The 46,116-nt window shown below is 68.5% G+C and carries 37 protein-coding genes; 22 read left to right on the top strand and 15 right to left on the bottom strand.

Annotation, left to right across the window (positions count from 1 at the left end):
- From KJ554_07360 to KJ554_07405, 10 genes are all read left to right on the top strand, one after another.
- The coding region (locus KJ554_07360) for a uroporphyrinogen-III synthase (GenBank protein MBU0742145.1) at positions 1 to 365 on the top strand (365 nt) is incomplete at its 5' end.
- A 5-nt stretch (positions 366 to 370) separates the two neighbouring features.
- The gene (hemB, locus tag KJ554_07365; GenBank protein MBU0742146.1) at positions 371 to 1,351 is read left to right on the top strand and encodes a porphobilinogen synthase; all 981 of its coding nucleotides are present in this window, start codon (positions 371 to 373) and stop codon (positions 1,349 to 1,351) included.
- Positions 1,348 to 2,619, top strand: a complete 1,272-nt coding sequence (hemL, locus tag KJ554_07370) for a glutamate-1-semialdehyde 2,1-aminomutase (GenBank protein ID MBU0742147.1) — start codon at positions 1,348 to 1,350, stop codon at positions 2,617 to 2,619. Before hemB ends, hemL begins: the two co-directional genes overlap by 4 nt.
- Positions 2,620 to 2,739: 120 nt before the next feature.
- Positions 2,740 to 3,771, top strand: coding sequence for a uroporphyrinogen decarboxylase (gene hemE, locus KJ554_07375; protein MBU0742148.1), 1,032 nt, complete (start codon positions 2,740 to 2,742; stop codon positions 3,769 to 3,771).
- Between the two features lies 1 nt (position 3,772).
- Complete coding sequence (hemN, locus tag KJ554_07380) at positions 3,773 to 5,149, top strand: oxygen-independent coproporphyrinogen III oxidase (GenBank protein ID MBU0742149.1); 1,377 nt, start codon at positions 3,773 to 3,775, stop codon at positions 5,147 to 5,149.
- A gap of 17 nt (positions 5,150 to 5,166) precedes the next feature.
- On the top strand, positions 5,167 to 6,243 hold the full coding sequence (gene hemH / locus KJ554_07385; protein ID MBU0742150.1) for a ferrochelatase: 1,077 nt from the start codon (positions 5,167 to 5,169) through the stop codon (positions 6,241 to 6,243).
- Entirely contained in the window at positions 6,236 to 7,690 is a 1,455-nt protein-coding gene (gene hemG, locus KJ554_07390; GenBank protein MBU0742151.1) for a protoporphyrinogen oxidase, read from the top strand. Before hemH ends, hemG begins: the two co-directional genes overlap by 8 nt.
- Before the next feature lies 1 nt (position 7,691).
- Positions 7,692 to 8,555, top strand: a complete 864-nt coding sequence (locus tag KJ554_07395) for a cytochrome c biogenesis protein (GenBank protein MBU0742152.1) — start codon at positions 7,692 to 7,694, stop codon at positions 8,553 to 8,555.
- Positions 8,552 to 9,853 (top strand): glutamyl-tRNA reductase, encoded by a 1,302-nt coding sequence (gene hemA, locus KJ554_07400; protein MBU0742153.1) that lies wholly within the window; start codon positions 8,552 to 8,554, stop codon positions 9,851 to 9,853. The genes KJ554_07395 and hemA overlap by 4 nt, the downstream gene beginning before the upstream one ends.
- A 280-nt stretch (positions 9,854 to 10,133) precedes the next feature.
- Positions 10,134 to 11,894, top strand: coding sequence for an NAD-binding protein (locus tag KJ554_07405; protein ID MBU0742154.1), 1,761 nt, complete (start codon positions 10,134 to 10,136; stop codon positions 11,892 to 11,894).
- A gap of 91 nt (positions 11,895 to 11,985) precedes the next feature.
- Here the strand turns inward: KJ554_07405 and KJ554_07410 are convergent, their stop codons facing one another.
- Genes KJ554_07410 through KJ554_07420 form a run of 3 tightly spaced genes read right to left on the bottom strand, consistent with a single transcriptional unit; the run spans position 11,986 to position 14,305 of the window.
- A complete protein-coding gene (locus tag KJ554_07410) occupies positions 11,986 to 12,939 on the bottom strand; it encodes a hypothetical protein (GenBank protein ID MBU0742155.1) in 954 nt (317 codons plus the stop codon).
- 41 nt (positions 12,940 to 12,980) lie between these two features.
- Complete coding sequence (locus tag KJ554_07415; GenBank protein ID MBU0742156.1) at positions 12,981 to 14,117, bottom strand: hypothetical protein; 1,137 nt, start codon at positions 14,115 to 14,117, stop codon at positions 12,981 to 12,983.
- Positions 14,117 to 14,305: a hypothetical protein gene (locus KJ554_07420; GenBank protein ID MBU0742157.1), complete on the bottom strand. Its 189-nt coding sequence runs from the start codon at positions 14,303 to 14,305 to the stop codon at positions 14,117 to 14,119. Before KJ554_07420 ends, KJ554_07415 begins: the two co-directional genes overlap by 1 nt.
- A 260-nt stretch (positions 14,306 to 14,565) precedes the next feature.
- Between KJ554_07420 and KJ554_07425 the strand changes: the two genes are divergently transcribed.
- Positions 14,566 to 15,666 (top strand): HAMP domain-containing histidine kinase, encoded by a 1,101-nt coding sequence (locus tag KJ554_07425; GenBank protein ID MBU0742158.1) that lies wholly within the window; start codon positions 14,566 to 14,568, stop codon positions 15,664 to 15,666.
- Positions 15,663 to 16,352, top strand: a complete 690-nt coding sequence (locus tag KJ554_07430) for a response regulator transcription factor (GenBank protein MBU0742159.1) — start codon at positions 15,663 to 15,665, stop codon at positions 16,350 to 16,352. The genes KJ554_07425 and KJ554_07430 overlap by 4 nt, the downstream gene beginning before the upstream one ends.
- A 6-nt stretch (positions 16,353 to 16,358) precedes the next feature.
- Here the strand turns inward: KJ554_07430 and KJ554_07435 are convergent, their stop codons facing one another.
- Positions 16,359 to 18,125, bottom strand: a complete 1,767-nt coding sequence (locus KJ554_07435) for a C10 family peptidase (GenBank protein ID MBU0742160.1) — start codon at positions 18,123 to 18,125, stop codon at positions 16,359 to 16,361.
- Positions 18,126 to 18,498: 373 nt separating this feature from the next.
- Between KJ554_07435 and KJ554_07440 the strand changes: the two genes are divergently transcribed.
- Both KJ554_07440 and KJ554_07445 read left to right on the top strand, forming a co-directional pair.
- Positions 18,499 to 18,849, top strand: a complete 351-nt coding sequence (locus tag KJ554_07440; protein ID MBU0742161.1) for a DUF2007 domain-containing protein — start codon at positions 18,499 to 18,501, stop codon at positions 18,847 to 18,849.
- 20 nt (positions 18,850 to 18,869) lie between these two features.
- Positions 18,870 to 21,266 carry a PAS domain S-box protein gene (locus tag KJ554_07445; GenBank protein ID MBU0742162.1) on the top strand — a complete coding sequence of 799 codons (2,397 nt, stop codon included), beginning with the start codon at positions 18,870 to 18,872 and terminating at the stop codon, positions 21,264 to 21,266.
- 117 nt (positions 21,267 to 21,383) lie between these two features.
- Here KJ554_07445 and KJ554_07450 read toward each other — a convergent pair whose 3' ends face one another.
- The 7 genes from KJ554_07450 to KJ554_07480 form a co-directional block, all read right to left on the bottom strand.
- Positions 21,384 to 21,746: an STAS domain-containing protein gene (locus KJ554_07450; protein MBU0742163.1), complete on the bottom strand. Its 363-nt coding sequence runs from the start codon at positions 21,744 to 21,746 to the stop codon at positions 21,384 to 21,386.
- 102 nt (positions 21,747 to 21,848) lie between these two features.
- Positions 21,849 to 22,949 (bottom strand): glycosyltransferase, encoded by a 1,101-nt coding sequence (locus tag KJ554_07455; GenBank protein ID MBU0742164.1) that lies wholly within the window; start codon positions 22,947 to 22,949, stop codon positions 21,849 to 21,851.
- 94 nt (positions 22,950 to 23,043) lie between these two features.
- A complete protein-coding gene (locus KJ554_07460; protein MBU0742165.1) occupies positions 23,044 to 23,451 on the bottom strand; it encodes a PDZ domain-containing protein in 408 nt (135 codons plus the stop codon).
- A 45-nt stretch (positions 23,452 to 23,496) separates the two neighbouring features.
- Positions 23,497 to 24,507, bottom strand: a complete 1,011-nt coding sequence (locus KJ554_07465; GenBank protein ID MBU0742166.1) for a trypsin-like peptidase domain-containing protein — start codon at positions 24,505 to 24,507, stop codon at positions 23,497 to 23,499.
- 161 nt (positions 24,508 to 24,668) lie between these two features.
- Positions 24,669 to 24,899, bottom strand: coding sequence for a ferredoxin (locus tag KJ554_07470; protein MBU0742167.1), 231 nt, complete (start codon positions 24,897 to 24,899; stop codon positions 24,669 to 24,671).
- A 127-nt stretch (positions 24,900 to 25,026) separates the two neighbouring features.
- Positions 25,027 to 26,499, bottom strand: a complete 1,473-nt coding sequence (locus KJ554_07475; protein ID MBU0742168.1) for a sulfatase — start codon at positions 26,497 to 26,499, stop codon at positions 25,027 to 25,029.
- A 14-nt stretch (positions 26,500 to 26,513) separates the two neighbouring features.
- Entirely contained in the window at positions 26,514 to 27,059 is a 546-nt protein-coding gene (locus tag KJ554_07480) for an HDIG domain-containing protein (protein ID MBU0742169.1), read from the bottom strand.
- A 437-nt stretch (positions 27,060 to 27,496) separates the two neighbouring features.
- Here KJ554_07480 and KJ554_07485 point away from each other — a divergent pair, with 437 nt between their 5' ends.
- The gene (locus KJ554_07485) at positions 27,497 to 27,859 is read left to right on the top strand and encodes a fibronectin type III domain-containing protein (protein MBU0742170.1); all 363 of its coding nucleotides are present in this window, start codon (positions 27,497 to 27,499) and stop codon (positions 27,857 to 27,859) included.
- 123 nt (positions 27,860 to 27,982) lie between these two features.
- On the opposite strand, the gene KJ554_07490 is transcribed toward KJ554_07485, so the two are convergent.
- Together KJ554_07490 and KJ554_07495 are read right to left on the bottom strand one after the other, a co-directional pair.
- Entirely contained in the window at positions 27,983 to 28,627 is a 645-nt protein-coding gene (locus KJ554_07490) for an outer membrane beta-barrel protein (GenBank protein ID MBU0742171.1), read from the bottom strand.
- 118 nt (positions 28,628 to 28,745) lie between these two features.
- Entirely contained in the window at positions 28,746 to 29,963 is a 1,218-nt protein-coding gene (locus tag KJ554_07495) for a serpin family protein (GenBank protein ID MBU0742172.1), read from the bottom strand.
- Between the two features lie 220 nt (positions 29,964 to 30,183).
- On the opposite strand from KJ554_07495, the gene KJ554_07500 reads away from it, so the two are divergent.
- The 4 genes from KJ554_07500 to KJ554_07515 all read left to right on the top strand — a co-directional run bounded on the left by KJ554_07500 (position 30,184) and on the right by KJ554_07515 (position 35,984).
- Positions 30,184 to 30,351, top strand: a complete 168-nt coding sequence (locus KJ554_07500) for a hypothetical protein (GenBank protein ID MBU0742173.1) — start codon at positions 30,184 to 30,186, stop codon at positions 30,349 to 30,351.
- 365 nt (positions 30,352 to 30,716) lie between these two features.
- On the top strand, positions 30,717 to 31,151 hold the full coding sequence (locus KJ554_07505) for a hypothetical protein (protein ID MBU0742174.1): 435 nt from the start codon (positions 30,717 to 30,719) through the stop codon (positions 31,149 to 31,151).
- A 177-nt stretch (positions 31,152 to 31,328) separates the two neighbouring features.
- A complete protein-coding gene (locus tag KJ554_07510) occupies positions 31,329 to 34,004 on the top strand; it encodes a lamin tail domain-containing protein (GenBank protein MBU0742175.1) in 2,676 nt (891 codons plus the stop codon).
- Positions 34,005 to 34,160: 156 nt separating this feature from the next.
- On the top strand, positions 34,161 to 35,984 hold the full coding sequence (locus KJ554_07515; GenBank protein ID MBU0742176.1) for a TIR domain-containing protein: 1,824 nt from the start codon (positions 34,161 to 34,163) through the stop codon (positions 35,982 to 35,984).
- 67 nt (positions 35,985 to 36,051) lie between these two features.
- Here the strand turns inward: KJ554_07515 and KJ554_07520 are convergent, their stop codons facing one another.
- The gene (locus KJ554_07520) at positions 36,052 to 38,661 is read right to left on the bottom strand and encodes an AAA family ATPase (GenBank protein ID MBU0742177.1); all 2,610 of its coding nucleotides are present in this window, start codon (positions 38,659 to 38,661) and stop codon (positions 36,052 to 36,054) included.
- Between the two features lie 390 nt (positions 38,662 to 39,051).
- Here KJ554_07520 and KJ554_07525 point away from each other — a divergent pair, with 390 nt between their 5' ends.
- A complete protein-coding gene (locus KJ554_07525) occupies positions 39,052 to 40,914 on the top strand; it encodes a hypothetical protein (protein ID MBU0742178.1) in 1,863 nt (620 codons plus the stop codon).
- Positions 40,911 to 42,662: a hypothetical protein gene (locus KJ554_07530; protein MBU0742179.1), complete on the top strand. Its 1,752-nt coding sequence runs from the start codon at positions 40,911 to 40,913 to the stop codon at positions 42,660 to 42,662. The genes KJ554_07525 and KJ554_07530 overlap by 4 nt, the downstream gene beginning before the upstream one ends.
- 76 nt (positions 42,663 to 42,738) lie before the next feature.
- Here KJ554_07530 and KJ554_07535 read toward each other — a convergent pair whose 3' ends face one another.
- The gene (locus tag KJ554_07535; GenBank protein MBU0742180.1) at positions 42,739 to 43,278 is read right to left on the bottom strand and encodes a cohesin domain-containing protein; all 540 of its coding nucleotides are present in this window, start codon (positions 43,276 to 43,278) and stop codon (positions 42,739 to 42,741) included.
- A 660-nt stretch (positions 43,279 to 43,938) separates the two neighbouring features.
- On the opposite strand from KJ554_07535, the gene KJ554_07540 reads away from it, so the two are divergent.
- The coding region (locus tag KJ554_07540) for a right-handed parallel beta-helix repeat-containing protein (protein ID MBU0742181.1) at positions 43,939 to 46,116 on the top strand (2,178 nt) is incomplete at its 3' end.

A 46,116-nucleotide genomic window follows, 5' to 3' on the forward strand; every position in this document is an offset into this window, starting at 1 on the left:
CGACGGCCGCAGTCCTGTTGCCGGGGCCCGAAAAGCGCCTGGCCGAGCCGCGCACGACCCTGGCGGCGGCCGGCTTCGCCGTCACGGAGCTGCCCCTGTACCGCACGGTGGGCGTGCCGGCTTCCGATCTGCCCGAAGCGCCCCCCGCGGACGGAGACGTGGTATTCTTCTGCAGTCCTTCGGCGGTCGACGCGTTCGTCGCCGCCTACGCCGAGCGACCGGCCTGCGTGGCCATCGGCGAGACCACCGCCGTCGCCTGCCGCCGGGCCGGTCTTCAGGTCACCGTCGCGGACGAGCCGTCCCTGCAGGGGATGGCCCGGGCCTGCGGCCTGGAGCTACATGATTCACCCGATCCCCCGGAGTAAACGACATGGAACTGATCCAACGCCCGCGGCGCCTGCGCGTCTCGCCCCTGATGCGAGAGATCGTCGCCGAGACCGACATCTCGCCCCGTCACCTGATCACCCCCCACTTCGTGGTCGAGGGCGAGGGGCACGTCGACGAGATCGCCAGCATGCCGGGCGTCACACACGTGTCGGCGGACAAGCTGGTCGAGGAGATCGCCGCCGACGTGGAGCTGGGCCTGAAGAGCCACCTGCTCTTCGGCATCCCCGACGAGGCCGCCAAGGACCATACCGGATCGGCCGCCGTCGACGAGAACGGCGTGGTGGCCCGCGCCCTGCGCGCCCTGCGCGAACGCTTCGGCGACGAGGTCGTCCTGATCACCGACGTCTGCCTCTGCGCCTACACCAGCCACGGGCACTGCGGCTTCCTCGAGGACGGCGTGGTGGTCAACGACACCTCGGTTGCGCAGCTCGCGCGGATGGCCCTGACACACGCCCGGGCCGGCGCCGACATGGTCAGCCCCAGCGACATGATGGACGGCCGCGTGGGCGCCATCCGCGACCTGCTGGACGATGAGGGCTTCGTCAACACCGCGATCCTGGCCTACTCGGCCAAGTTCGCCAGCGCCTATTACGGTCCCTTCCGCGACGCCTGCGACAGCGCGCCCCAGGGCGACCGCAAGACCTACCAGATGGACTTCCGCAACGGCCGCGAGGCCCTGCTCGAGTGCATCCTCGACATGCAGGAGGGCGCCGACATGGTCATGGTCAAGCCGGCCCTGGCCTACCTGGACGTGGTGCGCGGCGTACGCGCCGAGGCCCTCTGCCCGGTGGTCTGCTACAACGTCAGCGGCGAGTACTCCATGGTGAAGGCCGCCGCGGCCGCCGGCTACTGCGACGAGCGGGCCATCGTCACCGAAAACCTGCTGGCGATGAGGCGCGCGGGCGCAGACCTGATCATCACCTACCACGGCCGCGACGCCCTGAGGGGGGGCTGGATCCGATGAGCAACGCCTCCTGGTGGACGCGCGCCCGGGCCGCCCTGCCCGGCGGCGTGAACTCGCCGGTGCGGGCCTTCAAGTCGGTGCCGGGCGACCCGGTCTTCTTCCGCAGCGCCCGGGGCGCGCGCTTCACCGACGAGGACGGCCGCGAATACGTCGACTACTGCCAGAGCTGGGGGCCGCTGATCCTGGGCCACGCCGACCCCGAGGTGCAGGAGGCCATCGAGGAGGCGGTCCGCGAGGGCTGCAGCTTCGGCGCGCCGAGCCGCCGCGAGGTGCTGCTGGCCGAGGCCTTCCTCGAGCGCGTGGGCGTCTTCGACCGCGTGCGTTTCGTCAGCTCGGGCACCGAAGCAGTGATGAGCGCCGTCCGCCTGGCGCGGGGGGCGACCGGGCGCGACCTGATCCTGAAATTCGAGGGCTGCTACCACGGCCACGCCGACCACCTGCTGGTCAGCGCCGGCAGCGGCCTGGCCACCTTCGGCACGCCCAGCAGCGGCGGCGTGCCCGCCGATTCAACCCGCCACACCGCGGTGCTGCCCCTGGCCGACGAGGACGCCCTGCGCGCCTTCTTCGTCGAGCATGGCGACCGGCTGGCCGCCCTGATCATCGAGCCGATACCGGCCAACGCCGGACTGCTGGTCCAGACGCGCGCGTTCCTGCGACTCTGCCGCGACCTGACCGCCGCGCACGGGGCGCTGCTGATCTTCGACGAGGTCATCACAGGTTTCCGGGTGGCGCGCGGCGGTGCGCGGGAACTGTTCGGCATCACGCCGGATCTGGCCACCTACGGCAAGATCATCGGCGGCGGCATGCCCGTGGGCGCCTACGCGTCGAGCGCCGCGATCATGGCGCACGTCTCGCCGGACGGCCCCGTCTACCAGGCCGGGACGCTGAGCGGCAACCCGGTGGCCATGGCCGCCGGTCTGGCCACCCTGGAGAAGACCGGCCGCCCCGGTTTCTACGAGGGACTGGAGCGCAAGACCGCCCGACTCGCCGAGGGGGTGCGGGACGCGGCGGCGAAGGCGGGCGTCACGGCCTCGGTCGTGCGGGTCGGCTCGCTGTTCTGGACGGTGTTCCAGGATCCCGCGCCGGTACGTTTCGACCGGGTCGACGGCGACATGGGCCGCTACGGCGCGATGCACCGCGCCCTGCTGGAGCGGGGCGTCTACCTGGCGCCGTCCGGCTGGGAGGTCGGCTTCGTGTCGGCGGCCCACACCGACGCCGACCTCGACCGGACCCTCGAGGCCGTCGAGGACGTCCTCGCGGGGCTCTGAGCGGCGAGAAAGCAATCTCGAAATCATGCAACGATATGACGATCCCGTGACACAAGGACGGGGCCGATGCACTACCTTTGACCTCGTGATTGGACGCAACCAGCGGCAAGAGGAGAGCGGATGAACACGACCACAGGGTCGCCCTACCTGGCAGCGCTGCGGGGAGAACCCGCCGCGCGCCGTCCCATCTGGATCATGCGCCAGGCGGGGCGCTACCTGCCGGAATACCGGGCGCTGCGCGAGAAAACCCCGTTCATCGACCTCTGCCGGACGCCCGAGCTGGCCTGCGAGGTGACCCTGCAGCCCATCCGGCGCTTCGGTTTCGACGCGGCCATCCTCTTCAGCGACATCCTGATCCCCCTGGCGCCGATGGGTGCCCCCTTCGTCTTCGACGAGAGCGGTCCGCAGATGGAGCGGCCGGTGCGCGACGAGGCGGACGTGCGCGCGCTGCGCGTGGTCGATTCGCGGGAGGGCGCGGGTTTCGTCGCCGAGGCGATCGGACTCATCAAGGGCGAGCTGGGCGGCCGCACGCCTCTGATCGGCTTCGCGGGGGCGCCGCTGACCCTCGCCTCGTACATGATCGAAGGCGGCGGCTCCAGGGATTTCCGGCACCTGAAGACCATGCTCTACACGCGGCCCGACCTGCTGCGCGAACTGCTGGACAAGCTGGCCGACCAGGTCCTCGACTACCTGCGCATGCAGGTGGACGCCGGCGTCGACGCCGTGCAGCTCTTCGACACCTGGGGCGGCATCCTGCACCCGCAGGACTACGCGGCGGTGGCGTTGCCCGGCCTCCGCAAGATCATCGACGGTCTCGCGGGCACCGTCCCCCGCGTCTACTTCCTCAAGGGCTCGGCGCCGTTGCTCGATCTGGTCGGGACCCTGCCGTGCGAGGCCTTCGGACTGGACTGGACCCTCGACCTCGCGGAGGCCGCCGGCCGGCTGGGCCGTCCGGTGCAGGGCAACCTGGACCCCCTGGTGCTGCTCGGCGCGCACGAGGAGATCCGCCGCCGCGCCCTCGAGATCTGCCGCCGCGGCGATACGGCGCCGGGGCACGTCTTCAACCTCGGTCACGGCATCCTGCCGCAGACGCCGGTCGCGGCCGTCGAGGTCCTGGTCGAGACGGTCCAGGGTCATCGCGAGGGGAACTGAGATGACCGTGCACGTCACCCGCGAGCTGCTGGCCAGACACGACGTCCCCGGCCCGCGCTACACCAGCTACCCGACCGTGCCGGTCTGGAGCCGCGACTTCGACGAGAGCGACTACCGCGACGCGCTGCGCGAGCTGGCCGGGCGCCCCCAAGACGAGCTGTCGATCTACCTGCACCTGCCCTTCTGCGCCAAGCATTGCCATTACTGCGGCTGCAACGCCGTCATGACGCGCGAGAAGAACGCGGTCGACGCGTATCTCGACCGCGTGGAGCGGGAGATCGACGCCGTGGTCGACATCATCGGGCGCGGCCGGCGCACCGTGCAGATCCACTGGGGCGGCGGCACGCCCAACTATCTCAAGCCGCACCAGGTGGAACGCGCCCTGGGTCTGTTGCGCGACCGCTTCGACGTGGCGCCGGACGCGGAGGTCTCCCTGGAGATCGACCCGCGCATCGGCTCGCCGGAGCAGGCGCGGCACCTGCAGTCGGTCGGCTTCAACCGCATCAGCCTAGGCGTCCAGGACTTCGAACCGGACGTGCAGAAGGCCATCGGCCGCCTCCAGTCGCGCGAGCGCACCCTGCGCGTCTACCACGGTTGCCGCGAGGCCGGTTTCGAGGGCGTCAACGTGGACCTGGTCTACGGACTGCCCGGCCAGACGCGCGACAGCTTCGCCGACACCCTGCGCGAGGTCGTCGCCCTGGCGCCCGATCGCGCGGCCTGCTTCAGCTACGCCCACGTGCCGTGGGTCAGGCCCGACCAGGGGAAGGTCGATACCACGCGCATGCCCGAAGGCTACGAGAAGTTCGAGCTCTTCCGGCTGGCCATCGACGTGTTCGACCGGGCCGGCTACGACTGGATCGGCATCGACCATTTCGCGAAGCGCGGCGACGAGCTGGCCGTCGCCCGGCGCGAGCGGCGCCTGCATCGCAATTTCATGGGCTACACGACCCGTCCCGCGCCGCAGATGCTGGCCTTCGGCATGAGCGGCATCGGCGAGGTCTGCGGCCGGTTCGTGCAGAACGATTCCGGGCTGGAGAGCTGGAGCGCGTCGATCGACGCCGGCCGCCTGCCGGTGGTGCGCGGCCACGTCCTGACCGGGGACGATCGCCTGCGCCGCCTGACCATCTTGAACCTGATGTGCAACAACGAGTTGCCTTACGCCTTGACCGTGCCCGAGTTCGGCGCGCCCGCGAACGAGCTGCTCGCCGGCAGCCTCGAGTCCATCAAGCCCTACGCGGACGAGGGCTTCGTCGCCTTCGCCGAAGACCGTCTGCTGATCACGGACCTGGGCCGCCATTTCGTGCGCAACGTGTGCATGGAGCTGGACGCCTACCTCGACCACGACAGCAGCAAGCCGTTGTTCAGCAGGACCGTCTGACCGGAACGACCATGCAGGTGCCCAGCTACAGACAGGACAGGCTCGATCCCGCGCGACCCGCGGGACTGATCCTGTGCGGCATGGGCGGGCCCGACGGTCCCGACGACGTGCGGCCCTTCCTGCGCAACCTGTTCGCCGATCCGCGCATCCTCCCGGTCCCGCGCCTGGTGGCGCCGCTGATCGCGCGGCTCATCGCCCGCCGGCGCGCTCCCGCGGTCAAGGCGCGCTACGCCATGATCGGCCAGGGCGGCGGCTCGCCCCAGCTGACGACCACCTCGAGGCAGGCCGAGCTGCTCACCGCATCGGCCGCCGCGCGCGGCGTCACGTGGCTCCCCGCCGCCGCCATGCGCTACTGGCACCCCTTCCCGGACGAGACGGTGGCCGGACTGCGCGCGCGCGGCGCGGCCCAGTACCTCCTGATTCCCATGTATCCCCAGTACGCCGACGCCACCAGCGGCAGCACCCTCGGTTTCGTGCTCGCGTCGCTCGCGCGCTTGCACCCCGAAGCTTCCGTGCACGTGCTGCCCGACTGGGCGGTCCTGCCGGGGCTGGTGGCGAGCCTGTCCGCGGCGGCGACGTCGGCCCTGCGCGTCTGGCTCGAAGAGGACGCCGACCCCGCCGAGTGCGCCCTGCTCTTCGTCGCCCATTCGCTTCCCGAGAGGTTCATCGCGGCCGGCGATCCCTATCTCGAGCGGACCCGCGCCACCGTCGCCGCGGTGCACGCCGACCTGCGCGCGCGAATGGCCGGCCACGACGACTGGCTGGACCGCGTGCCCGGCGGCGGCGAGCCCCTGCTGGCCTTCCAGAGCCGCGTGGGGCCGATCAAGTGGCTCGGGCCGGACGTTCCCGCCGAGACGCGTCGCCTCGCCGGGGCCGGGTGCCGCCGCCTGCACGTCCAGCCCGTGAGCTTCACCTGCGAACACATCGAGACCCTGCACGAACTCGACATCGCGCTGCGCGCCGACGCGCTGGCCGGCGGCGTGATCCACTTCTCCCGCGGCGCCGCCCTGAACCTGGACGACACCTGGCTCGCCTCTCTCGCGGCGCACCTGCTGCACAGGGCCTACCGGGAGGAGGCGCCCGCCCATGCCTGACGCCCGCGCAACCGGAACCGCCCGCGTGGCGGTGATCGGCGGCGGCGTGGCCGGACTGGCCACAGCCCTGCACATCCTGGACGGGGCCCGCGACCGCGGCCTGGACCTCGGCGTGACCGTCTTCGAGGCCGGCGCCGAACCGGGCGGCAACCTGCGCACCACCGACCGGGACGGCTGGCGTCTCGAATGGGGTCCCAACGGCTTCCTCGACAACGAGCCCGCCACCTTGCGCCTGGTGGACCGCCTCGGCCTCGGCGACGAATTGCTGCGCAGCTCCGACGCCGCCCGCCGGCGCTTCCTGCTGCTGCGGGGACGCCTGTGCGAGATCCCCGCCTCGCCGCCCGCCTTCCTCCGGTCCCGCCTGTTCGGCTGGGGCGCGAAGCTGCGGATCCTGGGCGAGCTGTTCGTGCCGCCGCGGCGCGATCTGGGCCGGGCCGACGTCGCGCCGTCCACCGACGAGACGGTCTACGATTTCGGCCGCCGGCGCCTGGGCCGCGCGTTCGCCGAGACGATGCTCGATCCCATGGTCAAGGGCGTCTTCGGCGGCGATGCGCGCGAGCTCAGCCTGGCCGCGGCCTTCCCGCGCATGGTGGAGCTGGAGCGCGACCACGGCGGGCTCTTCAAGGCCCTGTTCAAGCTGTCGCGCCGCAAGGGCGGCAGGGCCGACGCAGGGCCGGGCGGCACCCTCCACTCCTTCCGCGGCGGCATGGCGGCCCTGCCCGCGGCGCTCGCTGCGGCCCTGCAGGACGATACCCGCGCCGACCTGAGGCGCGAGGCGCCGGTCGCATCGGTCGCCTTGCGCGACGGCGTCTGGAGTGTTTACGTCGATGGCACCGAGCACGGACCCTTCGCGGTCGTGGTCGACGCCGCGCCGGCGCATGCGGCCGCCGGACAGCTGCGGGGTCTCGACGCCGCGCTGGGCGACGAGCTGGCAGCGATCCCCTACGTGCCGATGGCCGTGATCGCCCTGGGCTTCGCGCGTGCCGACGTCGCCCACGACCTGGACGGCTTCGGCATGCTGATCCCGACCAGCGAGAGACGGCGCCTGCTCGGCGCCCTGTGGACCAGCAGCGTGTTCGCGGACCGGGCGCCCGCCGGTCGGGTGCTGATCAGGGCCATGGCCGGCGGCCCGCGCGACCGCGATGTGCTAGAATCGAGCGACGACGAGCTGCGCGACGCCGCCCTCGCGGAGCTGCGCGGTCTGTTCGGCCTGCGCGGCGCGCCGGAGCTGGCCGCCGTCTTCCGCCACGAGCGCGCCATCGCCCAGTACGTGCCCGGCCATCTGGCGCGCCTGCGGGCGATCGAATCCCGGCTGGCGGCATGCCCCGGCCTGCTGCTCACGGGCAGCTCGTACCGGGGGATCTCGGTGAACGCCTGCGCCAAGGACGCCGAGAAGACCGCCGCACGAGCCCTGGCCAGTCTGGAACGTCCGGAAGGAGGACGCTGAGGTGCACGAGATCATCGCAGCCGCGAACGTGCTGCTGCCCCTGCTCTACCTGGTCACCTGGGGCGCCTATCTCTGGCTGTTCCTGACGAATCGCGACGCCCTCCGCCTGTGGAGCCGCCGCCTGCTCGACTTCACGGTCCTCGTGCACGTCGCCACCGTGGTGCTGCGGACGGTCGCCCAGGGGCGTCTGCCCATGTCCACCACCCTGGAGTTCCTGTCCCTGCTGGCGCTCGCGTTGATGATGATCTACGCGGTGATCGAGCACCGCCTGGACGTGCGGCAGACCGGTTTCCTTGTCACGGGCCTGGCGCTGATCATGCAGGTCTGCGCCAGCGCGATCGCCAACGGCGGCCAGATCACCGACCCCCTGCTGGAGGACCCCGGTTACGCCGGGCACGCCTTGCTGGTGGTGCTGGCGTACGCGGCCCTGAGCCTCAGCTTCCTCTATGCGATCCTGTACCTGCTGCAGATCCGGCAGCTGTCCCGCAAGCAGTTCGGCCTGTTCTTCCGGCGGATGCCGCCCCTGGAGACCCTGGAGCGCATGAGCGTGGGCGCGGCCAAGCTGGGCGTGCCGCTGCTCTTCGGATCGCTATGCCTCGGTCATCTGTGGCTCTACAGCCTGGCGGACAGGGTCGATCCGCAGACCGCCGCGACCCTCACGCCCTTCGATCCCAAGATCCTGGCCTCGTGGGTCATCTTCCTGGGCTACGCGGCGGGGCTCGTCGGCCACCGCTGGTGGGGCTGGCGGGGACGGCGCATGAACGTGCTGGCCATCGCCGCCTATCTGGTGGTGATCGCGACCATGAGCGTGATCGACTACATCTTCCCCAGCTTCCACGACTTCACGCAGGGAGGCGGCGTATGATCGAACACGTCGCCAAGCTGTTCATGCGCGGCGTCGACCACCACCTGGCGCCGACCGAGGTGCGCGAGACGGCCCACCTGGACAACGCCGCGGCCGGCGCGTTCATGGACGCTCTCGCGGCCGAGCCGGGCTTCGTCTCCGCCGTGCCGGTCAGCACCTGCAACCGGACCGAACTGTATCTCGAGGTCGGCGCGTCCTTCCGCGCCGACGAGTCCCTGTCGCGCGCCCTGGCGACGGCCGGCCTCGACCCCGCCGTGTTCTTCGGCCCCCACGCGCGCAGCCTCGAGGGCCGCGACGCGGTGGAGCACCTCTACCGCCTGTCGTCGGGCCTGGAGAGCATGATGATCGGCGAGCCCCAGATCACCGGCCAGCTCAAGGACGCCTACCGTTTCGCCCGCGAGCGCCACGAACTGGGACCTGTCGTCATGCGCGCCTTCCAGGGCGCCTTCCGGGCGGGCAAGCGCGTGCGCACCGAGACCAAGATCGGGACCGGCGCGGTGAGCGTGGCCTTCGCCGCCGTGGAGCTGGCGCGCAAGTTCTTCGCCGACCTCTCGCGCCACCGCGCCCTGCTGGTCGGCGCCGGCGAGACCGGCGCCCTGGCGTCGCGCCACTTCCTGCAGGCCGGCATCGGCGGCCTGACGGTGATCAACCGCAGTCCCGGGCGGTCCCGCAGCCTGGCCGACGACCTGAACCAGGGCAAGGGGGAGCTGGTGCGCGCGAGCCCCTGGGAGGAGCTGGGCGAGGCGCTGGCCGCCGCCGACGTGGTGCTCGCGACGACCGGCAGCACCGAACCGGTCATCGACGCGGCCATGGTCCGCGCAGCGGCGCGCGCCCGTCGCGGCAAGCCGCTGTTCCTGCTGGACATCGCCGTGCCCCGCGACATCCATCCCGACGCCGCCGGCGTCGACGGCGCGTTCCTGTTCGGCCTGGACGACCTCGATCAGATCGTGCGCGCCAACCTGACCGCGCGGCGCAAGCACGTGCCCGCCGCCGAGGCCATCATCGAGCGCGAGCTGGACGAGTTCCACGGCTGGCTCGCGGACGTGGACCTGCGCCCCACCGTCGCCGAGTTCCGCGCGTATCTCGAGCAGCTCAAGGAGAAGCAGGTGGGTTACGTCCGCAAGCAGGAGTCCGCCGCCGTGGCCGCGGCCGTGGAGCGGAGCCTGCAGCAGTTCATCAAGAAGGTGCTGGGGCGGTCCGTGTCGACCATCAGGAACTCCGAGAACGAGGAGGAGCGGCTGCGGCACCTGGCGACGCTGCGGGAGATCTTCTCGCCGGGGGAGCAGGATCGGCCGTGAACCGGCGCCACTCACTCCATTTCAATCCGGATTACAAAGTACAGAGTTGATTCCCCGAGCCTCGACAGTCTGCGACCATGATCCGCCTTCAGCAAACAATAACGGGTGGACTGGCCTACCGTATCATGGATGCCAATCCCCCGGGTCCACCTGTGTATTTCCGTGCATGTCTTGATCCTTGTTGGCCCATCCGGCGCAGGGTAGAATGGCAAGGTCGAGGAAGCCATCGACCGGCGCGTGTTATGCCCCTACGGAATCCCCACGACGTGACGAGGCTCAGATGACACATGCAGACGGCAGGAAACACCGCTTGCGCTGGCTGCCTCCGGCAGTCATGGCGGTCGCGGCCCTGGTCATCGGCTACTGCGGGTTCCGGATCCAGAGCCATGCGCTGGGATCACCGATGTCGTGGCGGGACATCATATACCGCGTAGTGCAACTATTCTTTCTGAACGCGGGCGACTTGAGGCCACCGCTGCCCTGGCAGCTCGACCTGGCCCGCTTCCTCGCGCCCGCCGTGTCGGCATACGCCGCCTTCCTGGCGGTGTTGATGGTGTTCCGGGACCGGCTGCTGCAGACTCGGCTGGTCCGGTACCGCGACCACGTGGTTGTCTGCGGATTGGGCGCGAAGGGCCTGCACCTGGCCGAACGGATCCAAGCCTCGGGCCGCAAGGTGGTGGTCATCGAGAGCGACCCCGATAACGGGAACCTGTCGGTCTGCCGCAGCCGGGGCATGGTCGTGCTGCTGGGCAACGCCGCCGACGCAGGCCTGCTTCACCGGGCGAGGGTCGAGCGAGCCTCCCACCTCTTCGCCTTCTGCGGGGAGGACGAGCGGAACGCCGACATCGCCGTCATCGCCGAACGCGTCGCGGAGGGCCGGAAGAAGAGTGCTTTGACCTGTGTCGTGCACATCCGGGATATCCGGCTCTGCAGGCACCTGCGCGAGAAGGAACTGATCGCCCGTCTGTCGAGCCGCTTCAAGATCGAGTACATCAACGTCTACGAGACCGGCGCCCGCATCGTGCTGGAAGCCCATCCGGCCTTCGACAAGGACGAATCACGGACAGACAGCCCCCCGCACGTCCTGATCGCGGGTCTGGGTCTTTTGGGCGAGAATCTCGTGATGCGCATCATCGGAGACTGGCGACACTCGCGACGCGACGGCAGGATCAGGATCACCGTCGTGGACGGCAGGGCTACGGCGTGGCGGTTGTCCCTCCTGAAGCGCTATCCGCAGCTCGGACGTTATTGCCGCATCGAGACCGTGCCGGCCGCAGGCGGCGGGGCGGGATTCGGCATCGACTTCGGGATCATGGATGCGGATCTGTCGGACGTGAGCGCGGCCTACGTCTGCCAGGACGACTCGTCGGACGGCGTCTCGACAGCCATCGCTCTGCACCGACACCTGCGCGAACGGGGTCGCCGCGTTCCCATCATCGTGCCCATGCGCGAGGACGGCGGGCTCACCCGTCTGCTGCCCGGCCCCGGCGACGACGAAGGTTCGTTCGGCAACATCACGGCCTTCGGTCTCTTCGCCCGGTGCCTCACCGCCGATCTGCTCGACAACGACATGTTCGTGGTGATCGCGCGGGCCATCCACGAGGAATACAGGGGCCACCGGGCCATGACGGGCAACGTGGACCTGACCGACCCCTCCATGAAGCCGTGGTCGGCTCTGAACGCGAAGCTGCGCAAGTCAAACATCGACCAGACCGTACACATCTCCGAGCGGCTGCGGACCTTCGGCTACGACATCGTGCCCCTGTCCGACTGGGAAGCGGAGTACCGCACGTTCCCCGGCGACGACGTCGAGGGCATGGCCGAGATGGAGCACGAGCGCTGGGTACGGGACAAGACCGCGGACGGATTCACCTACGCGCCGGGTCTCAAGACCGACAAGACCAACCCCTGCCTCGTGCCGTGGGCCGACTTGCCGGAAGAGGAACGGGACAAGGACCGGCAAGCCGTGTGCGCCGCGCCGCGGGTGCTGGCCAGGGCTGGATTTCAGGTGGTGCGGATCGGGGAAGGCGCCGGACGATGACGACAGGAGTGGCCGAGTGACCGAGGAGACGGCTTACCGCTACCGGGCCTTCATCAGCTACAGCGGCAAGGTCGAGGCCCCGCTGGCTGCATCACTGTACCCGACCACGAGCATCACGCCACACACCTCGACCCAGCAATACGCCTCTTCGCACCATGTGAATACTCACCACCACCCCAATGAACGCCACGACAAGGATGATGCAAACTCGCTCAACCGATCGCCAGGTAGCCGAAAGTGAAACCAGCCACTTAAGCCGACCGATCAGCACCGACGTCATAAATCCAAGAAACAGCAGATACCCCACACGCCAAGCGATCAGGATGGCCCGCAGTCGCCACGTCGCCCCCACCGGGGCCAACTCTTCCAGAACACGTGCCCCCAGCAGATCGCACAGCAGCCAATACCCGTCCGTACGCAAGAACGGCAACAGGCTCCAGACAACCGCGGCAAGTACGCCCCACGACGCCACCGACAGCGTCGGCACGCCCAGGACGACCCCGCCAAGAGCCAACCCCCCGCCCGCTGCCAGGTGCCAGGCGACGCCGGCCGCGTCCACCCGCACGCGCTCCCGGCGCGGCAGCAGGGCGACAGCGGTCACGTCGCAGTACAGGGCGGGAAAGACGAACAGCATGCCGATGCCGACGCCCCCCGGCCGGCCGCCGCCCCGCACGAGGGCCGCGGCATGGCCCAGTTCGTGGACGAGGCCCGCCGAGACCAGGCACAGGACCAGCCCGGGCCAGTCGAAGTCTCTGCCGGGCGGCATGCCCGTCAACGCCGCTGCCAGATAGCCGACACCGCCGATCGACGCCGACAGGGCCAAGCCGCGCCAGGACACAAGCGCCGTGAGCGCCCGGGCCGCCCGCTCCACCAGCCGGGTCGGCACCAGGGGCAGCTTGAGCCAGAGCGTGCGACCGCCGGCGGGACCCGGGCGCCCCTGGTCGGCCGCCAGCGCCTCCTCCAGGCCGGGAGCGTCCTCGCCTTCGCGCAGCCGCCGTCCCAGCGCAGCCGGAATCGCATAGCAGCGTCCATCATGCCGCAACAACCACCGCTCGCCAGGCTGTGGAATCACCTCCCGCGACGATATCACACCGTCACCTTCAACTCCGCCAATCCCAGCAGATACAACCGCCGCCCGTGAAACCCCACCCACTTGCGCCCGCAGGCGTCGCACAGATCGGCCAGTGTCGGCTCCAGCCCGCGCAGGAGGTCCAGGGCCACCTCGGTGAGGCCCTCGGCGCCGTAGAAGGCGTCGTGGTCGAGATCGACCAGGATGTCCGGGTCCCAGACCTCCACGCGAGCCGAGAGCGACAGACGGGATTGTTGCGGCCTGCGCACCAGGCAGTCGAGGAATTCCGCGTTGCGCCGTGCGTGCTCGCGGGGATCGCTGACCGCCAGGTTCTCGGTGGCGAAGCAGTCGCTGGACGCGGCGAGCATGCCCCAGTAGGACCATTGCTCGGGCGTGCGGATGACCTGCGCGAAGAGCCAGTCGTACAGGTCGCGGGTCACCTCGCCCGCAATGGCGGGGTCCGGCCAGGGACCCAGCCGCGACACGTGCCAGTCGATGGTGCCGTCGTCCTGCCAGCGCGCGGCGACGGCGTGCACGGAACAGCCGGTGCGGGCGATCAGGCGGCCCAGTCCGGTGCGCAGGCGAATCGTCCGGCCGGGCAACCGGTACGGCATGCCCTTGTCGCGCGTGGCCTCCGTGCCCCCCGCGCCCCGGTTCCCGTCCAGGTACGCCACGACCGGACGACCCTCCCGCAACGCCTTCAGCACTTTTTTGACGAACAGCGGCTTGTCCACCACGATCCAGTCGATCTCGCCGGGCAGGTCCAGCATCCGGCGCTGCTGCTCGGCCCGGGGCCGGATCGCCGCGTGGGCTTCGGCGTCGAGCAGGACCGCCGGACGCTCGCCCGCCATCACCAGCAGGGCCGGCGTCAGTGTGTAGGGCCCCATGTGCAGGGTGACCACCAGGCCGCCGCGCAGTCCGGGATGGGCTGCCAGCACCGCCTCCGCGTCGCCGAGCAGGTGCGGCACGTCGCCCTCTCCCCCCGCGAGCACGCGATGCTGGAGCTCCGCGATCTCGCGGCGGCGTGCCCGCAGCGATGCGAGCGTCGTGGCGGTTGCGCCGGGCGCCAGGGCGCGCAGATTCCACAGGGCCCAGCTCTCCCGCCCGGCGGGCGCGGGCGCGGACGCCCGTCGCCCGCGCCCCCACCGCTTCATCAGGACGATCCCGGCAGATCGATCGGCACCAACTTGCAGACGCATCTGCAGCAGCAGCCGTCGTCGGGATCCTCCGGCGCCGGCTCGTCCCCCGCCAGCAGGGGACTGATCTCCAGGCGCTCGGTCACTTCCTCGATGCCGAGCCTCGCCAGGGTCCGCGACACGTTCACGTCGCTCCGGTTTCTCATGCGCACCTCCCTTGTGCTTTGCCAACCGTGCCGTCCATCGGCGCTGTGGGACAGCAACTCGCGGACCCCGCGGGCGCGCAGCACGGGAACCCGATCCTCGGGCGCTCATGCGGCGGAATGTCCGCGAGCGCCGTGCGGCGCGGTCGACCACGGCCAGCGGCATCACCGCGGGCGCCGTCAACCCTGGATGACGTAAGAGCGGCGGGTTGCTATATTCACGCCGTGCGCGGCGGCGAATCGAACCCTGGATCGGACCGACCATGAAGTGGCATCACCGGCTGGGACTTCTCTACGGCATCCTCGTGACGCTGATCCTGGCGATGGGCGCCTGGTGGATGTACTACATCAACCGCGAGGGGCAGAACTTCGAGCGCTACCAGATGCAGCGCTACGCCAACGACCGCCTGCACGCCGCCTTCCTGCTGCGTCTCGATCCCGAGGCGGCGCACGATCCAGCGGCCGTCCTGGGTCCCGACTACCCCCACCTGCACTTCCAGCGGACCGCCTCTGGCTGGGACGTGCACGTGGACGCCGCCGCGCTCGACGCCGTGCGCGACGAGGCGCGACGCCGCAAGCGCATGTTCCTGACCGAGGGGGTGTTTTTCCTGGCGCTGCTGATCGCCGGCAACACGATCCTCTCGCTGGCCTTCCGGCGCGAGCGCGAGTTCAAGCGGGCGCGGGAGCTGTTCCTGGCGGGCGCCACCCACGAACTCAAGACGCCCCTGTCCTGCATCCGTCTCTTCACCGAAACGCTGGAGAGACCCGACCTGGACGACGAGGCGCGCCGGCGGATCCACGCCTCCCTGCTGCAGGACATCGAGCGTCTCGAGGACATGATGGAGCAGGTGCTGTCGGTCAGCCGCGACGAGCACGGCCGGCGCCGGAGCCCCGAACCGCTCGACCTGGCCGACGAGACGCGCGACCTGCTCGCCGCGATGCAGGCCTTCCTGGACGGCAACGGCGCCGTCGTCGCGACCGAACTGCCGGCGGGGCGCCTGATCCTCGGTGACCGCCAGGCGTTGCGCGTGGCGCTGCGCAATCTCGTGCAGAACGCGGTCCACCATTGCCGCCCCCCGGCCGAGATCACGGTCGCGCTCGCGCGGCGGGAGGGGGCGCACCTGCTGTCGGTGAGCGACCGCGGCCCCGGCATCCCCCGGCGCGACCACCGGAAGATCTTCGACAGCTTCTACCGTTCGCGCACCGACGACGACGGCGAGCGGGTGCGCGGTTCCGGACTGGGTCTCTACCTGGCCAGGCGCAACGCGGAGGCCCTCGGCGGCGAGGTGGAGCTGCGGAGCGAGGAGGGACGCGGCGCGACCTTCACCCTGGTCCTGCCCGCACACGCCGAGGAGCAGGCATGAAGAAACGGATCCTGGTCGTCGAGGACGACGCCCATCTCGCGGACGGTCTGCGGATCAACCTCGAGCTGGAGGGCTACGAACCGGTGCTGGCCAACTCCGCCGAGGAGGGCCTCGGCTACTGGCGGCGCGGCGGCATCGACCTGATCCTGCTGGACGTGATGCTGCCCGGCATGGACGGCTTCGCGTTCTGCCGCCGCATCCGCGAGGCGGGCGACCGCGTGCCGGTGCTGTTTTTGACCGCGCGCGGGCGCGACGACGACCGCATCCAGGGACTCGAGACCGGCGGCGACGACTACATCAGCAAGCCCTTCAACCTGCGCGAGCTGCTGGCGCGCATCAAGGGCATCTTCCGGCGCGAGGAATGGCGCAGCGAGACGCCGGCGCCGCGCTCGCTGGCGATCGGCGACAGCATCGTGGATCTGGCCGGCCTGACGGTGGAGAATCCCCGCGGTTCGTTCACGCTGAAGGAGAAGGAGGCGATGATCCTGCGCGTGCTCTTCGAGAAGGCCGGCGAGGCGGTGCCGCGGCGCACCATCCTCGACCGGGTCTGGGGCTACGACGCCTATCCCACCACCCGGACGGTGGACAACTTCATCCTGAACCTGCGCAAGATCGTCGAAAAGGATCCCGCCAGGCCACGGCACATCAAGACGGTGCACGGAGTGGGATACCGTCTGTTGACCTGAGCCGGATCAACGCGTGAGGGTGAGCTTGAAGGTCCGCGGCTCGCCGTCGACGACCAGGCGCAGCAGGTAGCGGCCCGAGGCGGCGTGGCGTCCCGAGGAGTCGCGGCCGTCCCAGACGAGCCGCTGGGGGCCCGCGGGCAGCGCGGCATCGATCAGGGTTTCGACGCGTCGCCCGGCCAGATCGTAGACGACCGCGCGCACCTGCGCGTCGCGGGGCAGGGCGAAGCGGACCGCGGTCAGGGGATTGAAGGGATTCGGACCGACTATCGGTTGCAGCGGATCATCGGCGACGGTGTAGGGGGGCAGCCACATGGGGCCGATCCAGACCGAGGGCACGCCGCCCATCATCATCTCCAGCCAGTAGGACGTCCCCCGGCTGGGCGCGTGCTGGTCGATCCAGACGTACTCGCTGAAGCCCGCCAGCGCGAGCACCGTCAAGCGCACGCGGTCGCTCTCGTTGCTGCCGCGCCAGACGTGGAAGCCCGCCGCGGGGTTCAGGCTGCCCTCGCCCCAGCTCAGGATGGCCGTGCTGCCCTCCCGGACGACCGACAGCGCGGGAACCAGCGTCTGCACGCCGCTGCCGGGCCTGATGCCGGCGACCATGCGCTCCGCCGCGGGGTTGGCCGAGGTTTCGATCGCGTCCAGGCTGTACCAATTGTCGCCGTCGCCGCCCCAGCCGTAATTCAGGTGGATCTGCTGCATGTCCACGGCCTCGCGCCAGCCGTCGCAGACCATGGAGTGGATGGTGCTGGCGTAGAGGATGGGGCGGCCGCCGTCGATCTCGCCCTTGATCAGCCCGAACCAGGCCGCGTCGGTGTAGCGGAAGCGCGGATACTCCCTGGCGCCGTACTCGAAATCGAAGTAGTTGATCAGGGCGGAGGTGGCGCGCGACAGGGAGGCGGAAGATCCGCAGACGCTGAAATCGGTCCGTATCGCGGCGGCCACGTTGAAGCACAGCTGGGAGACGGCCGCCTGTTGCGCGGCGGGGGTCTCCCAGTTCATGGTATCCGGCATCAGGGCCCAGTTGTACGGCACCATGAAGTTGGCGTAGATGGTCAGCCCATCCATGACGTCGCCGCAATGGGTGTCTCCGGCCCACCAGTACGAGATGCTGCCCTGGCCGCGCCGGGGCCACTCGTGGAAGCGAATCAGCTGGGCCAGGGCCAGGCCGGTGCAGCCCACGAAGGTGCGATACTCTTCGCCCATGGGGCAGGCGAGGTTGAAAGGCCACCCCTGCTCCCAGTGCGTCTCCAGCATCGGACCGGTGCTCTCCCACTCGGGGTCCTCGTCGTCGAGCCAGGTCTCGAAGTCCGCAGGCGGCAGGGAGAGGTAGGCCCAGGCCGGATGTGCGCCCGGGTCGCCGCCCCCGCCCTTCGCGTCTGCCGAGGGCCCGGACAGGCCCGTCATCCTGTCGCCGAGCGTTTCCTGGAGCAGATCGAAGAAGCCGCCGTTCTCGCGGCTCGGCAAGTGCGTCGTCTCGCTGTAGGCGGTCACCGGGGACAGCTCCCTGCGGGCCGGCACCACCACGTAACCGCTGGGGACGATCCTGTACAGATAGGCGAGCGTCTCGCCGTCGAGCAGGAAGGGATCCTCCGTCTGCACCGTCGCCGTCTTGGACATCCCCCAGCCGCCCTGCTGATGGATCACGTAGCGCACCCAGTTGCGGGCCACCGCAGCGGAGACGTCTTCGTCGACCGGCAGGGCAATACAAACGGCCGCGCATGACAACGCGGCGGGGAGAAGGAGCAGACGCGCGAGCAGACGGGCGATCATGTCTACCTGTGTCGCGAACGGAAAATGACCGTATCGCGCCGATGTCACGACCGCACAGGGTAGCGGGAACCCGGATTCCGCATCGTTGTCAGCCAAGACGCAGGCCGCAGCGGACGGTTTCCGGCACTCCGACGGTCCTGTGGATCATAGCATGTCCTGTGGCGTATTTGTCAAGAAATTCGGCGCGTCGGCATCACTTTAATCTGGCCCCCGCGCGTTCCCCGCCGGGAAGCGCGGCAAACGGACGTCCCTCGCGGCCGGCCGGCGGCGTACGGAGCAAAGGACCGCACCCCTGCGGCCGGGTCGCGCTTGATCGCCGACCCGTATGCGTGTACGGTTCGCAGGTGGCTAAAACCGTGATCTGGAGGCCATCATGTACTGTCCCCGCTGCGGAGCGGAGTACGTCGACGGCGTGACCGAATGCGCCGACTGCGGCGTGGCGCTGCAGGTCGATCCCGCGCCGCCGCCCGACCTGTCGGGCGAGCTGAACCTGGTGTCGGTGCTCGAGACCGGCGACGCGATCCGCACCGCCCTGGTCAAGTCCCTGCTGGAGGAGGCACAGATCCCCTATCTCGCGCGCAACGACCAGCTACAGGACCTGTTCGGGTTCGGGCGCCTGGTGCCCGTCAATCCCATCAGCGGTCCGGTGATCTTCCTGGTGCCGGACGAATACGCCGACGAGGCCCGCGACATGCTGGCCCAGCTCGACGACCCTGACGACTGAGCACTCCGGAGAGAGACGCCATGCCCGACCGCATCTCCACCAGAAGAAGAACCGGCGGCGGCAAACGCCGGCGGGTGTGCCTGCCGTCGATCTTCTTCGCCGCCTGCACCCTCCTGTTCCTGGGCATCTGGAGGGGGGGCGAGCACGAGGAGGCGGAAAGGCTGCGGCTTGAAACGGAGGTCACCGCCCGGCAGATCGCCTTGCGGCTGGAGACCTGGATAGACCTGCGCGTGAACGTCATAGACCAGCTGGCCGAGATCGACTACCCGGCCATGACGGATCTCGCAGTCGATTTCGGCAGAACCGCCAGCCGCTACTTCGACCTGTTCCCCGGTTTCCAGGCCATCAACTACATCAATCCGGACTGGGTCATCGAGATCATCTATCCGGAGGACACCAACCGGCCGGCCCTCGGCAAGGATCTCCACGACCACCCGAACGCCAGCGTCCCGGGCGTCATACAGCGCGCCCTGACGACCGGCGCCATCACCCGCACTCCCGTGGTCGACCTGCTCCAGGGCGGCAAGGGGCTGGCGACCTATCGTCCCATCCGCGCCGCGGACGGGACGCTGCTCGGCCTCATAAACGGCGTCTTCAGGGTTGATACCCTCGTGGACACGTGCCTGTGGGAGGACAGCCTGCGGGAGCATTTCGTGTTCAACCTGCACGAGGACTCCGGAGTCGCCGCCTACTGCCACGGCCTGGACACCCACCAGGAGGGGGTGCCCTTCGGGACGAGCATTCCCGTAAGGGTCGTAGACAGTCCCTGGCACCTGGAGATCGCCCCCTCGGCGAGCCATCTTTCGCAGTCCAGGACCGAGGCCGACGAGGTGATGTTCGTCGCCGGGATCGTCCTGGCCGGCTGGCTGGCGCTGCTGCTGCGCGCCTATCTGCGGCGCCAGGACGCCCTGCGCGAGAGCCAGGAGAAGTATCGCCTGCTCGTGGAGAACCAGGCCGATCTGCTGGTCAAGGTGGACACCCGGGGACGCTTCATCTTCGTCAGTCCGTCGTATTGCCGGACCTTCGACAAGACAGAGGAGGAGCTGCTGGGCCAGGAGTTCATGCCCCTGGTCCACGAGGACGACCGCGAACCGACGGCCCAGGCCATGGAGAACCTCTACCGCCCTCCGCACACCTGCTACGTCGAGCAGAGGGCCCTGACCAGGAACGGCTGGTGCTGGCTCTCCTGGTCGGACACCGCCATCCTGGACGAGAACGGCGAAGTCGTCGAGATCGTCGGCGTGGGTCGCGACATCACCCAGCGCAAGGATCTGGAGGAACAGCTCTTCCATTCGCAGAAGATGCAGGCAATCGGCCATCTCGCCGGCGGCATCGCCCACGACTTCAACAACATCCTGCTGGCCATGATCGGGTACCTGCGCTTCGCCCTGGACAAGCTGGACGCCGACGATCCCGTGCGGGCGGACCTGCTCCAGATCCAGAAAGGCACCCAGCAGGCCCATTCCCTGACCAAGCAGCTGCTGGCCTTCAGCCGGCAGCAGGTCCTGCGTCCGGCGAACATGGACGTGAACGTCGCCGTCGAGGACATGCTCAAGCTGCTGCACCGGGTCATCGGCGAGGACATCACGCTGGAGTTCAAGCCCGGCTACGAGATCGGCGTGATCCACGCGGACCAGGGCCAGATCGAGCAGGTGTTGCTCAACCTGTGCATCAACGCCCGGGACGCCATCGAGGGCCAGGGACGCATCACAATTCGCACCGCCAACGCCGATCTCGACGAGGAATTCTGCCGGATCAACACCTGGGCCGAGCCGGGCGGCTACATCACGCTGTCGGTGACGGACGACGGGATGGGCATGGACCCGGAGACGCAGACCAGGATCTTCGATCCCTTCTTCACCACCAAGCAGCTGGGACACGGTACGGGACTGGGGCTGGCGTCGGTCTACGGCGTGGTGCACCAGCACGAGGGCATGATCCGCGTGGAGAGCGAGCCCGGCGCCGGTTCGACCTTCACCGTCTACATCCCGCGCGTGAGGGGCGACGTGGAGGCGAGACCCGGCGGCGATGCGGCCGGACTCGCTGGCGAGAACAGGACCATCCTGGTGGCCGAGGACAACGAGATGGTGCGCGCCATGACCACCCGCATCCTGAAGAGTGCCGGCTACGAGGTCCTGGCCGTCGCGGACGGAGCCGAGGGCCTGGAGGTCCTGCTGAAACACGCCGACGAGCTCGACCTGGCGCTGCTCGACGTGGTGATGCCGGGGATGAGCGGCCACGAGCTCCGCGACAGGCTGCGCGCGCTGCGGCCCGATCTGCCCGTGCTCTTCACCAGCGGCTACGATCCCCAGACCGTCGACTCGCACCTGGAGCCGGGCAACGGCGACGACCTGCTGTCGAAGCCCTACGAGCCCGAAGCGCTGCTGGAACGACTCCGCGAGATGCTCAAGGACTGAGACGGGAACGGCCAGGAGACCGTGTCCGTGACCACGATGCGGACACGACTGGTTGCCGTCGATTCTCATGATGGTTTCCCGCTGCCGATGCAGGAACTCATGTTGCACTAAGGAGATCTACCCGAAAGCCGCGATCGCCTCGTCCACCGAATCGTAATGTCCGATCAGGTCCCACAGGCAGACGACCTCCAGCATCATCCGGATCCGGTCGGACGCGCCGGTCAGGGCGAGGGCGCCGCCGGCGTTGTGGAGCGAGGTGTAGCAGGCGGCGATCACGCCGACGCCGGTGCTGTTCATCTTGTCGAGGTCCGACAGGTCGACCACCACGTTGCGGTGGCCGGCGTGCACCTCGTCGCGGACGGCTTCCAGAAATTCGAAGCACAGCGGGGATCCGTGGAGATAGCCGGAGAGGCGGAACACCAACACACTGGGAGCGTCGTGTTCGATACGTTCGTAGCTCAGTGCATGCCGCTTGTTCATGGCCGGACTCCCTCGCTGGTGAACGCGTTCCGGACCTCCACGCGATCGCCGCGAGGGACGGAACATCATGGGCGATCAGGGTAGCATCCGGGAACGATCGGATCAACAACCCGCCAACGCCGACTCGACCCGGTCCATCATCGCCGTCAGGTCGAATTCCGCGCGGATGCTCTCAGCCGCGGCGGCGCCCAGGCCGCGGCGCAGGTCTTCGTCGTCGAGCAGGCGCGCCATGGCCCCGGCGAGGGCGGCGGGATCGCCCACCGGCACCAGCAGGCCGTTCACGCCGTCCGCGATCAGCTCGGGGATGCCGTCCACGGGCGTGCCGATCGCCGGGACGCCCAGGGCCATGGCTTCGAGCAGCGCGTTGGGAAAACCCTCCTCGCGGCTGGGCAGCACCACGACATCGGACACCGCGAGCAGCGACGGCACGTCGTCGCGGAAGCCGAGCCAGCGCACCGTCCCGTCGTCGAGTCCGAGCGCGGCGGTCAGGGCCCGCAAGCGCGCTTCCTCGGCCGGCGGCCCGGTGCCGGCGATCAAGAAGACGGCACCGCCGCGGCGCCGGAGGGCGATCGCCCGCAGGAAGGTCTCCTGATCCTTGCGGGGGCCCACCTCCCCGACCATGGACACCACCCGTGCGCCGGCGGGCAGGCCCAGTCCCGCGCGCGCTCCTTCCGGGTCGGCCGTGCGGCGCAGGGCGGCGGGATCGACGCCGTTGGGGATGACGCTCACCTTCCCGCGATCGAACCAGGGCGCGCCGGCGCAGACCTTCTCCACCAGGGCCAGGCAATTGACGATCAGTCGATCCACCAGATGCGTGTAGACGAGACGGAAGTGCCAGTTGTCCTTGATGGGATCGGGACTGCCGCGGCGGACGACCAGGCGGAAACCGCCGCGGCCGAGCTGGGAGAGACCCACCAGGCGGATCTCGCGGGCCTGGTTGGCCACCGCCACGCGGATCCTCTCGCGGCGCAACAGGCGTCCGAGCGACCAGAGGGTGCGCGGATCCAGGATGCCGGCCATGGTCACGCCGCGCGCGTCGAGGCCCGCCTCCCAGGCGCGCCGCACGATCTCGCCGCCGGGCTGTCCGACCACCAGCACGCGGTGGCCGCGCGCCGCCATGGCGCGGGCCGCCTCCAGGAACCACTTCTCGCCGCCGCCCCAGGTGGGCAAGGAAGTGACGAACGCGATCGACAGCTTTTCCATGAGGGCTATTGAGCCCGATCGGCGGCGGGTCGTCAACAAGAAGGCGGAGCCCCGGAAGAGGACTCCGCCCATATCACTGACATTCTGGCGCCACTTACCTCGGTATGGCGATCAACGGCGTCTGATCTCCGCGCTGTATCTTCAACAGCACCGGACGATCCTTGTCCTTCTCGATCAGACGCCGGTAGTCGTCCAGGCTGCTGACGCGCTCGCGCGCGATCTCCACGATCACGTCGCCCTCGCGCAGCCCTCGGTGCCAGGCGTTGCTCGTGCGTTCGACTTCGGTAACGACCACGCCCTCGAGTCCGTCGCCCACGGCGAGCTGCTGGCGCATGCGGCCCGACAGCTCGCGGACGGTGACCCCCTCGAGCCCGTTGTCGAACGCCTCGCTCTCCTCGGTGCCGCGCGCGATGGTCAGGTTCTCCGGCATCTCGCCCAGCTCCACCTCGATGCGCCGCTCCTTGCCGTCGCGCAGGACCCGCAGATCGACCTTGGCGCCCACGCCGGCCAGGCTGATGGTGTTGCGCAGGCGGCTGATGGAGTTGACCTACTTGCCGTCCACCGCGAGGATCACGTCGCCCTCCTTGATGCCGGCCTTCTCGGCGGGCGTGCCCGGGTTGATCTCGGACATCAGCACGCCGCGGGGACGATCCATGCCCAGCGCGTCGGCCATGGTCTGGTCCACCGCGCCGGTGACCACGCCCAGCCAGGCGCGCTTGACCCGTCCGTCCGCGATCAGCATGCCCATGATCCGTTCGGCCATGCTGCTGGGGATGGCGAAGCCCACCCCCTGCGACCCGCCGCTGCGGCTGAGGATGGCCGTGTTGATGCCCACGAGCTCGCCGGCCATGTTGACCAGAGCGCCGCCGGAGTTGCCGGGATTGATGGCCGCGTCGGTCTGGATGAAATCCTCGTACTGCATCAGCCCGATGCTGCGGCCCAGCGCGCTGACGATGCCGAGGGTGACCGTCTGGCCGACGCCGAAGGGATTGCCGATGGCCATCACCTGGTCGCCGATGCGCAGTGCCCGCGAATCGCCGAGCCGCAACACGGGCAGGGGCTCGTCGGCCTTCACCTTGATCAGCGCCACGTCGGTCTGCTCGTCCTGGCCGACGATCTCCGCCTCGTATTCCTTGCTGCCGTTGAGCAGGACGCGGATCTTGCTGGCCCTCTCGATGACGTGGTTGCTGGTGAGGATGTAGCCGTCCTTGCTGACGATGACCCCGGATCCGAGGGACCGCTCCACGCGTTCGCGGTTCTGATCCTCCGGTTCGCCGAAAAAGCGGCGGAAGAGGGGATCTTCGAGCATCGGATGCCAGTTGGGCATCTCCACGACCTTGTCCGTGGAGATGTTGACCACGCCCGACATGGCCGCCTCGGCCACGTCGGCGTAGCTGCGCGGCTCGCCGCCGGGGGCGGCGTGGGCGGACGTCACGGCCAGGGCGGGCACCGACGACTCGTCGCCGCCCGTGGCCGCGAGTCCCAGCAGGAAGCCGGCGACCAGCAAGAGGGCGCCGAAGGGCCATATCCAACGGCTGATCTTCATCCTGTTCTTCATGTCGAAACACCTCTCGTGTATCGTGATCAGGGGTTTGTGTGCGGGCGGTTCAACGCGGGCCCCGACGATTGGTTCCCGGCTCCGGGCGCCCCGACCATGATAAGCACGGGGCCCCGCTCGAGCGAGCGGGACCCCGTGAAAAAGCGATGATGCCGGCCGGGCTAACCGTCGTCGCCGATGGCCTCGACCGGGCACTCCTCCAGGGCTTCCTGGCAGAGCTCCTCTTCCTCGGCGTTCTCGGGCTGCTTGTAGACGTAGCTGTAGCCGTCGTCCTCGTTGCGCTCGAAGTTGTCGGGTGCGGTCTGGCGACAGAGATCGCAGTCTATGCAGTTCGAATCGACGAACCACGGGCCATCGACGTTATCCGCGACCTTGTCGGTTGAATCGGCCATGCCGTCTCCTCCTGGGGCAGAATCAGCTCGGGTGCCTGCACGGCGTCCGGCGCGCCGCGGCCCAACACACAGTTACTTATATCAGTTTGCGGAACTGTCAAGTCCAATGTGAGGCGCCGATCCCCGTTCAGTGGATGTAGCCCAGGGATTCGAGCTGGCGCCGGGTCGCCTCGTCGATCTCGACCGGCTCGGCTTCGTCCGCCGCGGCCGGCACCACGGACGCGCGGATGATCGCGACCAGGGCTTCCACGACACCGGGGCGCGCCGCGGACAGATCTCGCGTCTGGGCGGGATCGCGCGGGATGTCGTGCAGCGCGGCGACGCCGCGGCCGTCGATGGTCAGACGCAGATCTCCCACCCGGACCGTTGCCTGGGCGCGGTCCAGGCGCGAGAGGTCGGCCCCGGGATTGAGCCCCGCCAGCATGCCCAGCAGCCCGGGCGACGGTCCGGCGTATTCCGAGACCAGCGGCCTGTCGGACGCCGACGGCGGTGCGAACCAGGAACGGCTGAAGCGCGAGCCGGCCACCGGCGCCATCCCGGCCAGATCGAGCACCGTGGCGTACAGGTCGGTCAAGAGGACGGGATCGGACCGCTCCCCCCCGGGCGCCGCGCCCGGATCGAACCGCCCCCGCCAGGCGTCGGGAACGTACACGACGAGGGGGACGGCAAGCAGGGTCTCGTGGACCGAGTACTGGTGGTCCATCAGGCCGTGATCGCCGAGATTCTCGCCGTGATCCGAGGTGACGATGACGATGGTGTCGTCGTCCAGGCCGTGGGCCGCGAGCCGGTCCAGGACCTCTCCCATGAGCCTGTCCGCCGACCAGACGTCCCCGGCGTAGAGCCGGCAGACGCGGTTCCAGTCCACGCCGGCGGGTGGGTGCAGACCCGCGTTGAACTGGTGGGCCCACATGATCGAGACGGCGTCGGTCGGGGGCAGGTCCAGCAGCGCCCGCGTACGGTAGGCCCGGGGCGGGTCGTAGGCCAGGTGCGGCTCCATGAAGTTGGCGAAGAGCAGGAAGGGCTTGCCGCCGTCGCGCTCCTCCAGCCAGCCGGCGATGTTCCGCACGGTCTCGCCGCCGCCCTGGTCGCCGCTGCGGCTGCGCAGCTCGAACATGCCGCCGATCGCGGCTTCCCGCCGCAGCGAGAAGCCGCGCAGCAGACCGGTCGTCCTGTCCGCGAGCCAGGGATTGCTGTAGAACGCCGCCGTCTGGTAGCCGTCGTCCCGGAGGATCCCGGCGAAGGTGGCCAGGCCCGCGTCCAGGCGCGGATGCAGGGTGGTGCAGAGGTGATCGCCGGGCAGCTTGCCCGTGAACATCGAGGCGTGCGAGGGCACCGTCCACGGCGCGGCGGCATAGGCTCCCGTGAAGGTCACACCGTCGCGCGACAGACCGGCCAGCCGCGGCGTGAGATCCGCGACCCGCAGGGGGGCGGGCGTGGCGTCGGTGGGCGAGCCGGCCGCGTCGCGCCGCAACGTGTCCAGCACCAGCACGACGATGTTGGGGCGGCGCTCCTCGCGCGCACAACCGGCGCACGACAGCGCCAGCAGGAGACACGACGACGCCAGCAGGCTGCCGCACCAGAAACGTCGTCTCCCCGCCATCGGGCTCCGCCTTCCTACGCGAACCTGTGCTTGAAGGGCAGGAACGTCATGAAATCGGCGTGATGCACGACGTAGGCCTCCGGCGTGCGCGTGACCATGTCCCCCTCGCCCGCGTGCGCGGCGATGATGTGACAGACCCGGTCGGGCACGCCGCAGGCGCGCGCCAGGGCAACGCCGCTGAACGGATGACGCAGGTATTTGCCGCAATCGCTCTTCCCGCTCGTGCCGTCGGGATTCTTCCTGTACTCGAGCAGCTTGCCCACGTCCGCGAGGATGGCGCCGGCGATCACGGTATCCAGGTCGCAGTGCAGGTCGTCACCGAAGAACGCGTTCATCTTCAGCGCGGATTCCCTGGCCACGTGTACCACGCAGCGCTTGTGCGCCATGAAACTCACTTTCAGGTCCGGGACCAGCAGCGTGAAGGGGATCCTCTGCAGATCGGCGGCGTCCAGATCGCTCTCCGCGAGGGCTTTTTCCCAGGTCCGGGCGGTCTTCGCGCGCAGATCGGCGTCCTCGATCCAGTCCAGTTCTGGCCACAGCTCAACGACTTCCGGATTCATGCCATATCTCCCTTTGCAGTTCGACCCCGAATACCCGACATTTAAACCGATCCGGGGCCGCCGAGTCCAGCCGGTACGCATGTCCGCGCCCGGGCCGGCCGCGCCGGGGATCGCAATGTGAGATACAAATATGGATCCGTAGTTTCCTTTCGCAATGCGGAAGGTGGGATAGTGCCGAAAGCCCGGACGCCAATGGTCTTCCTCGCGACGGGCCCAGGGCATCCACCACATGCAACGAACGGGAACGACAGGTAGCGAACGGAGCCGCTGCCTCGCAACGGTCGGCCAGCCGGACGCCCATGGTCGCAAAGGAGGGGTTTGGCATCGACCTTGCAACTGCCGCCGCGACGGCTCGAACGGAACCGCGACGACACCTGGAAACAGCCGACAACCACGGCCCCCGGGGGCCAGCCAGACAAATGAAGACGGAGCGTAAGATGAAGCACAGGAAACGCATCCCCGTACTCGTGATCCTGTCCGCAGTCGTGATCCTGGCCGTCAGCGTGACGGCGCAGGCCCAGGAGGTCTTGAACTATACCTGGACAGCTCCGACCACAGGCTCGCCGGTCGACCATTACGTCGTCCAGCATTCAGAGGACGGTGGCGCCTGGGTGACGGTCCAGGACACCCAGATGACCAATTCCTACGCACTCACCGCAGTCTACGACGTCGAACACCGCGTTCGCGTCGCCGGCGTGGACGCCGAAGGCCGCCAGGGACCATGGTCCATCGCCTCGGAGCCCTACACGCCCACCCTGGGCGCGCCGGGACAGCCGGGACAGCCGATCGCGGTCTTCTAGCCGGAACGGAACCGAGCGGGCCCGCTGCAGCAGCGGGACACGCGAGAAGAAGGCACCGCCGAGGCGGTGCCGTCTTCGTCCTCATACCGATGTATCGACCCGATCGACGCGCGTTTGCGCCGATCAATAGGAACTGGGCAGCGCGATGCCGACCCTCAGGACCGCATAGTCCCAGCTGTGATCGTCGATTCCCAGGATGAAGCTGGACGTGCGGACGCGGTTGAGGTTGTATTCCCCCGAGATCTCGAAACTGCCCATACGCACGCCCAGCCCGGCCGCGGCGGCCACCGAGTTCGCTCCCTCGTCGTAGAACGTGTCGTCGTCCAGGTAGTCGATCCGCAGCTTGTTGCGCACCAGGGCCGCGCCGCCGGTCAGATAGATCTGCGGCGCGTTGCGGCGCGAGGGGAAGAAGTACTGCACGTCGATGCCGTAGCGGTACATCTTGGCGCCCACGTCCATCAGACCCTCGACCGCGTCGTCGGCCAGGAAGTTGCCGAACTCCACGTAATGGAACGACGGCGAGACCGCCCAGCCGGTGGGCCAGCGCTGGCGGAAACGGAAGCCCACGTCCCAGCCGAGCCCGGCGCCGAAACCCGCGGGTTCGGTCCACTCGGCCCCGAGGTCGCCGAAGGGCAGCGCGGCGCTGCCCTCGAGGATCACCTCGGCCAGACCGGCAGCCCGCAGGGGGCGGGCGTCGGCGGGCAATACGAAGGCGACGCACAACAGGGTCAGCCCCGAGACGGCCAGCGGTCGCATCATCGATCTCATCATCATCTCCTCCAGGTCATCGCGGCGTGGTCAGGAGCCTGCCGCGTCCGCGGAGGTTGGCACTCGCTTTCGTACATCATGCTAGCGCCCGGGTTCCCTCCGGTCAAGCCGGCCGCGGTCAGCTGGGATCGGCCACGCGCCCCATGAACAGGATGCACCCGGTGCCCTGGTGGCGGATCACGAAGAGGAACGGGTGGTCGGCGCGGAACTCCACCGGCGGATCCTCCTGGATGACGCTGGTCATCTTCATGGTGACGGCCGTGGCCGCCGCGGCTTCGGTACCCTCCTCGAAGACGTCCACGAACGCCTTGTGTACCACCTCGCTGATCACCAGGTCCTTGTCGCCGGTGATGCCCGAGAAGTCGGCCCGCGAACCGCTGAAGGCCGACGGCATGCCCATGCCGGCGAGGGTCCGGCCCAGCTCGAAGCGCGAGGTCATCCTGAAGCGCGGCAGGATGCAGCGCACGCGCCGGCGCGACGGGGCGGAGAGCCACCCGTCGAGGGTCGCCGCGTCCAGGCGCCGCTCCAGCTCCGCCAGCCCGTCGCGCTCGTCCGGCAGCAGGATGTAGCAGGACAGCTCCTCGCCGTCGTAAGGCAGCTCCAGGATGCGCAGCCCGTCCGCCTCGCCGAGAGCGAGATACTCCACCTGGCGCATGAAGGGCGCGTCGACGTCCCGACCGGACGCCGTGCGGAACGGCGCGTCGGCGGTGGCCCGGGGATCGAAGGCGTGCAGCCAGAGGCCGTAGAAGTAGACGGCGTTGGTGAGCACCAGTCGCGTCTGCGCGTCGACCGTGCCGGGCTGCAGCAGGTCCAGGATCTTGTCCTCGGTCCGTGCCGCGACCCAGGCGTTGATGATCTCGCGCGAGCCGTCCGCGTCGCCGGCGAAGTCCAGGGGCGCGTAGCCGCCGTCGTAATGAGTCCTCGCGGTCGCCAGGAAAACCGGCAACAGGGCGAATCCCTGCTGCCCCCAGAGGCGGTTGGCCACGCGCAGGGTGTGCGTCGCCTCGGCGCCCGGCGCGAGGTCAGCCAGCAGCTGGGCGTAAGCGCCGTGCACCGCGCCCTGGCTGTCGGGCAGATGCAGCGTCGCGGCCATCTCGCGCGCCGTGCCGCCGCGGGCGCCGGCGTAGGTCATGGCCAGGGCGGTGGAGATGCTCGACGGCGAGAAGAAGAGGTTGCCGTCCGTCCCCCGCAATTGGCGGTAGAGATCGCAAGCGAAGGCGTTGCTGGACGCGGCCGCTTCGGGGGACGTGAAGGGCTCCGGCGAGCGGCTGCCGGCGAGGAGGATCGAGCCGGCCGCCAGCGTCGCCAGGACGATCAGTCCGATGAGGGGTTTCATCTTTGCCGCCTTTCAGGGGAACGATGACGTCGTGTGGGTGGCGCGAATTCCCTCTGAATGCTATCGGGGCGCCGTCGGTTCCCACGACATGGTAACACGGGACGCGCCCGCGGGCGGGTCCCGGGGCGCGGAATTATCACTGCGATCATATGCCGCATCATCGCTAATCGACGCATCGAATCGGCGTCTTCATCGACAGCCAGTTCCCGGAAGGACGACCATGCCGCGCACGACGCTCCTCGTTTTCACCCTGCCCCTGGCGATCGCAGCGGCGACAGCGGCCGCCACGTTCGACGTCCCCTCCGTCTACCCGACGATCCGGGCGAGGATCGACGCGTCGGCGGCAACGGCGCCGGGATCATCGTCAGCCACGCCGACGCGGTCGTGACCGACTGCCTGATCAACGGGTACACCTCGAACCAGATGGGCGGCAGCGCGCTCTACGCCGACTCGTCCACGGTGACCATGGCGGGCCGCGCGCTGTCCTTCGACGACCGCCGCCCGCACCGGGGCCCGGCCGCGGGGCGAAACGCGCCACGCTGCCGCACGACCCGCTTGACCGACCCCCCGCTTCTCCCTAGTCTCAGGCATACGAAGCTCCCGCGGCGACTCCCCCTCGCCGCGGGCCAATACCCCACCTCTATCGGGCCTGGCGCCCGGCCCCACACGCACTCGCATGATGCCGGAGGAATGTGGCGACGCTTCGCATCGCGGAGACGTCGCGACGGACCCCTTTATCCTGGAGGCGCCATCATGCTGTTCTATCCGCGCATCGTGCTCGTCCTCTCGGGCGGCCTGCTGATCGGCTGCGCCAAGGAGCGTCCCGTCGCCAGGGATTTCCTGATCGTGCCGACGGACGAGGCGGCGCCGGACGAAAGCGATGGCGACGGCGCCGCCGCGCCGCCCGTCGACGACCCCCTCCTGGAGCCGTGCCGTCCCAACCCCTTCGGCGCGAGCACGTTGCTCGGCTTCGAGGTGCGCATCGCCGGGCCGGTCAAGCTCGCGGTGTACGATATCGGCGGACGTCTGTTGGTAGTGCTGACCAGCGGCCTCAGGGTGGCGGGCCGCCACGAGGTCACCTGGAACGGCCGCGATGCCAGGGGACACGAAGCGCCTGCGGGCGTTTACTTTGCATGCCTGTGCGCAGCGGACAGGCGCGAGTCGCGACGGATGGTGCGGGTCAGATGACAGTGGCACGAGCTCAAAGAACCAGGGTATCCGCAGTTTCGCACAAGGATCGCCCTATCATCAGATTTTCACACGCTTGAATCTGCAATGTGCTATCATACTTAATTACCCCTGACCCCCGACGCCCGCCGGGCGCCGGGCGTCGAACGCGTATGAAAAACACGGGAGATGATCGAAATGCGCAACACCTCTCACCGCGAAAGCGGCCGTCTCGGCTGGATCCCCATCCTGATCCTGCTGGTCGCCGCGATCGGGGCCGTTTCAGCCCAGGCCGCCGTCCTCATCAACGAGGTCGACGCCGACACGCCCGGGACCGACATGCTGGAGTTCATCGAGCTGTACGGTACGCCGAACGAAGCTTTGGACGGCCTGGTCGTGGTCATGTACAACGGCAACGGCGACGTCTCCTACGGCGCCTACGACCTCGACGGCTTCACCCTCGACGCCAACGGCTTCTTCCTGCTCGGCAACACCGATGTCGTTCCCACGCCTTCGATCATCTTCGCCTCCAACGGCGTGCAGAACGGCGCCGACGCGGTGGCCCTCTACACCGGCAACGGCACCGACTTTCCCACCGGCACGGCCGTGACGGCGACCAACCTGATCGACGCCCTCGTCTACGACACGGACGACGCCGACGACACGGGACTGCTGGGCGTGCTGACGCCGGGCCAGCCCCAGATCAACGAATTTGAGAACGGCACAGGCACCACCGACTCCATGCAGCGCATCCCCGACGGCGGCGGCGGCGCCCTGGTCACCACCTCATACGTCGTACAGGCGCCGACGCCCGGCGTCACCAACGGCGGCATCCTGCCCCAGCCGCCCCAGGTGACCAACGTCTACCACCGCTCGCTGCTGCCCATCCCCGGCGAGGCCGTGACGGTCTACGCCGACGCCACCGACAGCGACGGCACGATCAGCTCGGTCACCCTGTACTACCAGCTCAACGGCGGCGGCTTCACCACCACGCCCATGACCCTGGACAGCGGCGACACCTACACTGGCGCGCTCCCGTCCAACGCCGACGGCACCGTGGTCGACTACTACGTCGAGGCCACGGACAACGACATGCAGACCGCCACCAATCCCGCGGACGCACCGGTCAGCTTCTACAGCTACACCGTCGCCCCCGAACTCGTCACGCCCATCGCCTTCGTGCACGCCGACTCGGCCGGCTACGACGGCACGACCATCATGGTCCAGGGCCAGGTCTACATTCCCGGCAACTACCAGGCCGACGGCACGTCGGTGAGCGCCTATGTCCAGGACGCCTCGGGACGCGGCCTCAACATCTTCGGGACCTACTACAGCACCGGCATGGACCTGCTCAACGACACGTCCAACATCGTGAAGGTGAGCGGCCGCGTGGACTACTACTACACCACGCTCGAGCTGGTGAACTACGAGGTCGAACTGGTCAGCACCGGCAACCCGGTCCTCACTCCCACGGTGAAGACCACCGCCGCCGCCGCATTGCCCATCAACGAGGGCACCTACACCGGCACCACCGGCAACATCACCGCCATCGCCACAACCGGCGGCGGCAACCCCGCCTACAACTTCACCGTCACCGACGGCTCGGGCGACGTCGTGATCCGCATCGACGAGGACATCGCCGCCGGCATGGACACCTGGCTGGTGGGCGACGAACTGGTCGCCGCCGGCGCGGGCGGCACCTACTCCGCGCAGGGCCAGATCATCGTCGGCCTGCCCACGGACATCGTGAACAACGGCCAGGCGCCGGACACGTTCCCGCCGGAACTGGTCAGCGCCACGCTGGCCGCGCCCACCGAGGTCACCCTGCAGTTCAACGAGGCCATAGACGACATCACCGGCAACACCCCCGGCAACTACGAGGTCTACGAGACCGCGACACCCGGCAACACCATCGCGGTGACCGGCGCCGTCGTGCAGCTCGACCCCACCGTCGTCGTGCTGACCCTGGCGTCCAGCGCCAGCGGCACGGCGCACACCGTGCGCATCAACAACGTGGAAGACCTGGCCGGCAACCCGATCGCCGCGAACACCACCGCGGACATCATCGAGCCCGTGCTGGCCGAGATCGTGATCACCGAGATCATGCAGAACCCGCTGCACACGTCCGACGCGGTCGGCGAATGGTTCGAGGTCCACAACTTCGGCGGCAGCGCCGTGGACATGAACGGCTGGACCATCCAGGACCTGGACTACGACAACCACCTGATCGACAACGGCGGCCCGCTGGTCATCAACCCCGGCGAGTACAAGGTCTTCTGCGTCAACGCCGACACCATGACGGCCGAGGGCGTCACCCCCTTCTACCAGTACACCGGCATCGCACTGGGCAACGGGGCCGACGAGCTCTTCCTGCTCGACACCGACCTGAACACGATCGACGTCGTGGCCTGGGACAACGGCGTGACCTTCCCCGACCCGAATGGCCTGTCGATGCAGTGGAACGAGACCGGCGACAACTCGCTGGGCGTGAACTGGGGCATCGGCGGCCCGATCTTCGGATCGGGTGATTTCGGCACGCCCGGCGCGCCCAACGACGTTTCGACCGCCGTCGACGACTCGCCGTCCCTGGCCACGCTCCTCGGACGCAACTACCCCAACCCCTTCAACCCGAAGACCAGCTTCAGCTTCATGCTGGACCGGGCCGACCACGTCAGCCTGCGAGTCTTCGACATTCGCGGACGCCAGATCCGCTCCATCGTCGACACCGACCTCGGCGCCGGCGACTACGCCAACGTGTACAGCTGGGACGGCCGCGACGAGAGCGGTCGCCCCGTGAACAGCGGCACCTACTTCTACCGTCTGACCACCGGCTCCGGCTACAGTCGGGCCATGAAGATGACGCTGCTGAAGTAGGGGACCCCAGGTAGCGAGAGGACGGGCGGGGTGAGAACCCCGCCCGTTTCATTCCGGCGGGGTTCCTGCCGTCCAGAGGAATGTGTACCCGAGTTTCCCGAGGTGCTAATCTCAGAATCCGCTCCGGGCCCCACGTCTCCACAGAAAGAGGGCGTGATGACAGGGGATCCGAAGAGACCGTTGATCGTGGGTATCGGCGCCTGCGGGAAGCGTGTGCTCCAAGAGCTGCGCGCCGCGGGGCACGACGAGGACATCCTCCTGCACGTCGGCTCGGACTCCGCCGGCTCATCCCATCCACTGTCCGGTCACGAAGAGAGCCAGCTCCGCTTACGGCTTGATGGACGCACGGTTCTGATCGCCGTCCTGGATCTCGGGGAAAGTGTCGGCAGAGGCATCGCCTGTAAGCTGGCGTACCTGGCCGGCGCCCGGAAGATAGAAGCGCTCTTCGTGGCAAAGGAAGCGCCCGAAACCACCGCGCCGGTCGCTGCGGCCTGCGACACGTTGCGCAACAAGTCGAGTGCATTCATGCGACTGGCCGAGGGCGGCGATCCGACCGACGCCGTCGCCGCACTCCTGGCGATCATGTCGCCGGATACGATAAACGCCGATGCGGAGGACGTCCTGGCTGCGATGGGACACAAGGGGATCTGGAACCTTCATGCGGCCGTGAGCACCGGACCGGACCGTGCCGAAGAAGCCGCCCGCGGCCTCTTCGCAGAGACTAAAGGCGTGGCCTGGAACGAGAGCGGAACGGTTCTGGTTTCGATCGAAGCCGCCGACCTGAGACTTCAGGATGTTCAACGGATCGAAGCGATCGTCCGGGAGAAGACCGGGGACCAAACCACGGTCCTGATCGCCAGCACGACCAACTCCCGTGCGGACCCGGGACTGAAGGTGTCGCTGCTGCGCGGACCGGCCTCGGCAACATCGTCGATGAGCGACATCCCGGCAGACGAAGCGATGGCCACCGCGTTCGATCCGGGCATCATCGGGCGCGGCGACACGAATGCTCTCACCGGCTCAAGCCGGCCTCTCTCTCGGGTCATCACCCCGTCCCGTCTCGAGTTCGAGTACACCGTGGCCCCGATCGACCCTGCGTCCCCTAAGACCGGGGAGATGGCATCCGCGCCCGATGATGACACCCATGGTGTATCCGACGAAGATGTCGACTGTACCGTCTACGCCTATCCCTTCATGCGCCGGGGCGACAGCACACCGATCCAGGTCTGGGCGCACAAGTCCGGGCAGACGGTACACGTGGCCGAGATGGCCCGCGAGATGAACGAGGCGGCGAAGCGGCTGGGCTTCGCCGGGCTCGATGCTCCCGTCCGGCGCGGCCAACGGCTGACCTTCGAGCTGACGGCGCCGGGAGCAGAGGTGGACGAGCCGGTACAATCCCTCATCTGGCGGGGCCGACCCTATCCTGTCGCCTTCAAGCTCGATCTGCCGGACGACTTCGCCGGCGACGCCTTGCTGGGCTGGGTACGAATGGCCTGCGACGGCGTTCCCTGCGGGCGTGTCCTGTTCAGGATCGGAGTCTCGAGTCGTGAGCTGAGCGCAGAAGAGCAACGCCTCGAATCCAAGACATCGCAACGGCTCACGCGCTACGAGCGTGCGTTCATCTCCTACGCCACGCCCGATCGCAACGAAGTGCTCAAGCGCGTGCAGATGCTGGCGAGCATGAAAATCGAGTACTTCCAGGACGTGCTCTCGCTCGATCCCGGCGTACGCTGGGAACGGGAGCTCTACAGACACATCGACGAGTCGGATCTCTTCCTGCTCTTCTGGTCCTCGGCCGCTAAGGCGTCGGAGTGGGTGAGGCGTGAGGTGCTCTACGCCCTCGACCTCAAGAAAGACGTGGAGGAAAACCCGCCGGACATCCTGCCGGTGATCCTCGAAGGACCGCCCGTGCCGGAACCGCCGCCCGAACTGAGCGACATTCATTTCAACGACCGGCTGATCTACTTCATCGACGCCTGAAGTCGGGCGCCAAAAAAAGGGGGGCGCCGATCTCGGTTACCCCCCTCGTGACCGACCCGGATCCGCGTCACGCCTCGCCCGTCTTCACGTCCCCCGTCAGCACGGAGGACAGCGTGAACTCCCCGTCCACCACGTCCAGTTCCACCTCCTGCTCCGGCAGCACGTCGCCGGCCAGGATGCCGTCCGCCAGGCGGTCCTGCACCTCGCGCTGGATGACGCGCTTCACCGGCCGCGCGCCGAACTGCGGGTCGTAGCCCAGTTCGGCCAGCCTGTCCACGGCGGCGTCGGTCCAGACCAGGCGGATCGACTGCTCGCGCAGGCTGCGGTCCACCTTGGCCAGCTCCAGCCCCACGATGCGGCGGATGAGCCCGCGGCTCAGGGCGTCGAAGCGCACCACCGCGTCCACGCGGTTGAGGAACTCCGGCCGGAAGTGCGGCGACAGGGCCTGCAGCAGCTCCTGCTCCTGCTCGCGGCGGCCGGCCTCGTCCAGATCCGCGCGGGGGGCGTAACGCTCGTCCTGGCAGAGGTTGCTGGTCATCACCACCAGTGTGTTGCGGAAGTCCACCACGCGGCCCTTGCCGTCGGTCAGTCGGCCGTCGTCGAGCAGCTGCAGCAGGACGTTCATCACCTCGGGGTGGGCCTTCTCCACCTCGTCCAGCAGGATCACCGTGTAGGGGTGGCGGCGCACGGCCTCGGTCAGCTGGCCGCCGGATTCGAAGCCCACGTAGCCCGGCGGCGCGCCGATCATGCGGGCCACGCTATGGCGCTCCATGTACTCGGACATGTCCAGGCGGACCATGTGTCCCTCGTCGCCGAAGAGCTCGGCGGCCAGGGTCTTCACCAGCTCCGTCTTGCCCACGCCGGTCGGGCCGAGGAAGAGGAAGGAGCCGAGGGGGCGGTTGCGGTCGGTCAGACCGGCGCGCGAACGCCGCACCGTGCGCGCCACCTGGGCCACGGCGAGGTCCTGGCCCACGACGCGGGTGGCGATGCGCGCCTCCAGCTCGCGCAGCTTGGCGCTCTCGTCCTCGACCAGGCGCTGGGCCGGAATGCCCGTCCACTTGGCCACCAGCCGCGCGATGTCCTGTTCGTCGACCTCCTCGCGCAGCAGGGGGTGCTCGCCCTGCACCGAGGCCAGGCGCCCGCGCGCGGCTTCGCTCTCCGCGGCCAGCTCCCTGGCGCGGCCGTATTTCAGCTGCGACGCCCGCGCGAGATCGCCGACGCGCTGGGCGTCCTCGATCTCCGTGCCGAGACGCTCCTGCTCCTCCTGCAGCTTGCGGATGCCGTCGATGACCTCCTTCTCCTGCTCCCAGCGCGCCTTGATGGTCTCGAGCTCGTCCTGCATCTCGGCGAGCTGACGCTCGATCGATTTGCGCCGGGCGACGGCCTGCTTCTCGGTCTCGTTCTCCAGCGCCAGCTTCTCCATCTCGAGCTGGTCGCGGCGGCGCTGCAGCACGTCCACGTCGGCGGGCACCGAGTCGATCTCCATGCGCAGCTCCGAGGCGGCCTCGTCCATCAGGTCGATGGCCTTGTCCGGCAGCATGCGATCGCTGATGTAGCGGCTGGACAGGTCTACCGCCGCCACGATGGCCGAATCCGACACGCGGATGCCGTGGTGCACCTCGTACTTCTCCTTCAGCCCGCGCAGGATGGCGACGGCCTGCTCGCGGGTCGGCTCCTCGATCATCACCGGCTGGAAGCGGCGTTCCAGCGCCGGGTCCTTCTCGATGTCGCGGCGGAACTCCTCGATGGTCGTGGCGCCTATGCAGTGCAGCTCGCCGCGCGCCAGGGCGGGCTTGAGGATGTTCGAGGCGTCCATGGCGCCCTCGGCGGCGCCCGCGCCCACCAGCGTGTGCATCTCGTCGATGAACAGGAGCACCTCGCCCTCGCGCTCGGTCACTTCCTTGATGACGGACTTCAGGCGGTCCTCGAACTCGCCGCGATACTTGGCGCCGGCCAGCAGAGCGCCCATGTCCAGGGTGTAGAGGGTCTTGCCGCGCAGCCCGGCGGGCACGTCGCCCGCCACCAGACGGCGCGCCAGTCCCTCGGCCACGGCGGTCTTGCCCACGCCGGGGCTGCCGATCAGCACGGGGTTGTTCTTGGTGCGGCGGCTGAGGATCTGCACGACGCGACGGATCTCGTCGTCTCGCCCGATCACGGGATCGATCTTGCCGGCGCGCGCGGCGGCGCAGAGGTCGCGGGCATAGCGGTCGAGGGCGGACTCGTGGCCGGCATCGCCCTCCTCGTCACCCTGGTAGGAGCCGGCCGCGCCGATGGATTCCAGGGCGCGCTCGAGCTTGTCGCCGGTGACGTCGAAGGTCTTCAAGACACTGCCCGCACGACCGCTGCCCCGCGCCAGCGCCAGCAGCAGTTCGCGCGTACCCACCATGCCGCCCGACCGCTTGGTCGCGATGGACTGCGCCTCGAGCAACACCTGCTGCAGGTCGCGGCTGGGCGAGGGCACGTCCTTCATCTCGACGGTCGGCAGGCTGGACAGCTCGCCCTCGACCGTACGCAGGACGAGCTGGGGATCCAGCTCGAGACCGCGCAGGGCGCTGCCGGCCACGCCGGACTCGGACAGCAGGGCCCACAGCAGGTGCAGGGGCTCCAGCTCGGCGTGTCCGGCTTCGTAGGCGCGCGACTGGGCCCTCTGAAGGGCCTCGGCGGCGTTGACGGTCATGTTCTTCATCTTCGATCCTCCCTCGGTATGCGAACGCGCGGATCGGGGCGCGATGAGTACATCTCCGCCCGTATTGCAGATGGCGTGCCATATGCGGGCCGACCTGCTAACATCTTAATCGCTTTTATCACAATCGATTACATTACAATCTCCTGCGATGCACCCTACTGAACCGGCGCTGATGACATGATGACATGACACGCGCGGGGGTCGCGCAGCATTCTGTCAGGGCTCATCGTACACCTCTCTTCGCGACGATTCACGTCGTCACGAAGTGCCGCGAAGCAGAATAACACGGTCCAGTCCCCCTGGTCCTCAACATCATTGATTCAACCGTACACCGTCCCGCGTTATAATCCCCCGTCACCCATCTTGAAGCACGAGGTGCCAATGAACTGCTCGAAACACTTCCTCGCGGCCACGGCGACCATCCTGCTGACGGCCGCGGCCTTCGCCGCCTCTTCCCCCGCCGCCCTCTACCACGACCAGGAAGCGCTGACCACGGCCCTGCACGTGCTGGCGCGCAACAACGCCGACGCCACGCTGCAGTCGCTGGGCAGGACCGCCGGCGGACGCGAACTGCACCTGCTCGAGATCGCCCCTCCGCGCTCCGGCGACGGGCCGACCGCCCCCGCCGTGCTCGTGGTGGGCGATCCCCTCGGCGCAACCCCCCTGGCGACGGAGGCAGCGCTCGAGCTCGCCCGCCGGCTGGTGGACGCGGACGGCGGACGCGCGCGCGGCGTGGCCTGGTACATCGTTCCCTCGCTCGATCCCGACGGCGCGGCGGGCTTCTTCGCGACACCCCGACGCGACGACGGTGTCAACGGCAGGCCCGAGGACGACGACCGCGACGGCGCGAGCGGAGAGGACGGCCCCGACGACCTGGACGGCGACGGGCTTATCGCCTCGATGCTGCTGCCCGACCCGGCAGGCGCGTGGCTGCTGGACGACAAGGACCCGCGCCTGCCGCGCAAGGCCGATCCGGCCGCCGGCGAGCGCGGGCTGTACAGCCTGCTGACCGAAGGCGACGACAACGACGGCGACGGCCGCTACAACGAGGACGGCGCGGGCGGCGCGATCCCGGGCCGCAACTTCCCGCACGCGTTCGTCCACTGGCGGACGCGGCACGGCCCCTGGGCCGCCAGCGAGATCGAGACGCGCGCGCTGCTCGAGTTCGCCTTCGCCCACCCGGAGATCGCGCTCGTCCTCGTTTTCGGCACGACGAACACCCTGGCTACCGTGCCCGGCGGCGAGGACGCGGCCGATCCGCGCGCCACCAAGCACAAGCCGCCGCGCTGGCTGGCGCGCGAGGCGGGGCTCGACACGCAGACCGAATACGGCATCGACGAGCTGCTGGATGCGGTGCGCGACGCCTGGAGCAGACCGGACCTGAGCGAGGACGATCTGATCGCCATGCTGAATCTCGGTCCCGCCAGGACGCCGCCCGCTGGCGACAGCACGTGGTGGAAGTCGATCGCGACCGCCTACCGGGACTCGCTGGCCGCCGCGGGACCGGCTTCACCGCGCGTGGCCGCCGTCCCGTCCGGCCCCGGCTCCGTGGAGGAGTGGGCCTACTACCAGTTCGGCACGCCGGCCTTCGCCCTGGACTTCTGGTCTCCCCCGCTGCCCGCGGCGCCGGCCGATTCGTCGGACGCCGCGACGGGCGCGGCGGCGCCGGACAGCAGCGTCGCCCTTCCTGCAGTCGCGCCGGAACTCGCCGCGCTGGCGGCCCTGGGTGAAGGCGCCCTGGATGGCCGGGGCATCCTGCCCTGGACCCAGCGCGCCCTGCTCGACGGCACACGCGTCCTGACCGGCGGCGAGGCCCCGTTCGCCATGAGGACCCCGCCGGCGGCGCAGGTCGATTCGCTGCTCGCGCGGCAGCTGCCGTTCGTGATCGCCCTGCCCGACTGGCTGGCGCGGCTGGACGGCCTCGACACCGAGGTCGAACACCGCGGCGGCGACGTCTGGGAGGTGACGGCCCACGTCCGCAACGGCGGGCGAATCCCGTATCCCACCGCCCAGGGCAAGCGCAGCCAGCGGCCGCGGCCGGTGGCCGTGACCCTCGAGGGAGCCGAGGTGCTGGAGGGACGCGCGCGACAGGTCGTCAAGCAGGTGCCGGCCATGGGCTCGGCGACGGTGCGCTGGCTGGTCCGGGGCGATCCGGGGGCGATGATACGGATACGCGCCGAGGCGCCCGGTTTCGGTGCCGACGCCGTCGGGATCGCGTTGCAGCAGAAAGGAGGCGACCGATGAAGCACGCAATGGCGACATCGATCATCGTTCTGCTGCTCGCGGCGCCGACCCTGGCCGCCGGCCCGGTCATCGACCTCGACAACATGGCCTGGGACCGCTACTACGATCAGGACGAGGTGACCGCCGTGTTGCAGGCCCTGCACGCGAAACACCCCCGCCTGACCGATCTGCGCTCCCTGGGCAAGAGCGAGGAGGGCCGCGACGTCTGGCTGCTGACCATCAACGACCCGCAGACCGGGCCCCACGACGCCAAGCCCGGCATCTACGTGGACGGCGCCATCCACGGCAACGAGATCCAGGCGACCGAGGTCTGCCTCTATCTGGCCCGGCTGCTGCTCGAGCGCCACGACGAGTGGTCGCGGCTGGGCGAACTGCTGTCGCGCACCGCGTTCTACATCGTGCCGACGGTCAACGTGGACAACCGGGCGCGCTTCTTCGAGGGCCCGAGCGGCTACAACATCGGGCGCTCGGCCCGCGTGCCCCACGACGACGACGGCGACGGCCTGCTGGACGAGGACGACTACGACGACCTGGACGGCGACGGGCAGATCCTGCAGATGCGCATCCGCGATCCCCACGGCACCCACAGGACCCATCCCGACGACCCGCGCGTGGTGGTCCGCGTCAAACCCGGGGAGCAGGCCGAGTGGCGCCTGCTGGGACTGGAGGGCCTCGACAACGACGGCGACGGCCGCATCAACGAGGACGTGCCCGGCTACCTGGACATGAACCGCAACTGGGGCTTCATGTGGCAACCCGGGTACGTGGAGGCCGGCTCTGGCGACTACCCGTTCTCGGCGCGCAACACGCGGGCGGTATCGGATTTCCTGGCCGGGCGCACGAACATCTGCTTCGGCTTCAACTTCCACAACTACGGCGGCATGTGGCTGCGGGGCCCCGGGTCGGACATGTCGCCGCCCATGCCTACCGGCTACGTGAAGGTCTACGATTTCCTCGGCGCCGAGGGCGAGCGCGTAGTGCCCGGGTACCGCTACCTGATCTCGTCGCAGGACCTGTACGCCACCCACGGCGATTTCGACGAGTGGATGTACCAGTGCCTGGGCGTCTACTGCTTCGTCGGGGAGCTGTACATGTCGTCGCAGACCGCTTACCGCGGGCGCGCCGACGAGCCCAACGGCGAGGACGACACCCTCTGGAGCCGCCGCGCGCCACTGGTCGAGCGGCAGAAGTTCAACGACGCGCTGATGATGGGCGAGATGTTCCAGGAGTGGAAGCCTTTCACCCACCCAACCTACGGCGAGATCGAGATCGGCGGCTGGCGCACCTTCACAACGCGCATGCCGCCCCCGTTCCTGATGCCCGAGATGCTGCACCGCAACGCCATGTACGTGCTGTGGACCGCGGGCGAGGCGCCGCGCGTGAGCGTGGAGATCACCGAGACCCGCGACCTGGGCGACGGCCTGTGGCGCGTGAGGGCGCGCGCGGTGAACGCCGGCGCCATCCCCACCCTGTCCGGCAAGGCGCGCGGCAAGGCGATCCTGCCCCTGGACGAGTTCCGCATCGCCGGCGACGGGATCGAAGTGCTGTCGGGCGGCGTGCTGCTGGACCGCTGGTTCGACACGGTCGCTGCGGTGGAGAGGCGCCCCGAGCGCATCCCCACCTGGACGGACGGCTTCGGTGTCCGCGAGGTGCAGTGGTTCGTCCGGGGAAAAGGCGAGGTGACGGTCGAGTACGTCGGGAAGAAGAGCCGCGACAAGGCCGTGACGGCGAAGCTGTCGAGCGAGTAGCGGCCGGCGGCGCGACACCGGCCGGCGGGCGGCGCTCGCCGTGCGGGCTGCCGCGCTAACCGCAGCGGGCGGTCCGTCACTTGAAGAGCGATTTCACCTCGCCGAAGCGCAGCCTCTCGCCGACGATGACCTGCTCGATGACGATCAGGTCGCCGACGCTGTGAGCCGCGCCGAGATCCTGGTTGGTGCTGTTGCGCACGTCCACGTCCACGAAATCCACAGGACTGATCCCCACAGCCAGGGCCGTGAAGTTGCAGATGCCGATCACGCCGTTGGCCGTGCGGCCCTCGTGGAGCAGGGCGCCGGTGAAGTGGATCGCGTCCGTGCCGGGCGTGGTGTAGTCCCAGAAGAAGTACTCCAGCCCCGACGACGCGAACCAGTCGCCGGGCGCGATCCCGTCGAGGCGCACGATCGCCGGGTCGAAGTCCAGGGCGATCTCGACGCCTTGCACATCCAGGAAATCCGCGTCGAGATGCACGTAGACCGAGAACGTGGCGGTCGCCGGCACCGCGACGTGCGGCACCATGGTGACGGTCTGCGCGGCGATCGGAACGGCGCACATCACGATGGCGGAAACCCACAAGCAAGACAGGTGGCGATGACGTGAGAGCGTCATTACGTCCTTCCTTCCACCGGGACCAGGGCCGACCCGGCTTCAATGTCGTGGGCGATTTCGGATCAGATGTGGACTTCGATTATGACACAACCTTATCAGACCCGCCAGTTTTTTCCAATCCGTGCTCGAAATCATCGATATTCTAGGGATTTGAGCACAATGATAAAAGATGGTGCATTGACATTATAAAAATCATATGTCAGTATCGGCGCACTCGCCCGATATCCGGGAGCCCCATCCAGAGGATGGGCATAGTCAAAAACATCTTCTGTTATTGCCTCCAGCCAAACTCGCCCACCTGATCGGCAATCCGCCGTCCGTCCCGCGATGCGGGCGCTCGAGGACGGTCTTTGCAATAGCCCGAACCGATACTTCGGTGGCGTACCGCGTATCGCCGCCCGCAGGTCCATTCCAATCAGGGGGGATTCCATACACAGAAAGTGTGCAGGTTTGATCTTGACGCTGGCCGTGCTGGCGGCGGGCTTCGCCGCGGCGGCCACGCTCGAGGTCTCGCAGCCGATCCAGATGACCGAATGATGCTAATGAAGTAGAGACGATCGGGGGATCCCGGCCGCGCGCCGGGGCCTCCTCCCCGCCGGCGGGGACGGACCCTCGCCAAGCACCTCGACGGATCTCCCAAGTCCATCCGGAGGGAATCACATGAGAAACAGCTTCTTGAGGGTCCTGCTGCTGCTTGTCTTCGCGACGAGCGCCTGGGCCGACACGCATACCGTCATGCCCGGCGAGAGCATCCAGGCCGCGATCGACGCGGCCGATCCGAGCGATGAGATCAACGTCCAAGCCGGCGTCTACTACGGGACCATAACAGTCAACAAGAGCGTCAGCGTCACGGGAGCGGGCACGGCGACTTACGACGGCGCCGGCGACTGGACGGGCGGCACCCTGATCACCCGCGACCCCAACGTGGGCGGACAGGCGACGAACCAGGTTGTTCACGTGACTGCGGCCGACGTCACCCTGAGCGCACTCACCGTCGACGGCAGATACGGCTTCGACCAGGGGACGGGGCAGACCTCCAACTACGGCATCATGGTCGAGGGCGTTCCCGGCGTGACGCTCACTGGCCTGCATGTGCTCGATTCCACCAACAACGGCATCGAGCTCAATAATGCCGACGACGCCGCCCTCACCGACGTGCTGTGCGAGAGGACGGCGTTCGCTCCCGGGTACTACACGAGCTTCCAGTACGGGCTGCGTTGCGTGGACTCGGATAACCTGGACGTGGACGGCTTCACCGCAGTGAACGTGTGGCGGGGCGTCGTGGTCTTCCAGGGATACAACAGCGGCGTTCTCGAGGACATGTCCGTGACCGGGAACGGCGATGCGGACGGATACGGAGTCGGGTTCTACACCTCCCCCGAACCCGGATGGTGGCAGCCGGCCTTCGGCGACTACGAAGGGGACCTGACTTTCACCTTCGCAGGATCCCATCTATTCACAAGCGTAGACTACGGGGTCTACGTCAGCGACGAACTCCTCGACAAGGACATCACTCTGAACGTCGATCCGGCGGCTGTCTTCGACTTTCTCGGCGTCACGGCCAACGGCGGGTGGCGTCTGGGATCCGGCAGCGTACCCGGCCTCGACACCGTCATGTCCGACATGGGCCTGACCCACAAGACGTCGGGACCGCCGGACCTCTACGACTACGCGCCGACCACGGTCTGGGTGGACGACGACTATTGCGACGGCTGCGCGAACGACGGCCACGTCTGGGGCTACGACGCATACGACAACATCCAGGACGGTGTGGATGCGGTCTCCGGCAGCACGGTCTACGTCGCCGCCGGCAACTACGTCGAGGCGATCCTGATCGAGGATCCCGTCACCCTGCTCGGCGCCACCGCCGGCGTGAACAAGAACGGATATTCCGTGCCTGCGGGCTACGACTGGGATCCGGCCGTCGAGACGATCATCACGCATCCCGACCCCGCAGGCGGTTACACGGCCATCGTGGACATCCACGACACCGACGATGTGACCTTCGACGGCTTCGTAGTCGGCGAGATCGCCGCGGTGGGCAATCTCAACACGTCGCTCGTTCGCGTCTACGCCCACACGCGGGAGATCACCAACATCCAGGTCATCAACTGCGTGATCGGGCCCAACACCAACTACGCGGCCCAGGACGGCGCCCAGGGACGCATGGGCCTGTACCTCGTCAACCACCCCTACGACGACAACGGCATCGTCAACAGCACGATCGCGCACAACAAGCTCTTCGACTGCAAGGGCAACGGCGACAACTTGTTCCTCTGGACCTCCTATTACGCCTATCTCGCACCCGGTCCGGCGGACATGACGGGTACCGTCATCGACGACAACGAGATCTACGGTTCCCACCGCAGCGGCATCGAGACCGCCGGCGGCTTCGCGAACCTGACGATCAGCAACAACGTGATCTACGGCAACAGCCAGCTGCCGGGCGACGATCCGGACTTCCTGAAGTACGGGCACGGCATCCAGCTGATCCGGGGCAGCTCGGACAAGGTCTCCGACCCGTTGACCGCCTACGGACCCGTCGATCTTCTGATCATCGGCAACGAGATCTACGGGAACAGCAAATGCGGCGTCTACATGGGACCCAAGAACGAATCGATCACCTTCACGGACAACGTCATCCACGACAACGGGTGGAACGGCGTGATGGTGGACCTGGTCGGCAACTACTGGAACCCGACGTTCGAGAGCCCGCCATACAGCGAGCAGTACGCCTGCTACGACTGCTCCGAGGACATCTCGGGTTCCGGCAACGAGATCTACGACAACGGCACGTCCGGCAACTCCATCGCCGACTTCGGTGTGGCGGTCAACCGC

Source organism: bacterium (assembly GCA_018814885.1).
Taxonomy (GTDB): domain Bacteria; phylum Krumholzibacteriota; class Krumholzibacteriia; order LZORAL124-64-63; family LZORAL124-64-63; genus JAHIYU01.

What these genes read in the sequence shown, in the direction of transcription:
- hemB (MBU0742146.1), top strand. Translation starts at nt 371, where the DNA reads ATGGAACTGATCCAACGCCCGCGGCGCCTGCGCGTCTCGCCCCTGATG.
- hemL (MBU0742147.1), top strand. Translation starts at nt 1,348, where the DNA reads ATGAGCAACGCCTCCTGGTGGACGCGCGCCCGGGCCGCCCTGCCCGGC.
- hemE (MBU0742148.1), top strand. Translation starts at nt 2,740, where the DNA reads ATGAACACGACCACAGGGTCGCCCTACCTGGCAGCGCTGCGGGGAGAA.
- hemN (MBU0742149.1), top strand. Translation starts at nt 3,773, where the DNA reads ATGACCGTGCACGTCACCCGCGAGCTGCTGGCCAGACACGACGTCCCC.
- hemG (MBU0742151.1), top strand. Translation starts at nt 6,236, where the DNA reads ATGCCTGACGCCCGCGCAACCGGAACCGCCCGCGTGGCGGTGATCGGC.
- hemA (MBU0742153.1), top strand. Translation starts at nt 8,552, where the DNA reads ATGATCGAACACGTCGCCAAGCTGTTCATGCGCGGCGTCGACCACCAC.
- KJ554_07405 (MBU0742154.1), top strand. Translation starts at nt 10,134, where the DNA reads ATGACACATGCAGACGGCAGGAAACACCGCTTGCGCTGGCTGCCTCCG.
- KJ554_07415 (MBU0742156.1), bottom strand. Translation starts at nt 14,117, where the DNA reads ATGAAGCGGTGGGGGCGCGGGCGACGGGCGTCCGCGCCCGCGCCCGCC.
- KJ554_07420 (MBU0742157.1), bottom strand. Translation starts at nt 14,305, where the DNA reads ATGAGAAACCGGAGCGACGTGAACGTGTCGCGGACCCTGGCGAGGCTC.
- KJ554_07425 (MBU0742158.1), top strand. Translation starts at nt 14,566, where the DNA reads ATGAAGTGGCATCACCGGCTGGGACTTCTCTACGGCATCCTCGTGACG.
- KJ554_07430 (MBU0742159.1), top strand. Translation starts at nt 15,663, where the DNA reads ATGAAGAAACGGATCCTGGTCGTCGAGGACGACGCCCATCTCGCGGAC.
- KJ554_07435 (MBU0742160.1), bottom strand. Translation starts at nt 18,125, where the DNA reads ATGATCGCCCGTCTGCTCGCGCGTCTGCTCCTTCTCCCCGCCGCGTTG.
- KJ554_07440 (MBU0742161.1), top strand. Translation starts at nt 18,499, where the DNA reads ATGTACTGTCCCCGCTGCGGAGCGGAGTACGTCGACGGCGTGACCGAA.
- KJ554_07445 (MBU0742162.1), top strand. Translation starts at nt 18,870, where the DNA reads ATGCCCGACCGCATCTCCACCAGAAGAAGAACCGGCGGCGGCAAACGC.
- KJ554_07450 (MBU0742163.1), bottom strand. Translation starts at nt 21,746, where the DNA reads ATGAACAAGCGGCATGCACTGAGCTACGAACGTATCGAACACGACGCT.
- KJ554_07455 (MBU0742164.1), bottom strand. Translation starts at nt 22,949, where the DNA reads ATGGAAAAGCTGTCGATCGCGTTCGTCACTTCCTTGCCCACCTGGGGC.
- KJ554_07465 (MBU0742166.1), bottom strand. Translation starts at nt 24,507, where the DNA reads ATGAAGAACAGGATGAAGATCAGCCGTTGGATATGGCCCTTCGGCGCC.
- KJ554_07470 (MBU0742167.1), bottom strand. Translation starts at nt 24,899, where the DNA reads ATGGCCGATTCAACCGACAAGGTCGCGGATAACGTCGATGGCCCGTGG.
- KJ554_07475 (MBU0742168.1), bottom strand. Translation starts at nt 26,499, where the DNA reads ATGGCGGGGAGACGACGTTTCTGGTGCGGCAGCCTGCTGGCGTCGTCG.
- KJ554_07480 (MBU0742169.1), bottom strand. Translation starts at nt 27,059, where the DNA reads ATGAATCCGGAAGTCGTTGAGCTGTGGCCAGAACTGGACTGGATCGAG.
- KJ554_07485 (MBU0742170.1), top strand. Translation starts at nt 27,497, where the DNA reads ATGAAGCACAGGAAACGCATCCCCGTACTCGTGATCCTGTCCGCAGTC.
- KJ554_07490 (MBU0742171.1), bottom strand. Translation starts at nt 28,627, where the DNA reads ATGAGATCGATGATGCGACCGCTGGCCGTCTCGGGGCTGACCCTGTTG.
- KJ554_07495 (MBU0742172.1), bottom strand. Translation starts at nt 29,963, where the DNA reads ATGAAACCCCTCATCGGACTGATCGTCCTGGCGACGCTGGCGGCCGGC.
- KJ554_07500 (MBU0742173.1), top strand. Translation starts at nt 30,184, where the DNA reads ATGCCGCGCACGACGCTCCTCGTTTTCACCCTGCCCCTGGCGATCGCA.
- KJ554_07505 (MBU0742174.1), top strand. Translation starts at nt 30,717, where the DNA reads ATGCTGTTCTATCCGCGCATCGTGCTCGTCCTCTCGGGCGGCCTGCTG.
- KJ554_07510 (MBU0742175.1), top strand. Translation starts at nt 31,329, where the DNA reads ATGCGCAACACCTCTCACCGCGAAAGCGGCCGTCTCGGCTGGATCCCC.
- KJ554_07515 (MBU0742176.1), top strand. Translation starts at nt 34,161, where the DNA reads ATGACAGGGGATCCGAAGAGACCGTTGATCGTGGGTATCGGCGCCTGC.
- KJ554_07520 (MBU0742177.1), bottom strand. Translation starts at nt 38,661, where the DNA reads ATGACCGTCAACGCCGCCGAGGCCCTTCAGAGGGCCCAGTCGCGCGCC.
- KJ554_07525 (MBU0742178.1), top strand. Translation starts at nt 39,052, where the DNA reads ATGAACTGCTCGAAACACTTCCTCGCGGCCACGGCGACCATCCTGCTG.
- KJ554_07530 (MBU0742179.1), top strand. Translation starts at nt 40,911, where the DNA reads ATGAAGCACGCAATGGCGACATCGATCATCGTTCTGCTGCTCGCGGCG.
- KJ554_07535 (MBU0742180.1), bottom strand. Translation starts at nt 43,278, where the DNA reads ATGACGCTCTCACGTCATCGCCACCTGTCTTGCTTGTGGGTTTCCGCC.